Annotated in this window: 57 protein-coding genes and 1 tRNA gene (2 of these 58 running past the window's edge); 31 read left to right on the top strand and 27 right to left on the bottom strand. The window is 30.2% G+C overall.

Translation table 11 applies throughout. The features are described 5' to 3' along the window. Nucleotides 1-487: the 5' portion of an inverse autotransporter beta domain-containing protein gene (locus tag OT390_RS06080; protein ID WP_002859274.1), read on the bottom strand. 320 nt of this gene lie to the left of the window's left edge; only the first 487 of its 807 coding nucleotides appear in the window; the start codon lies at nucleotides 485-487; the stop codon falls past the left edge of the window. A gap of 141 nt (nucleotides 488-628) precedes the next feature. Between OT390_RS06080 and OT390_RS06085 the strand changes: the two genes are divergently transcribed. Next, nucleotides 629-2155, top strand: coding sequence for an inorganic phosphate transporter (locus tag OT390_RS06085; RefSeq protein ID WP_032586701.1), 1527 nt, complete (start codon nucleotides 629-631; stop codon nucleotides 2153-2155). Between the two features lie 7 nt (nucleotides 2156-2162). On the opposite strand, the gene OT390_RS06090 is transcribed toward OT390_RS06085, so the two are convergent. From OT390_RS06090 to gatB, 3 genes are read right to left on the bottom strand one after another with little or no spacing between them, the layout of a single operon-like run. Continuing rightward, on the bottom strand, nucleotides 2163-3341 hold the full coding sequence (locus tag OT390_RS06090) for a metal-dependent hydrolase (RefSeq protein WP_032586703.1): 1179 nt from the start codon (nucleotides 3339-3341) through the stop codon (nucleotides 2163-2165). A 9-nt stretch (nucleotides 3342-3350) separates the two neighbouring features. Next, nucleotides 3351-4247 (bottom strand): NAD(P)H-dependent glycerol-3-phosphate dehydrogenase, encoded by an 897-nt coding sequence (locus tag OT390_RS06095; protein WP_074470929.1) that lies wholly within the window; start codon nucleotides 4245-4247, stop codon nucleotides 3351-3353. Beyond that, nucleotides 4244-5662, bottom strand: coding sequence for an Asp-tRNA(Asn)/Glu-tRNA(Gln) amidotransferase subunit GatB (gene gatB / locus OT390_RS06100; protein ID WP_002852902.1), 1419 nt, complete (start codon nucleotides 5660-5662; stop codon nucleotides 4244-4246). Before gatB ends, OT390_RS06095 begins: the two co-directional genes overlap by 4 nt. Before the next feature lie 114 nt (nucleotides 5663-5776). Between gatB and luxS the strand changes: the two genes are divergently transcribed. From luxS to metF, 5 genes are all read left to right on the top strand, one after another. Next, nucleotides 5777-6271 carry an S-ribosylhomocysteine lyase gene (gene luxS / locus OT390_RS06105; RefSeq protein ID WP_002859279.1) on the top strand — a complete coding sequence of 165 codons (495 nt, stop codon included), beginning with the start codon at nucleotides 5777-5779 and terminating at the stop codon, nucleotides 6269-6271. 312 nt (nucleotides 6272-6583) lie between these two features. After that, a complete protein-coding gene (locus OT390_RS06110; protein ID WP_002869635.1) occupies nucleotides 6584-7576 on the top strand; it encodes an isopenicillin N synthase family oxygenase in 993 nt (330 codons plus the stop codon). Nucleotides 7577-7586: 10 nt separating this feature from the next. Next, nucleotides 7587-8357, top strand: a complete 771-nt coding sequence (locus tag OT390_RS06115) for a MetQ/NlpA family ABC transporter substrate-binding protein (protein ID WP_394535906.1) — start codon at nucleotides 7587-7589, stop codon at nucleotides 8355-8357. 11 nt (nucleotides 8358-8368) lie between these two features. Next, on the top strand, nucleotides 8369-10633 hold the full coding sequence (gene metE / locus OT390_RS06120) for a 5-methyltetrahydropteroyltriglutamate--homocysteine S-methyltransferase (RefSeq protein WP_061099821.1): 2265 nt from the start codon (nucleotides 8369-8371) through the stop codon (nucleotides 10631-10633). Between the two features lie 9 nt (nucleotides 10634-10642). Continuing rightward, entirely contained in the window at nucleotides 10643-11491 is an 849-nt protein-coding gene (gene metF, locus OT390_RS06125; protein WP_002860436.1) for a methylenetetrahydrofolate reductase [NAD(P)H], read from the top strand. A 21-nt stretch (nucleotides 11492-11512) separates the two neighbouring features. Here the strand turns inward: metF and OT390_RS06130 are convergent, their stop codons facing one another. The 5 genes from OT390_RS06130 to OT390_RS06150 form a co-directional block, all read right to left on the bottom strand. Then, nucleotides 11513-11704 (bottom strand): membrane protein, encoded by a 192-nt coding sequence (locus OT390_RS06130; RefSeq protein WP_002852856.1) that lies wholly within the window; start codon nucleotides 11702-11704, stop codon nucleotides 11513-11515. After that, nucleotides 11701-12381 carry a F0F1 ATP synthase subunit A gene (locus tag OT390_RS06135; RefSeq protein ID WP_002852750.1) on the bottom strand — a complete coding sequence of 227 codons (681 nt, stop codon included), beginning with the start codon at nucleotides 12379-12381 and terminating at the stop codon, nucleotides 11701-11703. Before OT390_RS06135 ends, OT390_RS06130 begins: the two co-directional genes overlap by 4 nt. A gap of 68 nt (nucleotides 12382-12449) precedes the next feature. Next, entirely contained in the window at nucleotides 12450-13790 is a 1341-nt protein-coding gene (radA, locus tag OT390_RS06140; RefSeq protein WP_061099822.1) for a DNA repair protein RadA, read from the bottom strand. Then, complete coding sequence (gene ftsY / locus OT390_RS06145) at nucleotides 13790-14656, bottom strand: signal recognition particle-docking protein FtsY (RefSeq protein WP_002852840.1); 867 nt, start codon at nucleotides 14654-14656, stop codon at nucleotides 13790-13792. The genes radA and ftsY overlap by 1 nt, the downstream gene beginning before the upstream one ends. Further along, the gene (locus tag OT390_RS06150; protein WP_002869638.1) at nucleotides 14656-15213 is read right to left on the bottom strand and encodes a TlpA disulfide reductase family protein; all 558 of its coding nucleotides are present in this window, start codon (nucleotides 15211-15213) and stop codon (nucleotides 14656-14658) included. The genes ftsY and OT390_RS06150 overlap by 1 nt, the downstream gene beginning before the upstream one ends. Nucleotides 15214-15295: 82 nt before the next feature. On the opposite strand from OT390_RS06150, the gene OT390_RS06155 reads away from it, so the two are divergent. The 4 genes from OT390_RS06155 to OT390_RS06170 are packed head-to-tail and all read left to right on the top strand — an operon-like array spanning nucleotide 15296 to nucleotide 19221. Further along, nucleotides 15296-15922: a 5-formyltetrahydrofolate cyclo-ligase gene (locus OT390_RS06155; RefSeq protein WP_002860439.1), complete on the top strand. Its 627-nt coding sequence runs from the start codon at nucleotides 15296-15298 to the stop codon at nucleotides 15920-15922. Then, complete coding sequence (gene rny, locus OT390_RS06160) at nucleotides 15843-17396, top strand: ribonuclease Y (protein ID WP_002869639.1); 1554 nt, start codon at nucleotides 15843-15845, stop codon at nucleotides 17394-17396. Before OT390_RS06155 ends, rny begins: the two co-directional genes overlap by 80 nt. An 8-nt stretch (nucleotides 17397-17404) precedes the next feature. Next, a complete protein-coding gene (locus OT390_RS06165) occupies nucleotides 17405-17962 on the top strand; it encodes a DedA family protein (protein WP_002852823.1) in 558 nt (185 codons plus the stop codon). Beyond that, nucleotides 17962-19221: a ComEC/Rec2 family competence protein gene (locus OT390_RS06170; protein WP_002873165.1), complete on the top strand. Its 1260-nt coding sequence runs from the start codon at nucleotides 17962-17964 to the stop codon at nucleotides 19219-19221. Before OT390_RS06165 ends, OT390_RS06170 begins: the two co-directional genes overlap by 1 nt. On the opposite strand, the gene OT390_RS06175 is transcribed toward OT390_RS06170, so the two are convergent. From OT390_RS06175 to OT390_RS06185, 3 genes are read right to left on the bottom strand one after another with little or no spacing between them, the layout of a single operon-like run. Further along, complete coding sequence (locus OT390_RS06175) at nucleotides 19165-19971, bottom strand: YihY/virulence factor BrkB family protein (protein ID WP_002852725.1); 807 nt, start codon at nucleotides 19969-19971, stop codon at nucleotides 19165-19167. The two genes, OT390_RS06170 and OT390_RS06175, sit on opposite strands and share 57 nt — an antisense overlap. Nucleotides 19972-19974: 3 nt before the next feature. Beyond that, a complete protein-coding gene (locus OT390_RS06180; protein ID WP_002855885.1) occupies nucleotides 19975-21357 on the bottom strand; it encodes an FAD-linked oxidase C-terminal domain-containing protein in 1383 nt (460 codons plus the stop codon). Between the two features lie 11 nt (nucleotides 21358-21368). Continuing rightward, on the bottom strand, nucleotides 21369-22085 hold the full coding sequence (locus OT390_RS06185; protein WP_002914241.1) for a plasminogen-binding N-terminal domain-containing protein: 717 nt from the start codon (nucleotides 22083-22085) through the stop codon (nucleotides 21369-21371). Between the two features lie 121 nt (nucleotides 22086-22206). On the opposite strand from OT390_RS06185, the gene OT390_RS06190 reads away from it, so the two are divergent. After that, on the top strand, nucleotides 22207-23367 hold the full coding sequence (locus OT390_RS06190) for a M23 family metallopeptidase (protein ID WP_002901247.1): 1161 nt from the start codon (nucleotides 22207-22209) through the stop codon (nucleotides 23365-23367). Here OT390_RS06190 and OT390_RS06195 read toward each other — a convergent pair. From OT390_RS06195 to OT390_RS06210, 4 genes are read right to left on the bottom strand one after another with little or no spacing between them, the layout of a single operon-like run. Continuing rightward, nucleotides 23364-23567, bottom strand: a complete 204-nt coding sequence (locus tag OT390_RS06195) for a hypothetical protein (protein WP_002859287.1) — start codon at nucleotides 23565-23567, stop codon at nucleotides 23364-23366. The two genes, OT390_RS06190 and OT390_RS06195, sit on opposite strands and share 4 nt — an antisense overlap. Before the next feature lies 1 nt (nucleotide 23568). After that, a complete protein-coding gene (locus OT390_RS06200) occupies nucleotides 23569-24249 on the bottom strand; it encodes a polyphenol oxidase family protein (RefSeq protein WP_002859288.1) in 681 nt (226 codons plus the stop codon). Then, nucleotides 24213-24824 carry a riboflavin synthase gene (locus OT390_RS06205; RefSeq protein ID WP_002859289.1) on the bottom strand — a complete coding sequence of 204 codons (612 nt, stop codon included), beginning with the start codon at nucleotides 24822-24824 and terminating at the stop codon, nucleotides 24213-24215. The genes OT390_RS06200 and OT390_RS06205 overlap by 37 nt, the downstream gene beginning before the upstream one ends. An 8-nt stretch (nucleotides 24825-24832) precedes the next feature. Continuing rightward, nucleotides 24833-27373, bottom strand: coding sequence for a hypothetical protein (locus OT390_RS06210; RefSeq protein WP_394535907.1), 2541 nt, complete (start codon nucleotides 27371-27373; stop codon nucleotides 24833-24835). Nucleotides 27374-27534: 161 nt separating this feature from the next. On the opposite strand from OT390_RS06210, the gene groES reads away from it, so the two are divergent. Both groES and groL read left to right on the top strand, forming a co-directional pair. Then, nucleotides 27535-27795, top strand: coding sequence for a co-chaperone GroES (gene groES / locus OT390_RS06215; protein WP_002825273.1), 261 nt, complete (start codon nucleotides 27535-27537; stop codon nucleotides 27793-27795). Nucleotides 27796-27815: 20 nt separating this feature from the next. After that, nucleotides 27816-29453 (top strand): chaperonin GroEL, encoded by a 1638-nt coding sequence (groL, locus tag OT390_RS06220; protein ID WP_002860445.1) that lies wholly within the window; start codon nucleotides 27816-27818, stop codon nucleotides 29451-29453. A gap of 42 nt (nucleotides 29454-29495) precedes the next feature. Here groL and dccS read toward each other — a convergent pair whose 3' ends face one another. Together dccS and dccR are read right to left on the bottom strand one after the other, a co-directional pair. Further along, nucleotides 29496-30686, bottom strand: coding sequence for a two-component system sensor histidine kinase DccS (gene dccS / locus OT390_RS06225; protein ID WP_032586718.1), 1191 nt, complete (start codon nucleotides 30684-30686; stop codon nucleotides 29496-29498). After that, entirely contained in the window at nucleotides 30679-31344 is a 666-nt protein-coding gene (dccR, locus tag OT390_RS06230; RefSeq protein WP_002884392.1) for a two-component system response regulator DccR, read from the bottom strand. Before dccR ends, dccS begins: the two co-directional genes overlap by 8 nt. Nucleotides 31345-31491: 147 nt before the next feature. Here dccR and OT390_RS06235 point away from each other — a divergent pair, with 147 nt between their 5' ends. Then, a complete protein-coding gene (locus tag OT390_RS06235) occupies nucleotides 31492-32091 on the top strand; it encodes a bacteriohemerythrin (RefSeq protein WP_002859294.1) in 600 nt (199 codons plus the stop codon). A gap of 10 nt (nucleotides 32092-32101) precedes the next feature. Further along, nucleotides 32102-32350: a ribbon-helix-helix domain-containing protein gene (locus OT390_RS06240; RefSeq protein WP_002853192.1), complete on the top strand. Its 249-nt coding sequence runs from the start codon at nucleotides 32102-32104 to the stop codon at nucleotides 32348-32350. A gap of 91 nt (nucleotides 32351-32441) precedes the next feature. On the opposite strand, the gene OT390_RS06245 is transcribed toward OT390_RS06240, so the two are convergent. From OT390_RS06245 to htrA, 4 genes are all read right to left on the bottom strand, one after another. Beyond that, nucleotides 32442-32516, bottom strand: a tRNA-Asn gene (locus tag OT390_RS06245). 92 nt (nucleotides 32517-32608) lie between these two features. Further along, on the bottom strand, nucleotides 32609-33856 hold the full coding sequence (locus tag OT390_RS06250) for an ArsS family sensor histidine kinase (protein WP_002853241.1): 1248 nt from the start codon (nucleotides 33854-33856) through the stop codon (nucleotides 32609-32611). Next, a complete protein-coding gene (locus tag OT390_RS06255; protein WP_002853196.1) occupies nucleotides 33853-34527 on the bottom strand; it encodes a response regulator transcription factor in 675 nt (224 codons plus the stop codon). Before OT390_RS06255 ends, OT390_RS06250 begins: the two co-directional genes overlap by 4 nt. Before the next feature lie 75 nt (nucleotides 34528-34602). Further along, nucleotides 34603-36021 carry a serine protease HtrA gene (gene htrA / locus OT390_RS06260; protein ID WP_002860448.1) on the bottom strand — a complete coding sequence of 473 codons (1419 nt, stop codon included), beginning with the start codon at nucleotides 36019-36021 and terminating at the stop codon, nucleotides 34603-34605. A 200-nt stretch (nucleotides 36022-36221) separates the two neighbouring features. Between htrA and OT390_RS06265 the strand changes: the two genes are divergently transcribed. From OT390_RS06265 to OT390_RS06300, 8 genes are read left to right on the top strand one after another with little or no spacing between them, the layout of a single operon-like run. Continuing rightward, nucleotides 36222-37115, top strand: coding sequence for a DnaJ family protein (locus tag OT390_RS06265; protein WP_002859296.1), 894 nt, complete (start codon nucleotides 36222-36224; stop codon nucleotides 37113-37115). A 15-nt stretch (nucleotides 37116-37130) separates the two neighbouring features. Next, the gene (gene hspR, locus OT390_RS06270; RefSeq protein ID WP_002853230.1) at nucleotides 37131-37505 is read left to right on the top strand and encodes a heat shock transcriptional regulator HspR; all 375 of its coding nucleotides are present in this window, start codon (nucleotides 37131-37133) and stop codon (nucleotides 37503-37505) included. Between the two features lie 6 nt (nucleotides 37506-37511). Beyond that, entirely contained in the window at nucleotides 37512-39137 is a 1626-nt protein-coding gene (locus tag OT390_RS06275; protein ID WP_002859297.1) for a cation:proton antiporter, read from the top strand. A 9-nt stretch (nucleotides 39138-39146) separates the two neighbouring features. Further along, nucleotides 39147-39479, top strand: coding sequence for a hypothetical protein (locus OT390_RS06280; RefSeq protein WP_002859298.1), 333 nt, complete (start codon nucleotides 39147-39149; stop codon nucleotides 39477-39479). After that, nucleotides 39476-40096, top strand: a complete 621-nt coding sequence (locus OT390_RS06285; protein WP_002871670.1) for an HAD family hydrolase — start codon at nucleotides 39476-39478, stop codon at nucleotides 40094-40096. The genes OT390_RS06280 and OT390_RS06285 overlap by 4 nt, the downstream gene beginning before the upstream one ends. A gap of 55 nt (nucleotides 40097-40151) precedes the next feature. Next, the gene (glyS, locus tag OT390_RS06290) at nucleotides 40152-42146 is read left to right on the top strand and encodes a glycine--tRNA ligase subunit beta (RefSeq protein WP_002858294.1); all 1995 of its coding nucleotides are present in this window, start codon (nucleotides 40152-40154) and stop codon (nucleotides 42144-42146) included. Next, on the top strand, nucleotides 42143-42964 hold the full coding sequence (locus OT390_RS06295) for a M23 family metallopeptidase (protein WP_002860451.1): 822 nt from the start codon (nucleotides 42143-42145) through the stop codon (nucleotides 42962-42964). Before glyS ends, OT390_RS06295 begins: the two co-directional genes overlap by 4 nt. Continuing rightward, on the top strand, nucleotides 42961-43911 hold the full coding sequence (locus tag OT390_RS06300; protein WP_032586719.1) for an SAM-dependent methyltransferase: 951 nt from the start codon (nucleotides 42961-42963) through the stop codon (nucleotides 43909-43911). Before OT390_RS06295 ends, OT390_RS06300 begins: the two co-directional genes overlap by 4 nt. On the opposite strand, the gene OT390_RS06305 is transcribed toward OT390_RS06300, so the two are convergent. Beyond that, complete coding sequence (locus tag OT390_RS06305) at nucleotides 43908-44882, bottom strand: exopolyphosphatase (RefSeq protein WP_002876796.1); 975 nt, start codon at nucleotides 44880-44882, stop codon at nucleotides 43908-43910. The two genes, OT390_RS06300 and OT390_RS06305, sit on opposite strands and share 4 nt — an antisense overlap. A gap of 55 nt (nucleotides 44883-44937) precedes the next feature. On the opposite strand from OT390_RS06305, the gene OT390_RS06310 reads away from it, so the two are divergent. Both OT390_RS06310 and pdxA read left to right on the top strand, forming a co-directional pair. Next, a complete protein-coding gene (locus OT390_RS06310) occupies nucleotides 44938-45711 on the top strand; it encodes a pyridoxine 5'-phosphate synthase (RefSeq protein WP_002884384.1) in 774 nt (257 codons plus the stop codon). Further along, a complete protein-coding gene (gene pdxA, locus OT390_RS06315) occupies nucleotides 45708-46802 on the top strand; it encodes a 4-hydroxythreonine-4-phosphate dehydrogenase (protein ID WP_032586721.1) in 1095 nt (364 codons plus the stop codon). Before OT390_RS06310 ends, pdxA begins: the two co-directional genes overlap by 4 nt. Here the strand turns inward: pdxA and OT390_RS06320 are convergent. After that, complete coding sequence (locus OT390_RS06320; protein ID WP_032586724.1) at nucleotides 46792-47409, bottom strand: hypothetical protein; 618 nt, start codon at nucleotides 47407-47409, stop codon at nucleotides 46792-46794. The two genes, pdxA and OT390_RS06320, sit on opposite strands and share 11 nt — an antisense overlap. A gap of 96 nt (nucleotides 47410-47505) precedes the next feature. Here OT390_RS06320 and OT390_RS06325 point away from each other — a divergent pair, with 96 nt between their 5' ends. The 4 genes from OT390_RS06325 to OT390_RS06340 all read left to right on the top strand — a co-directional run bounded on the left by OT390_RS06325 (nucleotide 47506) and on the right by OT390_RS06340 (nucleotide 51186). Further along, nucleotides 47506-48705, top strand: a complete 1200-nt coding sequence (locus OT390_RS06325) for an MFS transporter (protein ID WP_032586726.1) — start codon at nucleotides 47506-47508, stop codon at nucleotides 48703-48705. A gap of 55 nt (nucleotides 48706-48760) precedes the next feature. Beyond that, nucleotides 48761-49081 carry an invasion antigen CiaC gene (gene ciaC / locus OT390_RS06330; protein ID WP_002860457.1) on the top strand — a complete coding sequence of 107 codons (321 nt, stop codon included), beginning with the start codon at nucleotides 48761-48763 and terminating at the stop codon, nucleotides 49079-49081. Between the two features lie 183 nt (nucleotides 49082-49264). Next, complete coding sequence (gene hemE, locus OT390_RS06335; RefSeq protein WP_002884375.1) at nucleotides 49265-50287, top strand: uroporphyrinogen decarboxylase; 1023 nt, start codon at nucleotides 49265-49267, stop codon at nucleotides 50285-50287. Continuing rightward, the gene (locus tag OT390_RS06340) at nucleotides 50284-51186 is read left to right on the top strand and encodes a radical SAM protein (protein ID WP_002884374.1); all 903 of its coding nucleotides are present in this window, start codon (nucleotides 50284-50286) and stop codon (nucleotides 51184-51186) included. The genes hemE and OT390_RS06340 overlap by 4 nt, the downstream gene beginning before the upstream one ends. Here the strand turns inward: OT390_RS06340 and OT390_RS06345 are convergent. The 3 genes from OT390_RS06345 to OT390_RS06355 are packed head-to-tail and all read right to left on the bottom strand — an operon-like array spanning nucleotide 51183 to nucleotide 54670. After that, the gene (locus OT390_RS06345) at nucleotides 51183-52379 is read right to left on the bottom strand and encodes a hypothetical protein (RefSeq protein WP_002854153.1); all 1197 of its coding nucleotides are present in this window, start codon (nucleotides 52377-52379) and stop codon (nucleotides 51183-51185) included. The two genes, OT390_RS06340 and OT390_RS06345, sit on opposite strands and share 4 nt — an antisense overlap. Before the next feature lies 1 nt (nucleotide 52380). Beyond that, a complete protein-coding gene (uvrC, locus tag OT390_RS06350; protein ID WP_002884371.1) occupies nucleotides 52381-54183 on the bottom strand; it encodes an excinuclease ABC subunit UvrC in 1803 nt (600 codons plus the stop codon). Further along, complete coding sequence (locus OT390_RS06355; RefSeq protein WP_002859309.1) at nucleotides 54176-54670, bottom strand: hypothetical protein; 495 nt, start codon at nucleotides 54668-54670, stop codon at nucleotides 54176-54178. Before OT390_RS06355 ends, uvrC begins: the two co-directional genes overlap by 8 nt. 138 nt (nucleotides 54671-54808) lie before the next feature. Here OT390_RS06355 and guaA point away from each other — a divergent pair, with 138 nt between their 5' ends. Next, a complete protein-coding gene (gene guaA / locus OT390_RS06360) occupies nucleotides 54809-56344 on the top strand; it encodes a glutamine-hydrolyzing GMP synthase (RefSeq protein ID WP_032586728.1) in 1536 nt (511 codons plus the stop codon). 85 nt (nucleotides 56345-56429) lie between these two features. Next, nucleotides 56430-57671, top strand: the 5' portion of a protein-coding gene (locus OT390_RS06365; protein ID WP_002898452.1) for a hypothetical protein. Its footprint extends 219 nt past the window's final position; 1242 of the gene's 1461 nt are visible here — the first part of the coding sequence; its start codon is at nucleotides 56430-56432; the stop codon falls past the right edge of the window.

The following is a 57671-nucleotide window of genomic DNA, read 5'->3' on the forward strand; positions in this document are numbered from 1 at the left end:
TATAAGCCTTTATAAATTTACTATAACCAAACTCTGTACCAAAGCTTTTAGTATCTTTTTGTTCTTTTTGTTTATCAATAAAACCATTAACTCCAAATAAAAAATCATCTTTTTCATAACGATTGATTAAACCCCCTGAGTAATTATAATTATCTTGAGCCACAAAAAGTTCTTTTTGAAAAAGCAAAGAATTATTCTCCCCCTCATAAAGAGAACTTAAATTTTTAACCTGCGCATTTTCATTTTGAAAATCTAAATTCCCATCTGTTTTATCTATACCATTATTATTTTCTAAAGTTTTTGAAAGTAAGCTATCAAAAGTGCTTTTAAAATCCACATTCTCTTCTTGAATTTTTGGAGCTTCTTTGGTATTTTTATAATCAAAGTGCTCCCAAGAATTTTGATTATTATTTTTTGCTAAAGCCTCTGTAAGTTCATCGGCATTGAGTAAAGAAAACAATGCTATTATATAAAAAATACCCCTCATTATTCTTATATTCCTTATTATTTCTTGTTTGAGTATTTATTATAAAAAAATAATATAAATAAAAATTCCACAAAGACTAAAAAATAAAATTAGCAAATTTAAAGTAAATAAGTGTATAATTAAAATAAAAAAGGGTTATTAATGCAAAAAGACAACCTCATAGCTTTTGTTATTTTTATTATCAGTACTATCGCATTTGTTATTTGGGGATTTGGTTATATTTCGCAACATCAACTGATTCTTTTTATTCTTGCTTCTATATTTGGTATTTTTATGGCATTTAATATAGGTGGAAATGATGTAGCTAATTCTTTTGGAACAAGCGTTGGCGCAAAAACAGTAACCATTAAACAAGCTTTAATTATAGCAGCTGTTTTTGAGCTAAGCGGGGCAATCTTCGCAGGCGCAGAAGTTACTAAAACCATACGCAGCGGTATTGTTATTTTTCCAAATTCTTTAGATCCTATGCTTTTTGTTATCATTATGCTTGCTGCACTTTTAAGCTCTGGGGTTTGGATTTTTATTGCAACCAAGAAAGGCTTACCTGTATCAACCACACACAGTATAGTTGGTGGGATTGTAGGTGCTAGCATTATGATGGGGCTTTTAAAATTTGATGGGATCCAAACACTCTCTATGGTTAAATGGAGTGAAATTTTAAGAATAGCTATTTCTTGGGTAGCTTCGCCTCTTTTAGGGGGTATTGTAGCTTATATTATTTATTCATATATTGATAAAAAAATTTTAAAACCATCAGAAAAACTAAATGATGATTTGAAAAATATCAAAAAAGAAAGAAAAAAATTCAAAGAAGAATATTTTTTAAATTTAAAAACAAAATCCCAAGAAGAACAAATCAAAGAACTTTCCGCTATAGCTTTAGATGAGGAAGAACAGGCAAATAATTTCTATAGAAATAAAATGAAGGAATTTAAGGATCAAGAAAAAGATATAGATATTTACTCTATTTTAAAAACTCATATGCCAATCATTGCTTGTATTGCTGCTGCTATCATTTCGGCAATGTTTTTATTTAAAGGTTTAAATAATGTTAGCACTTTGGATATTTTACAAAACTTTTGGATTATCGGAATTATAGGAACTATAAGTTATGTTGTAACATTTGCTATAGTCAAAATCGTTAAAAAAACAGAACTTAATAAAACTACTGATAGAATTTTCTCATGGTTTCAAATATTTACAGCCTCTAGTTTTGCATTTTCACACGGAGCCAATGATATAGCCAATGCTATAGGTCCTTTTGCAGCGATTTTAGATGTCTTAAAAAACGGCACAATTAACGCGACTTCTCCTGTACCTTTTGCTGCTTTAGCTATGTTTGGAGTTGCTCTAGTTGTAGGACTTTGGTTTTTAGGTAAAGAAGTGATTACTACAGTGGGTTCAAAACTTGCAACCATACGGCCTACTACTGGATTTTCTGCAGAACTTGGTGCAAGTATAGTTATACTCTTAGCTACACAATTTGGAATTCCTGTTAGCTCCACCCATATACTCATAGGTGCTATCTTGGGTATAGGAGTGTATAATAAAAACGCAAATTGGATTATGATGAAGCCTATAGGATTAGCTTGGATTATCACTTTACCAGCCGCTGGTATTATGGCAGCACTTGTATTTTTAGGATTTAAACTATCTTTAGGAATTTAAGTAAAGCTTATTTTTCTAAAATATTTTTTCCTTTAATTATATGCATTTTAATCTTTCCAAAAAGTTTATCCTCAGAATAAAGAGAACTTTTTGGAGCAACAATTTCTTCATTCTCATCAAAAAGAACTAGATTAGCTTCTTTTCCGACTTCTATAACTCCACTATTTAAACCTAAAAATTCACTAGAATTTTTACTTGTAAATTGACAAAGCTCTTGCCAATTTAAAAATCCTTCTTTGATTAAAAAAGTATAACAAAGACTTATAAATTCGCATATGCTATGAATTCCAAAAGCCGCTTCATCAAAAGCTAAATCTTTTAAAGAAATTGATTTTGCACTATGCAGGGAAGTCAAAAAGCTAATTTTTCCTTCTTTTAAAGCCACTCTTAAAGCCAAAACATCTTCTTTGCTTCTTAAAGGTGGCATAAGTTTCGCAGCCGTATTAAAATCTTCACAAGCACTATCATCTTTGATAAGATGATGAATGCTTACAAGTTTTAAATCCTTTTCATCTAATAATACTAAAGAATCTTTCAAACTTAAAAGATCAAAAATGACCTTATTTTCATAAAATTTAGCCAATTCTTTCATTTTAGCTATCTGGCTAGTTTCAGCGATTTTACTCATGCCTATAAGCCCTAGCTCAAAACTCATTTCACAATCATTCATCACTCCATTATCATCAAAATCCTTATCATAACAACGCACAAAAATTGGAGAGTCTTTCATAAAAGCATATTGTGAACTTACTTTTAAAGTATTTGCATCTAAAGAGCTGTCAAGCTCTAAAGCACAAGCACCTTTATTTAAAAGAGTGGCTAAATTTTTAAGCTTACCGTTTGCATCCTTAACCCGCACGCTTGAAAAAATTTGCATCTTTCTTTGAGCTACATTTTGTAAAAATAAAGCAAAATTTTCTTCATCAAAATCCATGCAATCACGCAAAACTATACTAGAAATTCCTCCTTTTAGACACTCATTTTCTAAAAGTTCTAAATTAGCTAAAGAAAATTTATCGTTTTTTAAACTCACACACAAATCTACAAAAGATGGAAGTAAAGTCATACCTTTAGCATCTAAAATTTCTTCACCTTGTAAATTAGAACCAATATTGGTAATTTTTCCTTCTTTAATCTCTATATCTTGTAAAGAATCTCCATAAATTTTTGCATTTTTAATTATCATGATTTTTCCTTAATCATTTTGCTTTAATAAATTCTGCGTTGCTTCTTGCACACTTTTACCCTTAAAAATTGCCACTACTTCATTTACAATAGGTGTATAAATTCCTTTCATTTTTGCTAATTTTTCTATAGCATAAGCAGTTTTTACACCTTCTGCTACTTCATTAAGTTCAGCTAAAATACTATCTAATTTTTGATTTTGCGCCAGTTTTAAACCTACTCTATAATTTCTTGATAAAACACTCGTTGCAGTTAAAAACAAATCCCCTACCCCACTTAACCCTAAAAAAGTTTCTTCTTTAGCACCAAAAAATTTACCAAAACGATGCATTTCTATAAGCCCTCTTGAAATCAGTGCCGCTCTTGCATTATTGCCAAGTTTTAACCCATCACTAATCCCACTTGCAATTGCTAAAACATTCTTATAAGCACCACAAATTTCAGCACCACGAACATCATTATCAATATAAGTTTTAATAAAATCAGGGAAAAAACTTGCAAATTTTTTACAAAGCTCTTGATTTATCCCGCTAATCATCAAAGCAGTAGGAAGTTTTTGCATTACTTCAGCAGCAAAAGAAGGACCGCTTAAAACACAAAAATTTTCTTTTGGTACAAAATCTAAAAAAATTTCATCTAAAAATTGACAACTTTGATCTTCTATGCCTTTTGAAGCAATTAAAATTTTTTGTCCCCTGTTGATGAAATTTTCTTTAAGCCAAGCACGCACCCCTTGAGAACTTAAAGCAAAAACAAGATATTCACATTCTAAAGCTTCTTTTATGCTAACAAAATCTTCTAAATCACGCTGATGCAAAGAACTGATAAAACAATTGTGATTTTCTTTTAAGGCTAGATGTAAAGCACTGCCCCATTTTCCCGCACCAATAACCGCTATACGCATCAACCAAGCTTTGTTTTTAAAATTTCATTTACTTTTGCAGGATTAAAAGCTCCTTTGCCTTCTTTCATTGTTTGACCCACAAAAAATCCAAAAAGCTTGTCTTTACCACTTTTATACTCTGCAACCTTATCGGCATTTGCATTTAAAATTTGTTCAATCACCGCTTCTATGGCTGAATCATCACTTACTTGCTTAAGTCCTAGCTTTTCTATAGCTTCATCAATTTCCACACTAGTATTTTCAAATACAAAAGCTAAGACATCTTTAGCCGCTTTTGCACTGATGGTGCCATCTTCTATACGTTTAATTAAAACTCCAAGCTTTTGAGCATCTACGGGAGAATTTTCTATAGTCAATTCTCCTTTTAAAAGTCCCATAAGTTCAGTATTTAACCAATTTACACAAAGCTTAGGATTTAAATTTTGAGAAATAAGACTTTCAAAAAAACGACTCATTTCTAAAGAACTGATTAAAACCTCAGCATCACTTTCTTTTATACCAAGCTCGTCTATAAAGTGTGCTTTCTTCTCATCAGGAAGTTCAGGGATTTTAATATCCAAAAACTCATCTTTTAATAAAACAGGCAATAAATCAGGATCTGGAAAATAGCGATATTCTGCCGCTTCTTCTTTACCACGCATACTTCTTGTAACTAAATTTGTTGTATCAAAAAGTCTGGTTTCTTGAACTACTTCTTGTTCGTAAGTTCCATCTTCCCAAGCCTCACTTTGTCTTTTTACCTCATATTCTATAGCTTTTTGGATAAAACGAAAAGAATTAAGATTTTTAATCTCTACCCTAGTATAAAGTTTTGTATCACCCTTAGGTCTTATACTAACATTTGCATCGCATCTAAAACTTCCTTCTTGCATATTTGCATCTGAAATGTCTAAAAAGCGTATGATAGAATGAAGCTTTTTAAGATAAGCTACTGCCTCATCGCTACTTCTAAGCTCAGGTTCGCTGACAATCTCAAGCAAAGGAGTTCCTGCACGATTTAAGTCCACTTTAGAAAAATTATTTTCGTGGATATTTTTACCTGCATCTTCTTCTAAGTGTGCTCTTGTAATACCTATGCGTTTATTTTCACCCTTTACATTGATAAAAAGCTCACCCTTTTCTACTATAGGGATATCAAATTGTGAAATTTGATAGGCTTTAGGTAAATCTGGATAAAAATAATTCTTACGATTAAAAACACTTTTTTTATTAATTGTTGCATTGACAGCTTTTCCAAAAGCTATAGCTTTTTTTACAGCCTCTTCATTTAAAACAGGCAAAGCTCCTGGTAAGGCCAAACAAGTGGGACAAACATTGGTATTTGGAGCTTCTCCAAAAGAAGTTGCACATGAGCAAAAGATTTTTGTTTTTGTATTTAACTGAGTATGAACTTCAAGACCTATAACTACTTCAAACATAAAATTTCCTTGAATTTTTAAATGTTTTATTTTATCTTTTTTTCTTTTAGAAAGGCTTTAAATATTAACTTTAAATGCTATAATTCTTAGACAATTTATATTTAAGGAGTTAAAATGCCATTATTAGACAGCTTTAAAGTTGACCATACTAAAATGCCAGCTCCTGCTGTGCGTTTAGCTAAAGTTATGAAAACACCTAAGGGTGATGATATTAGCGTGTTTGATTTGCGTTTTTGCATACCAAATAAAGACATTATGAGCGAAAAAGGTACTCATACCTTAGAACATTTATTTGCAGGATTTATGAGAGATCATTTAAATTCAAATTCAGTTGAAATTATTGATATTTCACCTATGGGTTGTCGCACGGGTTTTTATATGAGTTTAATTGGAACACCAGATGAAAAAAGTGTTGCTAAAGCTTGGAAAGCAGCTATGAAAGATGTTTTAAGCGTAAGCGATCAAAGCAAAATTCCTGAACTTAATATCTATCAATGCGGAACTTGCGCAATGCATTCTTTAGATGAAGCCAAACAAATTGCCCAAAAGGTTTTAAATCTAGGTATTAGCATAATGAATAACAAAGAATTAAAACTCGAGAATGCTTAAAAAGAATCTTTATTTTTTAAACAATTAAGCTTTAATTAATATATTTTTATATATGATTTTGAAATTTTATTATTTTAATAAGGAGAAAAAATGAAACTGATGTGCGAGATGTGTAGTATCTAGTGCGTCCTTTGGCTTAACATTATGTTTCCAAAGGTCCAAAAAGTGGATAAGGAGATATAATGTGTAAGAAAGTCAAAAAAGTTTATTTTTTCAAAATACTCATTTAAAATCTTAACTTACAAAAATTTCTCTAATAAAATTTTAATTCAAAATATCTTCTTATCCTTAATTTTAATTTAAGGAGCAAAAATGAACTTACCTATACTTGATTTACAAGCTTATGAAAAAGATAAAAGCACTTTTCTTAAAAATTTAAGAGAAATTGCTTCTAAAATAGGTTTTTTTTATCTTATCAATACCAGTATAGATAAAAATTTAAACGAGAAATTATTCAAACTTGGCAAAGAATTTTTTAATCTTTCTAGAAGTTCGAAAGAGCTTATTTCTATGGTACATTCTCCTCAATTTAGAGGTTATACTAGCGAAGGTTTTGAATACACAGCAGGATCTAAGGATTATATAGAACAACTGGATATAGGCACAGAAAGAGATGCTTTAAACTGGAATTTAAACTCACCCTTATGGCAAAGACTAGAAGGTCCTAATCTTTGGCCTAGTGAAATTCCAGAACTTAAAAAAACTTTCTTAACTTGGCACAAACAAACCAAAAAAGCTTGTTTAAAGCTTTTAAAAGCCTTCGCTCAAGCTCTTGATCTGCCTAGCAATGCTTTTGATAAACTTTATGGAAAAAATTCTTATGAACATTGTAAAATCATACATTATCCTAAAAGTTCAAAAAACACTACTCAAGGCGTGGGTTCACATAAAGATGGCGGGCTTATCACTTTTGTTTTTCAAGAAAAACAAAGCGGACTTGAAGCTTTTATAGATGGTAAATGGCTTAGTATACCCCCACTTGAAAATAGCGTTGTAGTTAATATAGGAGAATTTTTAGAACTAGCTACCAATGGCTATTTAAAAGCTACTATTCACCGCGTGAATTTAAGCCCAAAAGAACGCTTTAGCATAGCTTATTTTCTTGGAGTGCAACTTGATAAGGATATACCTATTTTTAAGTTAAATCCAGAGCTTGCCAAAGAAAGCAAAGGTGTGGATACTGATCCTAAAAATCCACTTTTAAGAAATGTTGCAAGTAATTATTTTAAAAGAATGATACGCTCTCATCCTGATGTAGCAAGTATTTATCATAGTGACTTGATAGAAAAATTTAGTTTTGCATAAAGGAGAAAAAATGACTTTATTTACTAAAGCTTTTTGCGTCGCTACTCTTTTTACCGGTTTTGCATGGGCAGATGAAGAACTTAAAGTTGGCTCTTCTATAACACCTCATGCAGATATTTTAAGATTTATAAAATCAGCACTTCAAAAACAAGGTTATGATTTAAAAATTTATGAATTTAATGATAGGGTAATCCCTAATGTAATGGTTGAAAATGGTGAGTTAGATGCTAATTATTTTCAGCATGAACCTTATTTAAAAGAATTCAATCAAAGGCAAGGCACCCATCTTGTAAAAGTTGCCAGTATCCATATAGAACCTATGGCAGTGTATTCAAAAAAATATAAAGAATTTAACCCAGAGGAAGGACAAAGCATTTCTATACCCAATAATCCTACAAATGAAAGCCGTGCTTTACGCATTGTAGCAAGCAAAGGACTTATAGAAGTTAAGGATAATGAGCTCATCACTCCTTTAGATATCACTAAAAATCCTAAGAAGCTTAAATTTGTAGAGTTAAAAGACGCTCAACTTACAAGGAGTTTAAATGATGTAGATTATTCTCTTATTAATAGCAATTTTGCTATTTTAGCAGGTTTAAACCCTGTAAAAGATGGGCTTTATACAGAAAGTAAATATAGTGAATATGGCAATATCATCGCCGTTAAAGAAGGTAATGAAAACCTTCCTAAAATCAAAGCCCTAGTAAAGGCCTTGCAAAGCGATGAAGTTAAAAAATTTATAGAAGAAAAATATCAGGGTGCTTTAATCCCTACATTTTAAGGAGAACAAATATGAAAAATTCAATCATTTCTTACCCAAGAATAGGTGCAAATAGAGAATTAAAATTTGCTATTGAAAAATACTTTAAAAACCAAAGTTCTAAAGAGGAGCTTTTAAAGAGTGCTAAGGATTTAAGGATTAGACACTGGCAAGAAATTCAAAAAGCTGGCATTGATTTTATCCCTAGTAATGATTTTTCACTTTATGATAATGTCTTAGATGCAGCTGCGCTTTTTAACATTGTTCATACAAAGTATAAAAATTTAAATTTAGATACTTTAGATGAATACTTTGCTCAAAGTCGAGGTTATCAAGGAGAAAATGGAGATGTTACAGCCTTAGCAATGAAAAAATGGTTCAATACAAATTACCATTATTTGGTGCCTGAGTGCGATAATGCTGATATTATAGCTTTAACAGGGGATAAAATTTTTAAAGAATATCTCGAAGCTAAAGAGCTTGGCATAGAAAGCAAGCCTGTTTTAATAGGCATTTTCACACTTTTTAAGCTCATTGCCTTTAAAGATGAAAAAACTCAAAAACTCGCCAAAGAAAAGCTTTTAAACGCTTACATAGAGCTTTTTGATAAACTAAATGAACTTAAAGTGACATGGCTTGAACTTGATGAGCCTTATTTGGTTTATGATTTAAGCAAGGAAGATATCGCTTTGTTTGAAGAATTTTACCAAGAACTTTTAAATCACAAAAAAGATCTTAAAATTTTACTTCAAAGCTATTTTGGAGACTTAAGAGATATTTATCCTAAACTTTTAGAAAGCAAATTTGATGCTTTGGGTCTTGATTTTATCGAAGGTAAACAAAGCTTAGCCTTAGTTCAAAAATACGGCTTTGCTAAAGATAAAATCCTTTTTGCAGGTCTTATTAATGGCAAAAATATCTATACTAATGATTATGCTAAAAGCCTAAAGCTTATTAAAGAGCTTCAAAAATATACACAAAATATCATCTTAAACACTTCTTGCTCACTTTTACATGTGCCTTATAGCACTGAATTTGAAAGCAAATTAGATTCAAACTATCTTAAACTTTTTTCCTTTGCCAAAGAAAAACTTCAAGAACTTAAAGATTTAAAAGAAATTCTAAATTCTAGCGAAGAAAATCCGCTCTTTAGAGCCAATCAAGAGCTTTTTAAAAATATCCCAGAGCGTTTAGATGAAAAAGTCAAAGCAAGGCTTAAGGCTTTAAAAAAAGAAGATTTTACCAGAACGCCTAGTTTTAAAGAACGCGCCTTAATCCAAAAAGAATTTTTAAAACTCCCTCTTTTACCAACCACAACCATAGGTTCGTTTCCTCAAAGTGCTGATGTAAGATCTAATCGTCTTGCCTTTAAGCAAGAAAAAATTTCAGCTCAAAACTACACTGAATTTAACCAACAAAAAATCAAAGAATGCATACAAATTCAAGAAGAAATAGGACTTGATGTTTTAGTGCATGGAGAATTTGAAAGAAATGATATGGTGGAGTATTTTGGAGAGAATCTAAAGGGCTTTTTATTTACTCAAAATGGTTGGGTGCAAAGCTATGGCACAAGGTGCGTTAAACCTCCTGTGATTTGGGGTGATGTATCGCGCATAAAGCCTATCACCTTAGCTTGGTCTAAATTTGCACAAAGTTTAAGTCAAAAAATCGTAAAAGGTATGCTAACTGGACCTGTAACCATACTTAATTGGTCCTTTCCAAGAGAAGACATTAGTCTAAAAGAAAGCACTGAGCAAATTGCCTTAGCTATAAGAGATGAAGTATTAGATCTTGAAAATGCAGGTATAAAAATCATACAAATTGATGAAGCGGCTTTGCGTGAAAAACTGCCTTTAAGGAAAAGTGATTGGCATAGTGAGTATTTAGATTGGGCTATTCCTGCTTTTAATCTTGTGCATAGTGGGGTAAAAGCTAAAACTCAAATTCACACTCATATGTGTTATAGTGAATTTAGCGATATCTTAAAAGAAATTGACGCTATGGATGCTGATGTGATTTCTTTTGAAGCTTCAAGATCAAACTTAAGTCTTTTAGATACCCTAAAAGCTATTCGTTTTAAAACTGAGGTGGGACCAGGAGTTTATGATATACATAGCCCTAGAGTTCCAAGCGTAGAAGAATTAAGTTTAACTATAGAAAAAATTTTAAACAAATTACCCAAGGAGCAAATTTGGATCAATCCAGACTGCGGACTTAAAACAAGAGCCTATGAAGAAGTTATAGCCTCTCTTAAAAATTTAGTTACGGCTACGCAAAAAATACGAGAACAATTATAAGGAGTTTTCATGTGTAGTTTTTCTTTTGAAGTTTTTCCACCAAGAAAGGATGAAAATATCAAAAATCTTCATGCTATCTTAGATGATTTAGGGCAATTAAGCCCTAATTTTATCAGCGTAACCTTTGGAGCTGGAGGCTCTATTAACTCACAAAACACTTTAGAAATTGCAAGCTTAATCCAGGAAGAATATCAAATTCCTAGCATAGTACATTTACCTTGCATCCATTCTAGTAAAGAAAAAATCATTCAGATACTTCAAAAATGCAAAGAAAAAAATCTTAATCAAATTCTTGCCCTAAGAGGCGATATATGTGAGAATTTAGAAAAAAGCAAAGATTTTTCTTATGCTAGTGATTTAATTTCTTTTATAAAAAAACAAGAATACTTTGAAATTTATGCCGCATGCTATCCCGAAAAACATAATGAATCTAAAAATTTCATCGAGGATATACACCATCTTAAAACTAAGGTAAATGCAGGAACAGATAAGCTCATTACTCAACTTTTTTACGATAATGAAGATTTTTATACTTTTAAACAAAATTGTGCTTTAGCAGGTATTGACATACCTATTTACGCAGGTATTATGCCTATTACTAACAAAAGACAGGTTTTAAAAATTTCTCAACTTTGCGGAGCTAAAATCCCTCCTAAATTTGTTAAAATTTTAGAAAAATATGAAAATAATACTTTGGCTTTAGAAGATGCAGGTATCGCGTATGCTTGCGATCAAATTGTCGATTTAATCACAAGTGGTGTAGATGGAATTCATCTTTATACTATGAATAAATCCAAAGCGGCTATTAAAATTTATGAAGCTGTAAAGCATTTGCTTAAAGAAGAGCTTCATGCTTAGAAAATAAACTATTTTTTGCTTTTATCTTAACTTATTTTCATTTTTTAGCTTATGGTTTTCTATAAGTAAAACAAAAATTAAAGATAAAAGCAAACCTGGTATAATACCCAAGCAAAGATAGAAAAAAGAATTATATTTAAAAAAGAAGAAAAGTGCACCAAAAAGCATTAAAGCTAAAGATGCACCTTTGAAAAATTCTAAAATATAGATCAATGACCTTCCTCAACAACAGTTGCACCCGCTAAATATACATAAGTTAAAATCATAAAAATAAAAGCTTGTAAAAATGCCATAAAAGTTAAAAGCACATAAGCAGGAAGTGGAGCTATATAAGGAACTAAAGCTAAAATTACCATCAAAAATAAATCGTCACCTTTAATATTTCCAAACAAACGGAAGGACAAAGAAACCACACGAGAAAGATGAGAGACTATCTCTATAGGAAACATCAAAGGAGCTAAAAGTTTAATAGGTCCCATGAAATGAGCAAAATACTTTACAAAACCTTGCGCCCTAATACCCTCAAAATGATAATATACAAAAACTATAATAGCCAAGGACAAAGTCAAATTTAAACTTGCAGTTGGAGAGTGAAAACCAGGTATTATGCCTATAATATTACTAAAAAACACTATAATCCCCAAAGTTGCAACCAAAGGAAGATATTTTCTTGCACCTTTTTCACTTCCCATGGTATCTCTACCCATAGATAAAACTCCCTCTAAAAAAGCCTCGCCTAAATTTTGCATACCGCGTGGAACAAGTTGCATAGAACGAGTAGCCATCATAGCCACTATAACAGCAATTAAAGCTACCAAACCTATGTGAAAAAAATAAGAAAAAGTATGACTTGCATCAAGCAAAGAGCTAAATAAAAATAAATCTTTCATGGTTTCCTCAAAAATTTTATTCTAAACTCGGAATTTTAGCAAAATCTTACTTATATTTTAATGAAAATTTACATCCATTCTAAAACTTGTGAAAGTTCTTTAGCAACAAAACACTTAAGCCCTATATCTTCCAAAGGCTTAGAAGGAACAATGGCATTTTTAAATTTTTGCATTTTAGCTTCTTTTAAACGCGTATCAAGGCTAAAAACCTCTCTAATTTCTCCATTTAAACTAAGCTCCCCTATAAAAATACTATCTTTGCTCAAAGGGCGATTTTTAAAACTTGAAATAATAGCTGCAACCACAGCCAAATCCGCAGCAGTTTCACTTACTTTTACTCCACCGCCAATATTTACAAATACATCATAATGCCCTAAAGGAATTTCAAGTTTTCTTTCAAGCAAAGCCAAAAGCATATCTAAGCGATTTTTTTCATATCCTGTAGCGCTGCGTTTTGGATAAGAACTTTCACACACTAAAGCTTGAACTTCTAAAACCAAGGCACGAGATCCTTCCATCACAACACCTAAAGCACTTCCTGAAATAGCCTTTCCACGAGTAAAAAAACGATTTGCTAAATCTTTTGCGCTAATCAAACCCTTAGCAGTCATCTCAAAAATACCTACTTCATTCGTTCCACCAAAACGATTTTTAAAGCCTCTTAAAAGTCTGATTTCTTTAGTGGCATCTCCTTCAAAATAAAGCACCACATCTACCATATGCTCAAGAACCCTAGGCCCTGCTATAGCACCTTCTTTAGTAATATGCCCTATGATAAAAGTACTGATATTATAAGCCTTGCTAACACGCATAAGTTCAAAAGTAATCTCACGCACCTGAGTGATGCTTCCTGCTGCTGAAGTGACTTTATTTGAATATAGAGTTTGTATAGAATCAATGATAAGAATACTATAATCCTTTTTATGTAATTCTTCTAAAATATTTTCAAGGCAAAGTTCAGTAAGTAAAAATAAATTCGGAGTATTAGCCTCAAGGCGATCAGCTCTTAATTTAATCTGAGCTTTACTTTCTTCGCCACTGACATAAAGCACTTTTCTACCCTGTTTGGCTAAATTTGAAGCAATTTTTAACAAAAGCGTAGATTTTCCCACACCTGGACTTCCGCCTATAAGCACTAAAGAACCTTCAACAAGCCCTCCGCCTAAAACCAAATCAAGCTCATTATCATCTGTGCTGTATCTTGTAAAATGTTCTAATTCCACATCTTCAATACAAACAGCTTCACTTGTTTTCATACTAACTTGCGCAAGCTCTTTTAAAACTTTAATTTGCTCAGCTTTTAATTCTACAAAACTATCCCAAGCTCCACAATCAGGACATTTTCCAAGCCATTTGCTTTGTTGATTTCCACAAGCTTGACATTCAAAAAGTGCTTTATTTTTTGCCATTATTCAAAAATAGGATCTAATAAAGTATCTAAATAAGCACTTGCATTAAATTCTTGCAAATCCGTCATTTGCTCACCCACGCCTACATAAAAAATAGGAAGCTCAAGCTCTCTTGCTATACTAAAAAGTGCACCCCCTTTAGCTGTCCCATCAAGCTTTGTGATAATCACACCATCAAGTTTTACAAGCTCATTAAAAGCTTTAGCTTGTAAAATTCCAGCATTTCCCTGTGTTCCATCTAAAACTAAAATTTTTCTATGGGGTGCACCTTCTAAAGCTTTGTTTGAAATTCTCACAATTTTTTCAAGCTCATGGGCTAAATTTTTTTGATTTTGCAAACGCCCTGCTGTATCGATAATAACTCTATCAAAATCCTTTGCTTTTGCTTTAGAAATGGTATCAAAAGCAACCGCTGAAGGATCATGCCCTTGTGCAGTTAAAACTATATCTACATCCACTTTTTGCGCCCAAAGTTTTAATTGTTCAATCGCACCTGCTCTAAAAGTATCACACGCTCCTAAAATCACTTTTTGATTTTGGTTTTTATATAAATAAGCAAGTTTAGCAATACTTGTTGTTTTTCCTGCTCCATTTACTCCTAAAATAAGCTCTACAAAAGGTTTTTCTTGATTGGTTTCTTTTTTTTCATAAAGAAAATAAGAACCCATAACACGCTTTAAATCTTCTTTTTTTACTTCATTTTGAGGTGGTAAATAATAAATTATCTCTTCAACTATTTCATAACTTACATCTGCTTCAAGCAAAATTTCTTCAAGCAAATCTTTGGTTATCTTTTTATTCTCTCCTTTAATCCCAACAATATTTTCAAGAGTTTTTGCAAGTCCTTTTTTAAAAAAATTAAACATTAAAGTATAGCCTTTTGTATATCGATTTCTAGCATTTCTTCAGGAATAAGCCCTAAATACTGATTAATCAATTTAGAATGCTTATTGTAAAGAAACATGGTAGGAATTCCATTTACCCCACCTAAAGCTTTAGCTAAAAGATAGTTATTTTCACCATTAGCGACTTTATAAGATATTTTATGCTGTTCTATAAATTTTTGAATCTCATCGTTAGATTTATCTTCTAATAAAACCCCAACTATATTAAAATCATTATTATACTTTTCTTGTAATTTATTAAGATGAGGGATTTCAGCAATGCAAGGGGTACACCAAGTGGTAAAAAATACAAACAAAATTGCCTTACCTTCATCGTTGAAATTTAAAACGACATTTTCTTTTTTAACTGAAATTGATCCTCCATCAATCAAATTAAGTTTAAAATTCATATCATCACTTTGATTTATACTTGCCTCGGTGCTTAAATTTACATCATTTTGCTGTTTTTCTTTATCATTGCTACAAGCAACAAACAAACAAGATATTGCCACTAGTAAAAGTATTTTTTTAATCTTCATTATTTATCAATCCTTTATTCTTCTTTATAAAAATGCTAAAATTATAACATACATAAGATAATATTTTTTTAAAGACATATTAATGGAAAAAACAGATTTTAGAGCATTGCAAAAAATACGCCTTTTCAAACATTCAAAACTAAATTTCAAACAAGATTATAAAATATTTAAAGAATGTCTTAAAATAATAAAACTATTTAAAGCTAAAAATATTTTAATTTTTATTCCTTTGCATTATGAACCAAACTTAATAAAATTTCGCCATATTCTTAATAAAAATTACAAACTTTTTGTTCCATTTATGCAAGATAAAAGTTTAAAAATTGTAAAATTAAGATTGCCTTTTATTAAAAAAAGGTTTGGGGTTTTAGAGCCTATAGATTCTTTTTTTAAAGCAAAAATTGATTTAGCTATTGTGCCTGTAATTGGCGTCGATAAAAATTTAAAAAGAATAGGACATGGGCAAGGTTTTTATGATAGATTTTTTGAAAATTTAAATTACAAACCTCATATAATATTTGTCCAAAGTATAGATGCTTTAAGTCAAAATAATCTAACACAAAAGCATGATATTTCAGGAAAATTATACATAAACCCTTATAAAAAATATTACAAGAAAGAAAGAAAAAATGATAGAATCACTTATCGCACTTATAGCCGCTATAGTCGGACTCGGTATAGGATATTTAGTTGCAAAAAAAATCAATGATGCCAAATATGAAATTTTCGTAGAACAAGCCAAAGCTAAAGCCAAAGCTATAGAATACGAAGCGGAGCTTATTTTAAAAGATGCAAAAAATTCAATTCTTAATGCAGAATTAGAAGTTAAAAAAAAATACGAAGAAAAAACTCACAAAATTCAAAAAGATTTTAATCAAAAATTTGATGATCTTTCTAAAAAAGAACAAAAACTTCAGCAAGAAGAAGAAAAACTAAAAGAAGATAAAGAATACCTTTGCAAGTCACAAAAACACATTCAAAACTTACAATCTGATGTTGATAAATTAAAAAATAAATATCAAGAAAAACTTGACGATGTTTTAAAAATTTTAGAACATTCGACAGGACTTACACAAAATGAAGCCAAAGAAATCATTCTTAAAAAAGCAGAAGAAAATTCTCGCGAGCAAATTGCACATATAGTAAGAAAATATGAAGAAGAAGCAAAAAATGAAGCTAAAAGAAAAGCTAATTTCATCATTGCTCAAGCTACTTCTCGTTTTGCAGGTGAATTTGCAGCTGAAAGACTTATCAATGTTATTAACATTAAAAACGATGAACTTAAAGGACGTATCATTGGTAAAGAAGGGCGCAATGTTAAAACCTTGGAAATGGTTTTAGGTGTTGATATTATCATCGATGATACACCAGGTGCTATTATAGTAAGTTGTTTTAATCTTTATCGCCGTGCTATTGCTACAAAAGTTATAGAACTTTTAGTTGAAGATGGCAGAATTCAACCCGCGCGCATAGAAGAAATTCACGAAAAAGTGTGTAAAGAATTTGATAGTGCCATTCTAGAAGAAGGCGAAACTATAGTTATGGATCTAGGTTTAAATAAAATACACCCTGAAATTGTAAAACTCATAGGAAAACTCAAATACCGAGCAAGCTATGGACAAAACGCTTTAGCACATTCTTTGGAAGTGGCTCACCTTGCAGGAATCATTGCTGCTGAGTGTGGTGGAGATGAGAATTTAGCACGTCGTGCGGGAATTTTACATGATATAGGAAAAGCATTAACCCATGATTTTGAAGGATCTCATGTGGATTTAGGTGCAGAACTTTGCAAACGCTACAAAGAGCATCCTGTAGTAATCAATGCTATTTACGCACATCATGGACACGAAGAAGCTACAAGCATAGAATCAGCAGCTGTTTGTGCAGCAGATACTTTAAGTGCTGCACGACCTGGAGCTAGAAGAGAAGTGTTAGAAGCTTTCTTAAAAAGAGTCAGTGAGCTAGAAGATATCGCTAAAAGTAAAGAAGGAATTAAAAATGCCTATGCAATCAATGCCGGAAGAGAAATTCGCGTCATAGCCAATGCTCAGCTTGTTAATGATGATGAAAGTGTACTTTTAGCTAAGGAAATAGCAGCTGAAATTCAAGAAAAAATGCAATATCCTGGTGAAATTAAAGTCAATGTTATACGTGAACTTAGAGCTGTAGAATACGCTAAATAAGGTTTATTATGCAAGATATGATTGATACTTTAATAAAATATGGTTATATTGTTTTATTCTTTTACTCTTTAGGGGGCGGGATGGTTGGAATTTTAGCCGCAGGAGTTTTAAGTTCTCAAGGAAAAATGGATCTTAGTTTTTGCATTGCTCTTGCTTTTATTGCTAATACCATAGGTTCAACTTTGCTTTTTATACTTGGAAAATATTACAAAAAAGACATTATGCCTTATTTTAAAAAACACCGACGCAAGATAGCCCTTGCTATGATAAAAACAAAACAACATGGAATTATTTTACTTGTAACTCAAAAATTTATTTATGGTTTAAAAACTTTCATTCCCATAGCTGCAGGTATGGCAAAATATAATTTTATTAAATTTTTTATTATCAATACTCTAGCTAGTTTGGCATGGGCTATTGTTCTAGGTTTTGCTGCTTATACTTTTGGGTATGTTATTGAAGCAATTTTTGATAAACTGAGTTTATATCCTTATGCTGCTCCTTTATTTTTATTATTTTTAGCCGGAATAATTTGGCTTTATTTAAGTAAATTTTCTAAAAAATAATGTCTCTATGGAATTCTTTTTCTTACTCTTTTAAAGAATTTCATTATTTATTTTTCTCTGTTGTTGTTATTTTTATTTTTAATATCCTTTTAGAATATAATAATTTTTTAAACTTTAAAAACCAAAAACATTACCTTATAGACAACGCTCTATTAACGCACCAATATATAAAATATAATAAAAAAAATAAAAAATACTGGGTTTTAAAGTTACAAACTGAAAACTTCACTTTTTATACTACAAGTTTTAAGGATTTAAATTTAAGCAAGAATCAATTTTTAAGCCTTAGAATTATCACCCATAATATTAACTTTAAAGACTATCTGAGTAAAAGTTTTTACGCACCTTCTTATGATTTTGAAAAATTAAAAGAAAAAGAATACAATCCCATTATATCTTACTTCTTAAATCAACATACAAATGAAAAGATTAAAGAATTTTATGGTGCTTTATTTTTTGCACTGCCCATATCTTTAGAGCTTAGAAACGATGTAAATTACTACGGTATAGCACACCTTATAGCAATTAGCGGTTATCACATAGGCTTACTTTTTAGTTTAATTTTCTTTATTTTAGCTCCAATTTATAGTTTTTTCCAAAAAAGATATTTTCCTTATAGAAATTTACGTTTAGATTTAAGTATTTTAATTTTTGCACTACTTTTAGCTTATGCTTGTTTAATAGGATTTGTCCCTTCTTTTGTGCGCTCCTTGATTATGGCTTTTTGGGTTTTTTATCTATTGTGTAAAAATATAAAAATCATTAATTTCGTTACGCTTTTTTGTAGTATTTTATTGTGCATTTCTCTTTACCCTAGACTTTTATTTAGTATTGGATTTTTATTTTCTATTTTAGGTGTTTTTTATATTTTTTTATATATGCATCATTTTGCAAATAAATTTAATAATCTTATAAATATTATTTTGCTTAATATTTGGACTTTTTTTGCTATGGTTTTACCTGTGCTTTATTTTTTTCCACTTATAAGCTACCAACAAATTTTAGGTATTATTTTGAGTGGAATTTTTGTAATATTTTATCCTTTAGTATTATTTTTGCATCTTATAAACTATGGAGATTTGCTCAATTTTATCTTAGATGAATTTTTTAAATTTAAAATTTATGGAACTAATATCCATATCCCATTTTGGATTTTTATAAGTTATCTTATTGCTTCTTTAATCTCTGTGCGATTTAAATATCTAGCTTTTCTTTGTATTTTTGCGAATTTTATTCCCTTCATTATGATTGTGATTTAGAAAATAATAGAGTTTAAGCCCAAAAAGATAAATAATCCAAGAAATATAAATCCAAATAAAAAAGAATAAAATAGTAGAAAAAGATCCATAAACGCTAGCGTATGTTTTATTATATACCACGTAATATACAAATAAATTTTTTCCTATATACCAAATAGTACCCGCTCCAAAAGATACTAAAGCTAAACTTTTAAGAGTTCCCTTATGAACAGAACTTGAATAAGATATAAAAAATAAACCCCAAATAATTACAAAGGGTAAAATTTCAAAAAAATTAAACCCTATTTTATAATCATCTAAAGTTTGTTGGATAAAACCTGAAATATAAAAACTAAGCCCAAGCCCCAAAGGAACAAGAGTTAAAAGAGTCCAATAAGAACTAATACTTTGCCAAAGTCCTTTAGGTTCATTTTTAGTAATGCGATTGATTACAAAATCATAGCCTGAAAAAAAAGCTAAAGAAGTAAATGCCATAGCAATAAGACCTACAATACCCAAATTTACACTATTTTTTAAAAAAGTATCGATGTAGGTAGCAACAACATCTTGTTGCGTTGGTATTAAAAAAGCAAAAATTACTTGCTTTGCTTTTTCATAATAAGCTTTAAAACTGGAAATTTGCGTAAAAACAGAAAAACATACAAATAAAATAGGTATTAAAGATAATACAGTATAAAAACTAAGCGCTGCTGCATAATTTAAAATTTCCTTATCACGCAAATTTAGTAAAATAGTAAAAAAATTTTTCACCTTCTAAAGTCCCATTTTAAAAGGATTTAGTATATTATTTGGATCAAAAGCTTTTTTAATATTTCTCATTAAATTCATTTCGGCTTCAGAAAAAGCTAAATTCATAAAAGGTGCCTTAGAGAGTCCGATACCATGCTCTCCGCTTAAAGTTCCTCCAAGTTTCACTGTTAATTTAAAAATCTCTTCCACAGCTTCATAGCCTTTTTTCACCTGCTCTTTATCATTTTTATCAGGAACCATAACATTAGTATGCACATTTCCATCCCCTGTATGTCCAAAACAAGGAATTTTAAAACCATATTTTTTAGAAATCTCATCTATACCTTCAAGCAAAGTAGGTAGTTTAGAACGCGGAACTGTAATATCTTCATTAAGTTTTAAAGTTCCATACATGGCAATGCTTTGAGAACAATTTCTTCTAGCAAACCAAATATCTGCGGTTTCTTGTTCATCTTTTGCTATTTTAAATTCGCTAGCGCCAGCTTCTAAAAAATAATATTCTAAATTTCTTAAATCCTCATCAATAGCCTCTTTAACATTACCATCCACATCAGCAATCAAAATAGCTCCAGCTTCTATAGGCAAACCTTTATTAAATTTGCTCTCAACCGCTCTAATGCTAAGATTGTCTAAAAATTCCATAGATACAGGACTTACACCGCTAGCAAGACTTTTGTAAACCGCATTCATAGCACTTTTTACACTTGGAAAAATAGCAAAAGCAGTTTTTTTAAATTTAGGCAAAGGTATTAATTTTAAAGTAAGCTCACTTAAAACTGCCAAAGAACCTTCACTAGCGATTAAAATTCCTGCCAAATTATAACCTGCTACATCTTTAATAGTGCGTTTCCCTGCACGAATGATTTCTCCGCTAGGCAAAACAGCCCTTAAAGCCATCACATAATCTTTTGTAATGCCATATTTTGCAGCTCTCATTCCCCCAGCATTTTCGCTTACATTACCCCCTAAGCTTGAATACTCCATGCTAGCAGGGTCAGGTGGGTAAAAAAGTCCATATTTAGCCACTTCTTTTTGTAAATGTATATTAATAACCCCAGGTTGCACAACAGCCACTAAATTTTCAAGATCAATTTCTAAAATTTTATTCATATGCTTTTCAAAAGCAAGCACCACCCCGCCATTAACAGCTAAAGCTCCTCCTGTAAAACCAGATCCTGAGCCTCGAGGTATGACTATGATATTATTTTCATTGCAAAATTTTAAAATTTGAGCAATATCTTCTTCATTTCTTGGAAAAAGAACCCCATCAGGTAAATAATGTTTTTTTGTCGCATCATAGCTATAAGCTCTTTTGTGAATTTCATCAAAATAAGCGTTTTCTTCTCCTAAAAATCGTTTAAAATATTGTTCAAATTCTTTTTTCATGTTTATTGCACCTAAGGAAGATTAATCAAAGCATCATAATACCTATAATAATTTCCTATTTCTTGAGAGTTAAAATCAAAAAAATTACTTTTATATCCACCTATACGAGAATAAAAAGGAACCTGAACGCTAGTTGGCTTGCTTATAGGCACTTCATAAAGCTTATTAAAATCTTGACAATCCACAACTTCTGCATGATTTTCCAAAGCCACAACCAAAATGCCGACCGCATTATCATCACAAAATTGCCTAAAATCTGAACGCTTAGGAGAAAGAGTAGCCGTTCTAATTAATTGTGCTCCAAAAATATCAATATGGGTAAAATATATCTGCGGAAATTCTCTAACAAGTTCATTATAAGTTTGTTCATCAGGAGCAATTACCAATCCTCTATCATAAAGAAAATTTAAAACAACCTCATCACCTACTTTAGGTAAAACATTTGGTAAAGGCAAAGCATCTTGCTTAAGAGCTGAAAAAACACTAAATTCTAATTTTGCCAAACCATTTTTTTTATCTATAACACTTGCTCTAGCGATGATACTTTGCGAATTGCTAAAATGTTGCACTACTACGCCACTTGAATAAAGTTTTATATCATCACTATCTTTAATATAACCATAAATATCATCAACTTTTACAAGTTCACTTTTTATAGGTTTTAAATCAAATCCAACCGCAAAGAGGCTAAGGTTTAAAGCTAAAAAACACACTATAGTTTTAAACAAATTTGCTCCTTAAATAAAAATTTATAGAATTATAATCCTTTTTTGTTAAGCAATTGTAAGAAAAATAAAGTAAAATATAGCTTTCAAATTTCAAAATTCTTTTAAAAATTAAGGTTATCTCATGAAAAAATTATTGCTTTTATTTATTTTTGTTGTTCAAAGTTTTGCAGCTTTAAGTGTTGAAGAGCTAACTTGGGATAATGGAGATACCTTGCTTAAATTCTTACAAAGAAATTCCATACCTATGTCGCTTTATTATGGACTTGATAGAGAAGATCAAGAACTTGCTTCTGATATAGCCTATAAAATAAAATATCAAGTTTTAAAAGATGAAAACAACAACATAGAACAAGTTTTAATTCCAATTAGTGATGATTTACAAATTCATATCTATAAAGATAAAGATAGACAATACACTCTTGCTTTTACTCCTGTATCTTATCAAAAAGAAGATAGAATTTTACATTTAACCATTAAAAGCTCTGCTTATCAAGATGTCTATGAAGAAAGTGGTAGCAGTACTTTAGCTCGTGCTATGGTTCGTGCTTTTCGAGGAAGTATAAATTTTCGCAATATCCAAAAAGGTGATGAAGTAACCCTATATTATGAACAAAAAAGACGCATGGGTAAACTTTGGGGTGATATAAATATAAAAATGGCAATGGTAGAAATCAATAAAAGCGCTAGAGAAGTCTTTTCTTATAATGATATATTCTATGATCGTGATGGCAAAGAATTAGAATCTTTTTTACTTACAAAACCTGTGAATTACACTAGAATTTCTTCTCCTTTTACAACAGCAAGATATCATCCTATATTAAAACGCTATCGTGCCCATCTTGGTATAGACTATGCTGCACCTACTGGAACTCCTGTGAAAAGTGCTGGCAAAGGAGTAGTAACCTTTATAGGCACAAAAGGTGGTTATGGAAATGTAATTCAAATCAAGCATGACTCAGGTTATATGACTTTATATGCTCATCTTAGTCGTTTTGCAAAAATTAAAAACGGACAAAAGGTAAATCAAGGACAAGTAATTGCATATGTTGGTTCAACAGGTATGAGCACAGGGCCTCATTTGCATTTTGGAGTATATTTAAATAATAAAGCTATAAATCCTGCATCTGTTGTAAAAATCGCCAAATCAGAACTTAGTGGAAAAGCAAAAGAGAATTTTAAACATATCATAGCTGGATACGAGCAGGTTGTTAAAGAAGCCCTAGCCTCGAATCAACCTAATCCCCCAAAAGAAGAAGATTTTGAAAACTATATAGAATTTTAATTACTCAACAACGCTTTATCTTTTGCATTGATTAAAGAATTTAGAAGAGTTGCAAGCTCTTCTTTTTCTTTTTCACTAATTTCACAAAAATCTGCATCAATTAATTGTTTCACCAAAGCTTCATTTAACAAATCCCCATCGCCAAATTCTCTAGCTTTTTGAATGATTTTTAACACTCTTAAATCTTTTCTTTCATACATTTTAATCCTTTAAATAAACCACGCTCACAAAACGCTTAGGCGTTTTATCGCGACGATAAGAAAAAAAACTCTCATCATCAAAACTACAAATTCCACAATCTTTAATATTTTCAATGCCTAAATTTTGAGCTTGAAATTTTACCAAGGCTTTTAAATCAAGTTTATTATCTTGAACAAATTCTTTAAATTCTTTTTTAGCAAATTCTAAAATTTCTCCATCTATTTCATAATTTTTAGCACAAATTCCAGGTAAAATAAAAAGATGAAATTTATTCTTATCTAAATGTGAATTTTGCATAGTAATTTGATCAACGCATTCTTTTAGGATATTTTCAAAGCTTCCTTTTCTACCTGAATGCAAAGCTGCTATAATGCCACTTTCATGATATAAGATCAAAGGCAGACAATCCGCACTTAAGACACAAAGAGCAGTATTTTTTTCTTTACTTATAAGTCCATCACAACTGAGATTTTTTAAATTTTCATCATAAATGATAACTTTATGAGAGTGAATTTGATCCATAAAAACACATTTTTCAATATCTTTAAAACCTAAATGAGAAAATAAATTCTCATTATGAATTTTAGCCCTAAAAACATTATAATCCTTATCAAAAGCACAAAAAATACCGACTTTATCATTTTCTAATAAAGATAAGAAATTCTTTCCACTTCTTCCCATGATAATCCTTTGTTTTTACCTTGCAATTGTGCATAAATATAACGAGCAAGCAAATCGCTTTCTATATTTATTTTTCTACCTACTTGATAGTCCTTAAAAAGCGTTTCTTTAAAAGTAATAGGAATAATAGTAAGCCTAATACCATTTTTTAAAATTTCATTGATAGTAAGGCTTACCCCATCAACAGCTATACTTCCTTTTTCTGCCATAAATTTCATAGCTTCTTTAGGTAAAGTTATATGAAAATCCACTCCATTTTCATCCTTTTGAATCTTTTCAAGTATACCAATAAAATCAATATGCCCTTGCATAAGATGTCCATCGATTCTATCGCCATATCTTAAAGCAGGTTCTATATGAACTTTATCTTTTAAATTCTCTATAGCTATATGAGTGCGACTTTCGCGAGAAAGTTCCACTTCAAAACCTCCCTCATAAAGTTTTGTCACACTCAAACAAGCTCCATTTACAGCTATACTATCGCCAAGATTTGGACGATGCTTAGCTGTTAAACTTAAAGTATTGTTTTGATAAGATTGAACTTTGGCAATTTCTCTTATGAGTCCATTAAACATTTTTTACCTTAGAAAATCTTATTTAATAATTTATTTACCGCTTTATCCACTTTATTGCCTGTATTTTTAGCACCATCACTCACGCCGCCACCTACTACATTTTTAATAGAATTTAAAACACTTCCTGCATTTAAATTTACTTTAGGATTTTCTGTAGTTCCTGTAATACTTCCTTTAAAATTAGCTCTATCGAGTTTAATATCAAAAGGCAAATTTAAAGCTCCACTTTTAGAATTTAAAGCTCCTGATTGTACTAAAATATAAGAACGATCTGCTTGCATATTAAGATCAAGCTTGATATTTTCTTTTTTAATCAAAGCTTTAGCATTAGCAGCACGATAAACATCATCTGTAATATCTTTTAATGTTAAAATTTTTAAAGCATTGGTAATAAGATTTGGTTTTAATTTACCCTCTTTCATATCCAAATTAACCTCGCCTTCTTCGCTTAAAAGATTGTAATTTGCCTTCATGTCCGCCTTACCTTGATAAATATCCATAAAATCCAAACCCTGAGCTAGACTACTTAAATCCACTCCGTTTAAATCAGCAAGCAAAAGGTTATCTTTAAATGTGCTTTGAAGTTTTCCTTCAAATAAATTTGGACTATTTACAACAAAATTTAAACTCTTATCAAAACCTACCTTTCCATTAAATTCTGCCTTACCTTTAAGTTTTCTATCTAACAAAAAGCCTAGTTTTGAAAAATCATTTATCTTTAAATTAAAATCCGAATTTAAAAGCATCTTACTTATATCAAAACTTCCTTGTAGTTTTGTAAGATCAGCTAAAGATGAATTTAAAACAGAATCAAATTGAGCGATATTGTTTTTAAAATTAATTTTGGTATTTAAATCATAACTTGTATTGTTTGGAAAATTTTTATTTAAAATTTTACTTAAAGTTGCAGCATTTAAAATGCCTTTAGCCTCTAAATTTGCTTTACCATTAAGGTTGTTAAAATCGATATTATCTAAATTAACTTTTGCATTAACAACCCCACTGGCATAATTTGGCATACCTGCTATAACAAAAAGTTTAGATAAATCAAGTTTATCAATGTTCAAATCAAGTTTTTTACCATTTGAATCAGCTTTGATTACGCCATCTGCCAAATTTGCATTTGCATTTAAATTTTGTATTTGAGTACCTATAATATGAGCTTTTGCATTAAGATCTGCCTTACCTTGTAATTTTTGTCCCGCTATAGCACTAAACTGAGACAAATCATCAATAAAAGCATTTAAATCTGTATTTAACTCACTATTTTTTAAATTATAAGTTCCTTGAAGTTTTTTGATATTAAGTAAATTTGAAGCAAGTAAAGCATTGTAAGAAATATTACTATTTTTTGCATTTGCTTTAGCATCAAGACTAAAAATTGTATTTGGAAGTTCTATTTTAGCAATTTTTTTAAGCTCATTGGTGTTAATCTTTGCATTGTTTATTTTTGCCTCAAGATCGAAATTAGAAAAATCCAAATCCGCATTTAAAAGTTTAGCATTTAAATTTCCAGAAACTAAGGCTCCATATCCTGCAAGAGCTAATAATTTTTCCAAACTTGCTTCATTAATATCTGCAAAAATTTTATTATGTTTCAAACTTGCCTTTACCTCTCCACCAAGTCCGATAACTTGAGCATTTAAACTTGATAAGGCATTATTTACAACACTTGTTTCGCCTATCACGCCCAAACTACCATTTAATCTAGTTTTTGTAAGTTTTTCAAGCTTTGCAAGAGAAGGAATATTTAAATTAAAATCAGTACTTAAAATATTCTTACTCATATCATAAAGAGTTTTTTGGGTTTGTAAGTTAAGATAATCATTGTAAATTTTACTTACAGCATAAATCTTATCTTCTTTAACATTGGCTAAAATTTCTGCTTTAGGATTAGAATTTAAAGGCAAGTCTAAAGAAAAATCTTTTTTTATCGCCTCGTAGTTTATATAGCTTGTATCAAGTTTTATGATAATATTTCCATCAGGTTTTAAATTCTGTGCTGAAATTTTTGCCTGAGCATTTAAAAAACCTTTAGCATAACTAGGATAAGATAAAAGATGAAGTATTTCTTCTATCTTAAGATTTTTTGCATCTAAATTTAAAGCGATAGGGCTGTAATTATACATTCTCGCATTTAAAAATACATTTGAACCTAGTAAGTAACCCCTTCCATCTAAAGTAAAATCACTTGCCTTGCCTTGAATTTTACCGCCAAAAGAAAGGTTTTGATTTAAATTTAAACCTAAATTTTTAGCATAATTTTGCTTTAAAGAAATAAGATAGTCAAGATCAAATCCAAGCTTAAAAGGACTCAAAGCTCCCTTGAGATTGAAATCTGCCATATTTGCAATATTTGCTTGCAGTTCAAGACTTGAAAAACGCAAATTAAAACGCGTGATATTTACATCTAATCCCGCATTTTCTTTGATCTTTTTTTGTGCTATATTTGCCACTATATTATTACCAAAACTTGTAAAAAGTATGGTACAAAGAGCGATTAAAAGCACAACAACAAAAGCTACAATGCCATAAAAAATCTTTTTCATTTTTATCCTTTAGTTTATTTTATAAAATAACTTTAGTCTATAAAACTAAACTTTTATAAATATTTTAATTTAAAGTATTGACAAAATTCATTTTTTATAGTATGATATTATCACTCTAAATTAAAGAGTGCTAAAATCAATATTTTTAAGGATGGACAAAAATGAATTTTCAACCTTTAGGAAAGCGTGTTCTAGTTAAACGCGTAGAAGAAACTAAAACAACAGCCTCAGGCATAATTATACCAGATAATGCTAAAGAAAAGCCTTTAATGGGTGAAGTAGTAGCAGTAAGTAAAGAAATCACTGATATTGCAAATGGTGATAAAATCGTGTTTGCTAAATACGGTGGAACAGAAATTAAACTTGATAATAATGAATATTTAGTTTTAAATTTAGATGATATCTTAGGAATTTTAAAATAATTTATAAAAAAGGATAAAAAATGGCAAAAGAAATTATTTTTTCAGATGAAGCAAGAAATAAACTTTACGAGGGCGTTAAAAAACTTAATGACGCAGTAAAAGTAACTATGGGGCCAAGAGGACGCAATGTTTTAATCCAAAAAAGCTTTGGTGCTCCAAGCATTACTAAAGATGGCGTAAGTGTTGCTAAAGAAGTAGAGCTTAAAGATAGTCTTGAAAATATGGGTGCTTCACTCGTAAGAGAAGTAGCGAGTAAAACAGCTGATCAAGCAGGCGATGGAACAACTACTGCAACGGTTTTAGCTCATGCAATTTTCAAAGAAGGTTTAAGAAATATCACAGCAGGTGCAAATCCTATCGAGGTAAAACGCGGTATGGATAAAGCTTGCGAAGCTATAGTAGCAGAACTTAAAAAACTTTCTCGCGAAGTAAAAGATAAAAAAGAAATTGCACAAGTTGCTACAATCTCAGCCAACTCTGATGAAAAAATCGGAAATTTAATCGCTGATGCTATGGAAAAAGTGGGCAAAGATGGTGTTATCACTGTTGAAGAGGCAAAATCAATCAATGATGAATTAAATGTAGTTGAAGGTATGCAATTTGACAGAGGTTATTTAAGCCCTTATTTTATCACTAATGCAGAAAAAATGACAGTAGAGCTTTCAAGCCCTTATATCCTGCTTTTTGATAAAAAAATTGCAAATTTAAAAGATTTATTACCGGTTTTAGAACAAATTCAAAAAACAGGCAAACCACTTTTAATTATCGCTGAAGATATTGAAGGCGAAGCGCTTGCAACTTTGGTTGTAAATAAACTTCGCGGTGTTCTTAATATTTCAGCAGTAAAAGCTCCAGGTTTTGGCGATAGAAGAAAAGCTATGCTTGAAGATATAGCGATTTTAACAGGTGGAGAAGTGATTTCTGAAGAACTTGGAAGAACTCTTGAAAGTGCGACTATACAAGATCTTGGACAAGCTTCTAGTGTAATCATCGATAAAGACAATACAACCATAGTAAATGGTGCAGGCGAAAAAGCAAATATCGATGCAAGAGTCAATCAAATCAAAGCACAAATTGCTGAAACAACTTCAGATTATGACAGAGAAAAATTACAAGAAAGACTTGCAAAATTAAGTGGTGGTGTTGCAGTTATTAAAGTAGGTGCAGCAACTGAAACTGAAATGAAAGAGAAAAAAGATCGTGTTGATGATGCTTTAAGCGCTACTAAAGCAGCAGTTGAAGAAGGTATAGTAATCGGTGGTGGTGCAGCGCTTATCAAAGCAAAAGCTAAAATCAAACTTGATCTACAGGGTGATGAAGCAATTGGCGCAGCTATCGTTGAAAGAGCTTTAAGAGCACCTTTAAGACAAATTGCTGAAAATGCAGGATTTGATGCAGGTGTGGTTGTAAATAGCGTAGAAAATGCTAAAGATGAAAACACAGGATTTGATGCTGCAAAAGGTGAATATGTTAATATGCTTGAAAGTGGAATTATCGATCCTGTTAAAGTAGAAAGAGTAGCTTTACTCAATGCAGTTTCTGTAGCTAGTATGCTTTTAACCACAGAAGCAACAATTAGTGAAATTAAAGAAGATAAACCTACTATGCCAGATATGAGCGGTATGGGAGGAATGGGTGGCATGGGCGGAATGATGTAATATCTGCTCTAACCTCTTATCAGCAAGGATTTTCCTTGCTGATTACCAATTTAATTTAAAAACACTCCCTTGATTTTCTACAGATTCGCAAATAATCTTAATATCATTATCATCACAAACTTTTTTTACCAAAGAAAGCCCTATACCAAATCCTCCTTGATCGGTATTAAATCTTGTATATCTATCAAAAATATGATTTAAATTTGACTTTGAAATTCCACAACCTGTATCCGCAATACTTAAAAAATTGGCTTTTAAAATTATAGAAATTACTCCACCTTTTTTATTGTATTTAATAGCATTGCTTATAAGATTATCAATCAATTTAGAAATTTGACTTTTAGGAGCAAAAATATTTGCTTGATTTAAATCAAGCTTTAGTGTAATTTTTTTTTGCTCAAAAAATACTTTAAAATATTCCAATCTTTCTTCAAGTAGTATTCTTAAATCAAATTTTTGTTTTTCTGTTTCTAAGGTATTAGGGAAATTATAAAAAACAAGATCAGAGTACACTTGAGACAAACTTTTTGCAGCAAGCTTAATCCTTGTAAATTTAGTATTATCTCCTAAATTTTGATGCTCAAGTTGTTCTATACTCATCAAAATAACACTTAATGGGGTATTGAGTTCATGAGTTGAATCTTTAATAAAACGATTTAGTGTGCTGATTTTATCCTCCAAAGGCTTTAGAGCAATTTTTACTAAAATATAAGATATTAAACCCAATATGCAAAAAGCCATAATAGCAAAACTAAAAACTTTCGTTCTAATCCAAAAAAGATCTTTGCCAACATCTTCACCCTGTATTAAAATTTGCAAACCATCGTTAGTATTTACTTCTTCATTGCTAGCATGTCTTAAAAAATAATGATCTGCACTCATAGGAGCAAGGAAAAAAACCTTATTATCACAAATACCTCTACCTTTAAGCTCTATCTTTGCCTTTCTTAAATCAAAATCTATATTACTAAAAACAATCTTTTTAGCATCAAATATAGCAAATTTTAGTGCTGTGCTTTGAGCAATATTTTTTGCACTTATATCTATAGGGGTAAAACGAGAATTTAAGATGCTTATAACAATGTTTCTATGATTTTCTCTCAAAGTGGTACCCTTTAAAACAACTAATTCTTCATATAATTTTTGATACCATAATGCAAAAAAAATAGTTAAAAAAATACCTGTAGTTGTTAGGTAGATTAATAAAATTTGCCTAATGACTTTTTTAGCCATAGCAATATCCCCTGCCTCTTTGATTTATAATTTTTTCTTTTCCTAAAATTTTACGTAAATTTTTCACATAAGCCCTTAAACTTAGCTCACTAGGCTCCTCATCATAATCCCAGAGTTCTTCAAAAATTCTCTCTGTACTTAAAAAGTTGTTTTTATTTTTAAGTAATAAAGACAAAAGTTTAATCTCTTTACTCGGCAAAGCCAAAGCTTTATTATTATGATAAAGAATTTGTGTAGTAAATTCGAACCTAAGTCCATCCCCTAAATCTTCAAAATCTTCATTTTTATGTGAAAAAGCTCTTTTAAGCAAAGCTTTAACCCTGATAGATAACTCGGCAAGTTCAAAAGGTTTTTTTATATAATCATCACAACCTGCGTCAAAGCCTTGTTTTAAATCGTTTGTTGTGTTTAAAGAAGTCATGAAAATTGCTGGAGTTTGCTTTCCGCTTTTTCTTAATTCTTTAAGTAATGAAAATCCATCTCCTAAAGGAACTTTTACATCTAAAATCCAAAGATCAAAATATCTTTCATAAGCCATATCTAAAGCTTCTTGCGCATTATCGCATAAAAATACTTCATATCCCTCATCGTTTAAAAACTCTTCAATGATCTCACTCAAGCTCAAATCATCTTCTAAAAGTAAAATTTTAGCAGCCATAATTTAAATCTTTCTAACTTCAAATCTCTTAAATATATATCATTGTATCAAAATTCTTATCAATTATTTAATAAAATTTCATTTTTATTTAATTTATTTTTATCTATAATCCTTTCATACAAATAAATTTTTCCTTAAGGAGTTAAAATGCTTCCAAAATGGGATAACAGCTATAGTGTGCACAATGCTAAAATTGATGAGCAGCATAAAAAGCTTTTTAAACTTGCTGCAAAAGTTGAAGTTGTATCAGATAGATCTGTAAGTAAAAATGAAGTCAAAGAACTTTTGGCTGAATTTTTTAATTATATGAAAGATCACTTTAATGATGAAGAAAAATACATGCAGCTAATAGGCTATCCAAATTTAGAAGAACATCGAAAAATACATAAAGAAATCATCCAAACCATGATTAATTTAATCAAAGATATCAAATCAACCAATGATCTTAAAGAAAAACTTTATATAGTGGCTAAAAAGTGGCTTTTAGAACACATACTATATGAAGACATGAAAGTTGAAAAATGGAGAAGTTCTTCTTTGTCTACAGATGATGGTGGCGATGTTAGCTTTGAAGCAGCAGAAGATGAAGATAATGAGCATCCACAATTTTATCTTTATACCTGTAATTGTCCTGGTAAAATTCACGATGTTCCTTATAGCATTCATCAAAAAATAGAATTACAAGGTCATAAATTTACTTGTAAAACTTGTAAACAAGCTATAAAATTTTACAAAAAATATTCTTAAGGAGGATAAAATGAAACGCAATGTAAAAACTTATTCTTTTAGAATGCCTTTAGAGCTTAAGGAGCGTTTGGATAATTTAAGTAAAAATCTTTCTAAACCAAAATCAACCATAGTAAAAGAAGCTATAGAGGCTTATCTTAATGAAGTTGAAGATTTTTCTTTTGCTGTTAATGCCCTAGAAGAACTTAAAGATGGGGATTATCAAAAGGCAAGTAAAAAAATAGATAAAATTGTCAAAAATCTTAAACAAACAAAATAAAAAACTTTATCACAATTTTTTTTGTGATAAAGACTTATTAATTTTTTATATTAAAATACATTTATGAATATTAAAAATGGAGTTAAAAAAGTGGCTCCGGATGTAGGATTCGAACCTACGACCAATCGGTTAACAGCCGACTACTCTACCGCTGAGCTAATCCGGAATATTTAAAAGTAAAATGTGATTATAGTGAAATTAAAAAACTTTGTCAAGGGTTTTTTCACAAAAATGCATTTTTTATGTAAAAAAATTAATTTACTCCTTAACAATAACACTTTTTAAATTTCTAAAATAAAACAAATTTACCCCATCTTCATATAAATAATCAAGCTTCATTCCATGTGTTTCTAAAATAGTATTTACAATATAAAGCCCTAATCCAAAACTTGATTTTTGTTTTGATCCTTGAGTAAAAGCTTGAGTATAGTATTCTAAAGTATTGTTAAGCTCAGGACCACGATTTTTAAAACAAATATAATCATCTATAATATCAATTTGCACAAACCCATCTTCAGAATGTTTAATACCATTATCTATCATATTTTTAATCGCCGTAGTAAAAAGTTTAAAATCCACATTTACAAAAAAACTTTCTTCCATAAAAATACGTATATTGCTATCATCTCGCATTGCAATTTCTTTGGCTTCATCTAAAACATCTAAAATATTGTATTTTTTTCTATTTATAAAAGCAGCCCCTGAAGTAATTTGCTCAATAGCAGCAAATTCATTAATTAAAATTTCAAGTCTAGTAAAAACCCCATTTAAGCGCTCTTTATATTTATTATCTTCTATCATTTCTAAAGTTAAGAGTCCTTTAGTAATAGGAGTTTTGAGTTCATGCATAATATTTCTTAAAAAAAACTGACGAGATTGGTTTAACTTTCGAATTTGAACAATAGCTTGATAAAAAGCTTCACTTACTTGTGAAATTTCATCCACCCCAGTGCTTACATCTTCTATATCACCAAGCTTTCCTTGGGCAAATTTATCAATTTGTTTTTTAAGTCTTTTAAGTGGTTTTAATTTTTTAAATATATAAATATAAAGCAATACAAGAATACAAATCACAGCTACAGCTATAGCTTTGATAATAAAATACCTATAGGTTTGATAATCTTGATCCTTATAAAGATAAACCTTTCCATCATAAATAATATTTAAATACACCTGTCTATTATAAGAAATAATCTCGATTAAGCCATTGTTAACCTCAACCCTAGCTAAAACATCACCTCTAAAAAGAATTTTACGGATCTGCTTTGCTTCTGTTATCTCATCCATTTTATTATAATTTTTTGTCTGCTCTTCAAATTCTTTTTCACTGATAACTCCTGCAAAATTTAAGAGCCTTGCATTAGCTATCAAAGAATATTTTGTGTTTAATTCTCTAGTATAATTTTGCTGATCGTATTCTATAAGCCACAAAAAGCCAAGTATAACACTAACCCCAGCAAAAATAAAAATAAAAGTTATAGTATAAAAAATCGAAGATTTATTCATTGAGTAAGCTTATAACCTATTCCACGTATAGAGTGAATATATTTTGGAGTTTTTGGATCATCTCCCATCTTTTGACGAATTCTACTGATAATAACATCTATACTTTTATTACTAGAATCCTCACTAATAGAAGAACAATTATAAACAAGCTCTTCACGACTTACCACTCCACCCTCTTTTTTAATCAAATAGCTTAAAATATCAAATTCAGCATTAGTTAAAGTAAGCTCTTGTCCTTTCATGGTAATAATATGCTTATATTGATCATAAACAAGATCTTTTACACTTTTTGCTATGGCGCTTTTTGTATTTGAAATACGTCTTAAATGACTTTTAATACGTGCTTGTAATTCTTTTGGATTATAAGGTTTTGGTAGGTAATCATCTGCTCCAAGCTCTAAAGCATTAACCTTATCTGTAATATCATGTCTTGCGCTTGAAACAATAATAGGCGTATCATACTTTTTACGAATCTCTTCACACACTTCAAGCCCATCAAGCCCTGGCAAAGAAAGGTCTAAAATGATAAGCTGATATTCTTTTAATGCAAGCTTAGAAAGACCTATATAAGGTTCATGAGCTATATCAACTTTCATATCAAATTTTTCCAAATATTCAGCTGTAATTTCTGCTAATTCTAAATCATCTTCTATCATAAGAATATTTGTCATAGTTTTCCTTTATTTTAAACTTAATTTTAATTTTAAACTAAAATTTATAACGAAAGGAAAATCCTTCCGTTATTTTTATTTAAGCACAAGCAAAGTCGCAAAACCATTGCGATATACCCAAACTTTGGTAAATTCTTTTTTATTAACTTGTTTTAAAGCTTGTTCTAAATCTTTTAAATTTTTAATTTCACTTTGTCCAACACCTATGATAATATCACCCTCTTGGAAACCAGAATTTTTTCCTTTGCTCTTTTCTTTAACACTATCAACCAAAACACCATTAACATCTTTTGGAATTTGCAAACGATCCTTAAGTCTTGGATCTAAATTTCTCAAACTCAAACCATCAATCAAATCGCTTTGTACGCCTTTAGGATTTTCTTTTTCACCTTTAAGAATAAAACTTGCTTGCTTATTTTCTCCATCTCTTTCGTAACTTAATGAAATTTTTTGACCAATCTCTAAAGTTCCTATATAATTTTTAAGATCAATAGGACTTTTTATAACCTTATCATTAACTTTAGTAACTAAATCTCCACGCTTAAGCCCTGCTTCATCAGCACTTGAACCTTTTTGAACATCAGTGATTAAAGCTCCTTCTTGATTTTTGTAAGCTTTTTTAGTATCACCTTGCAAAGCTAAAATAGTCACACCTAAAAATCCTCTATCAATCTTGCCTTTTTCAATAAGTTTTTTAGCTATATCTTTAACCATATTTGAAGGTATGGCAAAACCTATGCCGTTATTTCCACCACCACGAGAAAGAATAGCTGAATTAATACCTACTAAATATCCGCGACTATCCACCAAAGCTCCACCTGAATTTCCTGGATTGATAGAAGCATCTGTTTGTATAAAATTTTCATATTGATTTAAACCTATATTGTCTTTATTTAAAGCAGATATTATCCCACTTGTAACACTAAAACCAACTCCAAAAGGATTTCCAAGTGCAAAAACAACATCTCCTTCCATTAAATCATCAGAATTTGTAAAAGTAATAGCTGAAAGATTATTAGCCTCTATTTTTATAACAGCCAAATCTGTTTTTGGATCTTTACCTATAAGTTTTGCTTTATATTCTATGTCGCTTCCTGGTAAATTCACTGTAATCGTATCAGCATCATCTACAACGTGATTATTTGTTACTATATAACCATCTTTTGAAATAATCACCCCTGATCCCAAAGAACTCACCACTTCTTTATCATTTTTTCCTTTTCTTTGAGGAAAATCAAAATCAAAAAATTGTTTAAAATAAGGATCATTAAAAAAATCATCCAAAGGGCTTGGACGATTTGCTCTTGTAATAGTTTTTGAGGTGGAAATATTAACCACTGATTTTTTTGCATCTTTAATAGAATCATGATAAGAAAGCACTGCATTTCCAGCAGCAGGATTCACACGATTAGCCGTTGCAGTCGATTCGTTAAAATTAATACTTGCAGCAAATAAAGCACTTGCTAAACTTAATGATAAAAAAATCTTTTTCATTTCATTTCCTTTTGTTCTTAAAGATAAATTATCTCGTAAAATATTTTACTGTCTTCATAGTATAAAACCGAAAATTTACAAAATTGTAAATAAAACCTTGAGTGATAAAAATTTATAAAACTTGATTGACTTAGGCTAAAGTTTATGTTATAATTTAATCCTCTATAATAATCAAGTAAAAATTTTTAAGGAAATATAACATGAATAGTTTATACGAAACTCTTGGAGTTAGCAAAAACGCTAGTGCAGATGAAATAAAAAAAGCTTACCGTCGCCTAGCTAGAAAATATCATCCTGATATCAACAAAGAAAAAGGTGCTGAAGAAAAATTTAAAGAAATTAATGCTGCTTATGAAATTTTAAGTGACGAAAAAAAACGAGCTCAGTATGACCAATACGGCGATTCTATGTTTGGTGGACAAAGTTTTCATGATTTTTCAAGAAATACTGGTGGGGTAAATTTGGACGATATTTTAAAAGATCTCTTTGGAGGAGGCTTTGGTGGACGCTCAAGAGGGGGTTTTAACGGCTTTTCTTCAAAAGGCTTTAGCAGTGGTTTTGGAGGATTTGGAGGTTTTGAAGAAGAAAATTTAGACAGCAATCTAGAGCTTCACATTCCTTTCGAAAAAGCTGTTAAAGGCGGGGAACATAGTTTTAATTTTCAAGGCGAAACCATTAAATTTAAAATTCCACACGGTATAAAAGAAGGTGAGAAACTAAGAATTCGCTCTAAAGGAAAACAAAGCAGAAATGGAGCTAGAGGCGATTTAATCATTATTGTAAAAATAGAAGAAAGTCCTATTTACACAAGAGAAGATGATGATTTATATCAAAAGGTTGATATTTCTTTAAAAACTGCACTTTTTGGTGGAAAAATAAATATAAAAACACTCAAAGAAGGCAAGGAAGAAGCAACAATTAACATAACGCCTAATTCAAAAAATAACCAAAAAATTCGTTTAAAAGGTTATGGTGTGCAAAATAGAAAAAGTGATATTTATGGGGATATGTATTTGATTTTAAATGTTGTTTTGCCAAATTTAGATACCCTTGATGAAAAATTTATAGAACTCTTAAAAGAAAAATTACCTTAAAGAAAGGAATAAAATATGGAACAGCATTATGATGAACCTGTATATTTAATCAGTGTTGTGGCTAAAGTTTTAAGCATACATCCACAAACCTTAAGGCAATACGAAAGAGAAGGATTGATAGAGCCAAGTAGAACCGATGGCAAAATAAGACTTTATTCTCAAAGAGATATTGACCGTATTAAACTTATATTGCGTTTAACAAGAGACATGGGAATCAATCTTGCTGGAGTAGATGTTATCTTAAAATTGAAAAACCAACTTCACGAATTTGAAAATTTAATTGATGAACTACGCTTAGAATTAAGCAAACAACAAGATAAAGAAGCGGCTAGTAAAGCCGTTGTTAAGCATAAAAATAGCTTTGATTTGATTTTTTATGAGAAAAAATAAAAAATAATGGATAATTTTTTAGAAATTTTTTTAATCACCGTTGCCATAGCTATAGTTTTAAATGTCATATTTAAAAAATTTGAAATTCCAACTATCATTGGATATATAGCTGCTGGAGAAATCATTTCTGAAATTTATCATTTAAGTGGCAAAGGCGAAATCACCCATATAGCCGAATTTGGTATAGTATTTTTAATGTTTACCATAGGGCTTGAATTTTCTTTTAAGCATTTAATGGCAATGAAACAAGAAGTTTTTTTAAACGGCTCTTTGCAGATGCTTACTTGTGGCTTTGTTTTTATGTTACTTGCTATAGGAATTTTAGGACTTGGAGATAAAAGCGCTACTATAGTAGGCTTTGCACTAGCGCTTTCTTCAACCGCAGTGGTGCTTAAAATTTTAAATGATAATGGCGATATCAATGAGCAATATGGTAGAAAAGCATTGGGAATTTTGCTTTTTCAAGATATAGCCGTTATTCCTTTGCTTTTGCTTGTAGATATTTTTTCATCCAACAATCAAAACATAGAAAAACTCCTTTTTACCACTTTAATTTCAGCACTTATTTTAATCACTTTATTATTTTTCATAGGTAAATATCTAGTGGATAGAATTTTTAGACTCATTATCCACACTTCTTCTCAGGAAATTTTTATTAGTACTGTTTTATTTATGGTTATTGGAGCAAGTTTTTTAGCAAATTATTTTGGATTTTCTTATTCTTTGGGTGCTTTTATAGCAGGTGCTTTGATAGCAGAAACAAAATATAAACACAAAATAGAAGCGGACTTGATCCCATTTAGAGATTTGCTTTTAGGGCTTTTTTTCATAACTGTAGGCATGCAAATTCAACTTGATGTAGTGGCACAAAATTGGTTTTTAATCATAGTTTTAACCCTTCTTGTAATGGCTTTAAAATTTGGCATAGTTTTTGGCTTTTTATTTCTTTACACCAAAAAAAGAGTAGCGCTTAAAACAGCTTTTGCCATAGCTCAAATTGGCGAATTCGCCCTAGCAATTTTTTCTCTTTTACAAGCAAAAAATATGCTTGATATCAAAACTTCACAAATTTTAATTGTTGTTTCTATTTTAACCATGATTATCACACCTTTTATTTTAAACAATATAAGAAAAATTACCAATGTTGTAGAAGATATAGCACTTAATACCAACGCTGTGCAAAATATTGACAGCAATATCAAGCTTAAAAATCATCTTGTTGTTTTTGGCTACGGACGCTTAGGACAAGAAGTCGTACAAAAAATCAAAAACACAGGCGTACCTTATCTTGTTTTAGAAAGTGATTTAAATTTAGTAGAACTTGGAGTTAGTCGAGGTGAAAATGTCGTTTTTGCCAATGCTGCTCAAGAAGAAACCTTAAAAATTGCCAATATAGAAGAATGTGCCGTAGCTATTATCACAGTTACAAATGAAGCTAAACTTGAAATTTTATGTCAAGTGCTAGCTAATTATCCAAAACCTATAGACACCATCATTCATGTAAATGGAACTTTAAAAAAGATGCTTTTTTCTAGCATAGATGAAAATATACGCATCATTCGCTCTGAAAAAGTAATCGCTAGAAATTTAGTTCAAGAAGCGCTAGAATGCCGCATTCACAAAAATACCTAAGGAAGAATTTTGACAAAAAATGAAGAAAAAGCCTTACGCGTAAAATACCTAAGAAATCTTGAAAAATTTTTCAATGGCGCTATATCTGCACTTAAAAAAGAAGATTTTGATAAAACTAAATTTGAAGAAAGAATGTTAAAAAATGCTAAATTTTTTGAAAAAAATCCCGCGGTAAATCTTAACTCAACCTATGCAAAAAATCTTGAATTTTTTGTCAATGCTTGTTTAGATTTTTCCAAAGAAAAAAACGAGCTTTTAAATCTTGCCAATGCTTTAGATAAGCAAAAAAAACAAGGTGGGAAAAAAGAAAAACATAAAAATTATTTAAAGGATTATGAATAATTAATGTATTTTTTGATATGGATGGAACTTTAATCGATAGTGCAAATGCCATTTCTTGTGCAGTCAATGAAATAAGACAGGATTTAAATCTAGCCCCACTTTCAAGAGAAATCATTATGCAAACCATCAATACTCCCAATATTGACTGGGCAAAAGAACTTTATAATATAGAAAATTTCCATCATTCTAATTTTAAAGAAGGCTATGAAAAATATTTTGTCAAGCACTATGAACAAAGCGTGGTGCTTTTTGAAGGAGTAAAAGAACTTTTAGAATTTTTAAAAAGCAAAAATTGTTTTTTAGCTATTGCTACTAACGCCCCACAAAGCTCACTTTCAAACATACTTAAAAAACACGATATCATTCCTTATTTTGATAAAATTTTAGGCGTAAGTTTAGGCATAGAACCCAAACCTCATCCTATGATGCTAGAGCTTTTAAAAAGCGAGGCTCCATATAAAACAAGCGTTTTTATAGGAGATAGTCAAAAAGATAAAGAATGTGCTAAAAATGCTAATTTGCCTTATTTTCATGCCAAATGGTATCAAAAAAATTTAAAAGAAAATGAATTTAGCAACTCTAGTGAACTTAAAGGCTTTTTGCAAAAGTATTTATAAGTTTTTTAATGAAATTTTAGTTAAAATTAGAAATAAATTTTAAAAAGAGTAAATTATGAGTGAATTATTAATAGAAATTGGTACAGAAGAATTACCTGCTATTCCTTTGCTAAAAGAATTAGCTAATATAGAAAAAAAATGGAACAATGTTTTAGAAGAATACCGCTTGGTAAGTGATTTTAAATTTTATTATACTCCGCGTCGTTTAGTTTTTTTTCATGAAAATTTTGCAGACAAACAAGAAGATAGCTTTGCTGAATTTATAGGAGCACCTAAAAATGTTGCTTATAAAGATGGAGTTTTAACTCCTGCGGGACAAAGCTTCCTGCAAAAAGCAAGGATCAGTGAAAATGAACTCTCTTTTAAAGAAATCAAAGGCAAGGAAGTTTTGTACCATCAAAAAGCTATTAAAGGTTTGCAAAGTCAAGAAATTTTAGGAGAAATGGTAGAAAAATTTCTAAAAAGTCTTAGTTTTGGCAAAAGTATGCGCTGGGGTGCAAATTCTTTTGAATTCATCCGTGCGATCCGTTCTATAGCTTGCATTTTAAATGATGAACTTGTTAATTTTCAAAGCTATGGAGTAAAAAGTACTAAAAAAACTTTCATTCACAGAAGCGTAAGTTATGATTTGCAAGATTTTAACAATGCAAAAGAATATTTTGAACTACTAGAAAAAAACTATATCATCCTTGATCCAATCAAAAGAAAGGAAAAAATACTTGAGCAATTTAAACTCATAGAAAGTCAAAAAAATATACAAATTGGAGAAGATGAAGAGCTTTTAGCTGAAGTAGTTGCTATCACAGAATATCCTAATGCACTTTTAGGAAGTTTTGAAGAAGAATTTTTAGAAATTCCTAGCGAAGTAATCATCACTTCAATGAGAGAAAATCAACGTTATTTTGCAGTTTTTAACGATAAAGGCTTAAGTAATCATTTTATAGTAGTAAGTAATGCAGTATGCAAGGATTATTCAAAAATCATACATGGAAATGAAAGAGTTTTGCGTGCAAGACTTAGCGATGCAATGTTTTTTTATCAAAATGATTTACAAAATGGCTTAAAACCTGAAAAACTTGCCAAAATGACCTATCTTGAAGGTTTAGGCACAATGCAAGATAAAAGTTTAAGAGAGATTAAAATTGCTGAAATTTTATGTCAAATGCTCCATAATGATAAAATCGAAAATATCAGCACAGCACTAAAATACGCCAAAGCAGACTTAGCCACACAAATGGTTTATGAATTTACTGATTTGCAAGGCATTATGGGAAGTTATTATGCGCAAAAAATGGGCTTAGATTATCAAATTTGCTTAGCCATCAAAGAACAATATCTTCCTAATTCCGAACAAGCTCCACTTCCAAGTACAGAATTTTCAAGCATAGTAGCCCTTGCAAACAAGCTTGATACCCTTATAGGACTTTTTAGCATAGGAAAAATTCCAAGCGGAACAAAGGATCCTTATGCCTTAAGAAGAGCTGCCAATGGGATCATTAAAATTGCTTTAAATTTAAATAAAGAATTTGATATCCAAATTTTATTAGAAAAACTTTCAAATCATTATAAAAGCTTTGATATGCAAATTTTAAAAGATTTTATTTTTGAAAGACTTTATACTTTTTATACAGTCAATGCTTCTTTTGTAAAAGCGGTTTTAAGCTCACAAAATACAGATCTTATCCATATCAATCAAAGCGTAAATGCTCTTATAAAACTTAGCAAAAAAGATAATTTTAATGAAAATTTTGCAACCTTTAAAAGACTAGCCAATATCGCCACTAAAAATCCTCATAAAGTTGATGAAAGTCTTTTTGTTCAAGAAGCAGAAAGTAAACTTTACAAAGCTTTTCAAGAAAAAACTAAAGCCAACTCTTTACAAGAAAAACTTGAAAATCTTTTTGCACTTAAGCCTTTTATTGATGAGTTTTTTAATCAAGTGATGATTAATGCTGAAGATGAAAAACTTAAAAATAATCGCCAAGCTTTGGTTTATGAAATTTATGCGGAGTTTTTAAAAATCGCCGATCTTAAAGAGTTAAGCCTATGAAAGCCTTATGGCTTTTTTTAAGCCTTACTCTTTGGCTTTTTGGAGCTCAAAATTTAGAACTCATCAAAGGTCAAGCTTTATTTTTGGAGCTAGATAAGAAAGATTTTTTATCTTTAAAAAATAATGGTAAAAATATTCCCACTTTTACACATCCTAAAAATCAAGAAAAAGTTCTAGCTATTTTTTCCTTACCTTACAAAAATCCCCCGCAAAATACAAAACTTATCGCATTTTATAAAGATAAAAAAGAAGAAATTTTCATAAAAACTTTAGAAGGTAATTATAAAAGTGAAAAATTGCAAGTTGAAAACAAAAAGATTTTTCCACCAAAAACCATACAAGAACGCATCACTAAAGAATTAAAAGAAGCCAATGCGATTTATAGTTCTTATACTCCAAAAGCTTTATTTAACGGTGCTTTTAATATACCTTTAAATTCTTTTATCACAAGTGATTTTGGCAAAGCAAGAACTTTTAATGAAAAAGTAGCAAGTTATCATAGCGGAACGGACTTTAGAGCTGCCACAGGAACACCTATTTATGCAGCCAACTCAGGCATAGTAAAAATTGCAAAAGATCGTTATTTCGCAGGAAATTCAGTAGTCATTGATCATGGTTTTGGAATTTATTCACAATATTATCATCTTTCTAAAATCGATGTTAAAATAGGACAAAAGATAAAAAAAGGTGAACTTATAGGACTTAGTGGGGCTACAGGTAGGGTAAGTGGGCCACATTTGCATTTTGGAATTTTAGCTGGAGGCAAACAAGTTGATCCTTTGGATTTTGTATCCAAATTTAATGCTATTTTTCAATGAAATTTAGTGACTTTCTCCATGCTTGGCTCCATGAAAGCTATTATAAAAATGCTGTAAGTATAGGAAAAAACGGAGATTTTTTTACTGCTGTAAGCGTAGGAAATCTTTTTGGCACACTTTTAGCCAAGCATTTTTTAAATTTAATAGATAAAAAAATTTTACAACTCCCTTTAGAACTTGTAGAAATAGGCGCTAATGAAGGATATTTAAGTCGTGATTTTTTAGCCGCTTTGCTTGAATTAAGACCTGAAATTTTTTCTCAAATTTCTTTTTTCGTCATAGAACCGCATGAAAAATTAAGAACTTTACAAAAAAAGACTTTAGAAGGAGTGGAATTTACTCACAAAAATAGTCTTAAAGAATGCCATTTTAAGAACGCTTTTTTCTTTTGCAATGAACTTTTTGATAGTTTTGCTTGCGAACTTATAGATCATGATAAAATGGCATTTGTAGAAAATTTTAAACTTATTTTTAAAAATATGGATGAAAATTTAATCACAAAATGCAAAGCTTTAAATCTTAAAAAAGGTGAACTCAGTTTAGAGCTTGAAAATTTTTTTAAAGATTTAAACCAAACTTGTGAGAGATTTATATTTGCGGGATTTGACTATGGAACTTTAAATCCACAAAGTTTTAGCTTAAGAATCTATCAAAAGCACGAAGTTTTTAGCCCTTTTGAAGTATCTTTAAAAGATTTTTTCGGCAAAAGCGATCTAACTTATAATGTCAATTTTACTCATCTTCAAAAACTCATCAAAGAATATGATTTTAAACCTTTAGCTTTTAAAAAACAAAGTCTTGCTTTAATGGATTTTGGTTTTGAAGATTTATTAGAATACACAAAAAATAAAAACATTAAAACTTACGAAAGTTTTTTATCTCAAGCTAAAATTTTATTTTTTAATTTTGATGAAAAATTTCATTTTTTCGAATTTCAAAAAAACTAAAATTTTATATTTTTCATACTCGCTAAACAAACCCCCTCCCTTAAACCCTCATCAATGACTAGAAGTTTATGTTTATCAAACAAAGCATAAAACAGCAAACAACCTGCACTCAAATAATTTTTTCTCATCGCGCCTACTTCTTTTATAGCCTTTTTTTCTTCCATATGAAAAAGTTTAATAGCATAATTTAAAAAATCCTTATGGTAAAGTTTTTTGCCATTTACTCTACTTGCTTCATACTTTTCATAGCTTATATTTTGTTTTAATGCGCTAAGTGTAGTAGGAACTCCGGAATTTAAAACCACCGTTTTAACTCCTAAAGAACGAAGTTCCTTTTTAATCATAGCCACCTCATCAAAAGCCCTAAAAGCTAAATGCTTTAAATAGGGATTTGCAATTAAAAAATGGATTTTAAGTTTTTTATCTTTAATATTTATGATAAATTTAGGATATTTTTTTATTAATTTTTTATAAGAAATACAAGATTTATAATAAGAATGGTAATTTTTTTCATAAAAACTAATAATACCAAAATCAAAACTTTTAAAACTTTTTCCAAAAGAAAGCTCACAAGAAGCCCCTCCTAAATCACAATACGCAAACTCTCCCCAAATTTTAAGCCTTCTTAAACCTGATTGCATACCTAAAACACTGATCTTAGCTTCACTTTTGGCATCTATAAGCTTAAAATCAATCCCAAATTCTTTTTTTAAATGGGCAAAAATTTCATTTGTATTGCTTGCCTTTCTAAAAGCTGCAGTCGCTACAGCTCTCGCTTTGCTTAAATCTTGCTCTTTAGCTAAAATACTCAAAGTATTTTTTAATCTTTGTATGGCTTCTTTAGAAATTTCTCCACTTTGATTTAGATTTTTCGCTGCCCCAATAACAAATTCATATTCTTTTAATTTATTTAATTTTTCATCCATTTGTACTGCTCTTAAAGTATTTGAACCAAGATCTATACCTAACATGACTTTCCTTATTTGATTTTATAGTATAATAGCAAAAAAGTTCTAAAGGAAAAATATGCTTTTAGGTGTAAATATCGATCATATTGCAGTGTTAAGACAAGCTAGAATGGTAAATGATCCTGATCTTTTAGAAGCTGCTTTTATAGTAGCTAGACACGGAGATCAAATCACTTTGCATGTAAGAGAAGATCGCCGTCATGCTCAGGATTTTGACTTGGAAAATATTATAAAATTTTGCAAAAGCCCTATCAATTTAGAATGTGCTTTAAATGATGAAATTTTAAATTTAGCTCTTAAACTCAAACCTCACCGCGTTACTTTAGTGCCTGAAAAAAGAGAAGAGCTTACCACAGAAGGGGGACTTTGTTTAAATCATGCTAAATTAAAACAAAGCATAGAAAAACTTCAAAATGCAAACATTGAAGTTTCACTTTTTATCAATCCTAGTTTAGAAGATATAGAAAAATCAAAAATTTTAAAAGCCCAATTCATAGAGCTTCATACAGGACATTATGCGAATTTACACAACGCACTTTTTAGCAATATCTCTCATACTGCTTTTGCCTTAAAAGAACTTGATCAAGATAAAAAAACCTTGCAAGCTCAATTTGAAAAAGAATTACAAAATTTAGAACTCTGTGCCAAAAAAGGCCTAGAACTTGGCTTAAAAGTAGCCGCGGGACATGGTTTAAATTACAAAAATGTAAAACCCGTAGTAAAAATTAAAGAAATTTGCGAGCTAAATATAGGACAAAGCATTGTAGCAAGATCTGTATTTACAGGACTTCAAAACGCTATTTTGGAAATGAAAGAACTTATTAAAAGATGAAAAAACTAGCCATTAGTATAGGCGATATAAACGGCATAGGACTTGAAATTTTAGTGCGTTCTCATGAAGAACTAAGCAAAATCTGCACACCTTTTTATTTTATCCACGAAAGCTTGCTTGATAAAGCTTCAAAACTTTTAAATTTAAAACTTTTTAATGCAAAAATCGTAGCTTTTAAAGATGGAAAAGACTATGAGTTTAATTTTATAAAAAAAGAAAATTCTCTTGAAATTTACTCTTTCTACCTTCCTTTAGGCTTTAAAGTGGATGAAAATTTTGAAATCAAAGCCGGAGAAATAGATACAAAAAGTGGACTTTATGGTTTTTTAAGTTTTAAGGCGGCAAGTTATTTTGTCTATGAAAAACACGCCCATGCCTTGCTTACTCTACCTATACACAAAAAAGCTTGGGAAGATGCAGGACTTAAATACAAAGGACACACCGATGCTTTAAGGGATTTTTTTAAAAAAAATGCCATTATGATGTTAGGTTGCAAAGAACTTTTTGTAGGGCTTTTTAGCGAACATATACCTTTAGCTAAGGTGAGTAAAAAAATCACTTTTAAAAATTTAAGCATCTTTTTAAAAGATTTTTACAAAGAAACGCATTTTAAAAAAATGGGGCTTTTAGGTTTTAATCCTCATGCTGGAGATTATGGAGTTATAGGCGGAGAAGAAGAAAAGATCATGGAAAAAGCTATAGCCTTTGTTAATGCCTTTTTACACTCTAAAAAAGATGAAAAATTTTTCAAAAAAGCCTTAAAAGATGAAAATTTACAAAAAGAATTGCTTTTAAATTTTAAAGGCAAGGGCGTTTATCTACCCTATCCTTTAGTGGCTGATACAGCTTTTACTAAGACTGGTTTAAAAAACTGCAATCGTTTAGTGGCTATGTATCACGATCTTGCCCTTGCTCCTTTAAAGGCCTTGTATTTTGATAAAAGCATCAATGTAAGTTTAAATTTACCTATCATACGCGTTAGCGTTGATCATGGCACGGCCTTTGATAAGGCCTATAAAAATGCTAAAATCAACACTAAAAGTTATTTTGAAGCGGCTAAATTTGCAATCAATTTACATTCTAAAGCTTAAATTTAGCCCTAGAATCAATCAAATCTTCTTTAGCTAAGCTGTCTATAAAATCTTGCAAATCTTTATTGGTATTTAAACTTTGAGTGAGTAAATTTTCATATTTATCAACTTTATTTTTAAAAATTTGCTCTAAAACTTCTTTAGTCTTTGTATCTTTTTTTGCTCTTTGCATAAGTTCTAATAAAACCTTAATATAAGCTTCTTGCATGCAATCACTTGCATTGAGTAAAGATAAAATAGGATTTTCCCCTGCTTTTGTATTTTGCATATTTTTTATACAAATTTTTCTTTCTTTAAGCATCTTTTTTGAAATGGCTTTAAAATCTTTTTTCATCTTTTTATCTGCTTTTTTTGAAATATTTTGATATAAACTACTATAGATGTTATCTACTAAAGCAAGTTTTTTATTATCAAATTTATTACGCACACCAATTTTATTGCATATCATAAGCTCATCATCACTTTTGCCATCATATTTGATTTTAGAGCAATCAAAACTAGGTTTTACTTCATCTTTATAAATAAGCTCATCAAAACTCAAAGCCCCTAAACTCGCCAAACTTAAACCAAGCAATAAAATAATTTTTTCATTATTTACCTTTAAAATTTTTATTTTATTTTAACAAAAATATTTTGAATTTTTTAAGGAAATTAAGCCTTTATTTTATTATAATGCGTTTTTATTTTTTATAAGGAACTTAAAATGCAAAATTACAAAAAAGCTCTTTTTGCACTAGCTCTTAGTGCTTTTTGTATGGGCGTAACTGAATTTGTTATGGCAGGAGTTTTGGTTGATGTTGAAGTGTATTTTAGCGTAGATGCAAAAACCGCGGGCTATCTTACAACCTTATATGCTATAGGTGTTGTTATAGGTGCTCCTCTTATCACCATACCTTTAAGTCGTTTTCATAGACATACACAACTTTTAATCAATCTTGGAATTTTTGCTTTAGCAAATTTCATCATCTTTTTTAGCCAAAATTTCTATCTTACTGCTTTTGCACGCTTTATAGCAGGAACACAACATGGGGTATTTTTTGTCATTGCCACCTTAGCTGTAAGTGCTATAACTCCAGATGATAAAAAATCAAGTGCTCTAGCTATAATGGTCACAGGGCTTACTGTAGCCTTAGTTACTGGAGTGCCGCTTGGAACTTTTATAGGGCATTATTTTGGCTTTAAATTTATCTTTTTACTCATTTTTATCATTACAAGTCTAGCATTTTTTGGAGTATGGCATATGATGCCCAAAAATTTACATCCTAGCCCAACCAGTCTTAAAAATCTAATCCCTGCTTTTTCTCATCAAAATTTGTTAAAAACTTATACTATAACCATTTGTAGTTGTGGGGCTCAATTTGTTCTTTATACTTATTTGCAAAAAATACTTGTAGAAATAAGCGGTTTTAAAGTCCAAGATACAGCTTATATCTTGCTTTTATATGGAATTTGTGCAATTTGTGGGAATTTATGGGGCGGAAAAATAGTAGATAAAAAAGGTGCTATTTTTTCTTTGCGTCTTATTTTAAGCATACAAGTTCTAGTATTTTTAAGTGTATTTCTCACCATGCATTCTAAATTTTTAATCATTTTTAGCGTAGCTTTGATAGGATTTTTTGCCTTTTCAACCATACCTGCACTAAAAATGCTTAGCATTACTAAAGCTAAACGCCATACTTATAAAGTCATAGACAGTACAGTAAGTGTGAATGAAGCAGCTTTTAATGTAGGCATAGCTTTAGCAAGTTTTTTAGGTGGGATTGTTTTAGCAGGATTGGGTATAGAATTTAATGCTTTATTTTCAGCACTTTTTGTAAGCCCTGCTTTGATTTTTGCCTTGCTTTTTGCCAAAGATAAATTAAATTATAAAAAATTTCAAAGAAAAAGTTTTACAAAGGTATAAATTGGAATAGAAATTGCTTGCTTATTTAATGTAAAGTTAAATAAAGGAGGAGAAAATGGTAGTAGATAATACTCAAAAAACATCAAATGCTATCTTTAGCACCACAACTAAAGTTAAAGAAAAAAATACTTCGGCAGATGAATTTCAAGCCACATTAAATGAAGTAAAAAACAAAGAAGAAAAGGAAGATAAAAAAACAAACTCAAGCAAATTTACTAACGAAGACATTGATCTTGGTGCTGTTAGAGAAGATTTTAGATCTTATGCTTGGCAAAAAATGAGAGAAGATCAATACAAAAAAAATGAGGAGACTTTGCTAAATAAGCTTTTTGCTACAATTGACGCAGGAAATGCCACAAACAATACAAAAGCTTAATATACAAATCAATCAAAACTCAAACTACATAAACGAGAATTCCGATAATTCTCGTAAAATTTCTAATAACTCTGGATAAAATGAAAAAATTTATTATTTCCTCTATATGAAGAAAATATAGAAAAATTGACCAATTTAATTTATCAAATTCTGTTATAATTTTGCTAAAAACAAAGGAAAATAATGATTTTTATCGATGCTTGCTTTAAAAAACCTACACCCTACACCCCTATTTGGATGATGCGTCAAGCAGGAAGGTATTTGCCAGAATATATGGAAGTAAGAAAACAAGCGGGTGATTTTCTCTCTTTATGCAAAGACTATAAAAAAGCTTCTGAAGTTTCTTTACAGCCTATTGATATTTTAGATGTAGATGCAGCAATCATTTTTTCAGATATTTTAGTTGTTCCTCTTGAAATGGGTATGAATTTACGTTTTGAAAAAGGAGAAGGGCCTGTTTTTGATAATCCTATTTCAACCCTAGAAGACTTAGAAAAACTTGACGATCAAAATGCGCATAAAAAATTAAATTATGTCTATGATGCCTTAAAGCTTACTAGAGAAAAATTATCTCAAAACAAGGCTTTAATAGGATTTTGCGGAAGCCCTTGGACTATAGCTACCTATATGATAGAAGGAAGTGGAAGTAAAAATTATGCAAAGTGTAAAAAAATGCTTTATCAAAACCCAGAACTTTTACATAAAATTCTAAATAAACTAACTCAAGTTTTAAAACTTTATTTAGAAGAGCAAATTAAAGCAGGTGCCAATGCTATACAAATTTTTGATAGCTGGGCAAGTGCTTTAGAATATGATAAGTTTTTTAAATTCTCTTTTAATTATATGCTTGAAATTTCAAATTTTATTAAAAGCAAATACCCAAATATACCTGTAATTTTATTCCCTAAAGGCATTAGCGGTTATTTGGATAGAATCGATGGTAATTTTGATGTTTTTGGAGTTGATTGGAGCACTCCGCTTGATTTAGCACGTGATAAACTATCGCACAAATACACTCTTCAAGGCAACATGGAACCTTGTAGACTTTATGATAAAAATGCCATCAAAGAAGGAGCTGGAAAAATACTAAAAACCATGCAAAATAAAGCTCATATTTTCAACTTAGGACATGGGATCTTGCCTGATATTCCTGTTGAAAATGCAAAATATTTTATCAAGCTTGTACAAGAAAGTTCAGCTAAATGAAAATACTCTTTGGTCCTGTTAGCTCAAGGCGTTTTGGAAGATCTTTGGGTATAGATTTAAGCCCTAATAAAAAACAATGCAATTTTGATTGTGTTTATTGCGAGCTTGATCCAAAAAAAGCCCAAGAAAAACAGGATGAAATTATCAGCATAGATAAAATTATCTCCGAAGTTAAAGTTATGCTTGAAAAAAATGTTGAATTTGATTTTCTTACCCTTACTGCCAACGGAGAGCCTAGTCTTTATCCTTATTTAAATGAGCTTATTTTATCTTTACGCAGCATTGCTAAAGATAAAAAATTGCTTATTTTAAGCAATGGTACAGCTGTATTAGATGAAGACAAATTTAATGCTTTGCTAAAACTAGATGTGGTCAAATTTAGCCTAGATAGTGCAGTTGCTAAAACTTTTTATCGTATTGATAGAGCTTTAAAAAACATTGACTTAGAAAAAATGATAGAAAAAATGGCAGATTTTAGAGCTAGGTTTAATGGAGATTTGATTATGGAAATTCTAGTTGTTAAAGATCTTAATGACAACGAAGAAGAATTTAAAGCGCTCAATCAAGCTTTAAAAAAAATCATGCCTTTAAGGGTTGATCTAAGCACCATAGATAGACCTCCTGCTTATGCTGTTAAAAAAGTAAGCGAAGAAAAACTTTTAGAACTTTCTAAACTTATAGATTCTACTCCTGTACTCTTAGCCAAAAGACATTATGAAGGTGAAAAACTAAGCTTCAATGAAGAAGAATTATTAAAAATGCTTCATTTGCGCTCACAAAGCGAAATAGACATTGAAGTGAAATTTGATAAACAATCCAAAACTCTCTTAAATCAACTTATCAAAGAAAAAAAGGTAAAAATTCTCGATTTAGCTGGAGTTAAATTTTATAAAGTTTAAGCCTTTGGCAAATACTTTCTAAGTAAAGTTATAAGATCATTTCTACTTACATCACTTAAAACTTCGCTCACACAATCAAAATCCCTAACTTTTTCCTTTGAAAAAAAGATGATATGGCTTTGCGGATGCTGTTTTTTATAAGCACTTAGCAAATTTCTCATTTGCTCAAGATCAAATTTAATTAATTCATAATCAAGTAAAATCAAACGATAAGTCTCCTTGCTTAATTCTTGTTTTAATTGACTAAAAGAATTTATACATATATTTTTATCACATTGTTTTTCTATTATATTAAAAAACAAGGTTGCATCAAAATCATTTTGTTTAAAAAGCAATACATTATTTTGATAAGGGGTTTTAAATTTTAAAGTGCAAACCTTATCAAGCTTGTTTTGCAAAATATTTTCAAGATCTTTTTTTTCAAAAGGTAAAGTTAAAAAATACTCATAATGTGTATTTTTATGCCGACCCATCACTATAAAATCATAATTTTTCTTTACATTTTTATTGAAAATTTTATCCTTGATAAAAATCAAATGAAAGTCATTAACATCAAAACTTAAATTTTTAAAACAAGTGCTTTCTATGCCAAAATACGAAAGTAAATTTGCAAGTAAAAAATTCTCAAGCTCATCATTATTAACTATGGCCACACTTGCTTCAAATTGCAAAACCTTTCCATGAGATGTTCCTATAATGCTTTTATGATGCTCTAAAGCCTCATTTAATTCTAATCTAATTTGATCTTTTTGAGAATTTAAGGCATTTAAAATCAAAGAATTAATTTCTTTATTATACCCTTCATTTAAGCAACGCATTGCATTAGATATATTTACAAGCTGATATAAATTTTCCTCCAATAAATGCAAATATCTATCTTTTTCATGGGATATTTTAGTTAAATTTTGGCTCGTAGTTTCAAATTTTTCCTTTAACAAATCAAGTGCACTATCAACATCAATCTTTTTTTGAAAATTTAAAAAATCATTTTGCATGCAAAAAATTTTTTGATATATTTTGTTTATATTTCTATTTTGCCTAAAAGCAAAAATAAAAAGTGTTAAAGATAAAACAAAAATGCTAGAAAACATACCTATTTTCAGTTGTTCAGTAACACTATCAAGCTTTGAGATATCAATACTTAAATACGCTAAAATTAGATTAAAAATAAAAATTATCCCTGCTAATATCAAATCAATTTTCCTTTATCTTTTGCGCCGCTTTCCTGCCTACAAGCATTGTAAGATCTTTAAAATCAGCCTTATATATAGATTCAAAATTTCCATAATACGCTAAAAGTTTTTGTATAACCCCTGAACTAAGTCCTAAATTTGCAAGCTTAGAACTTTTCAAGTCCTGTTTTTTCTTAGTATTTTGATGAAAGCTAATAGCAAAACGGTGTGCTTCATCTCTTAATTTCTGTAAGAATTGTAGTTTTTTATCGTTAATACTTAGACTAAATTCTCCTTTTAAGGAATGAATTTTATCCTTAGCACCTCCTTTAGCTCTATGTGCTTTTGCATCGATTTTTTCTTTTGAAATAGCTAAAATATCGACATTTGCCCCACTACTTACAATGATTTCTTTAGCCAAATCAAGCAAAGCCTTTCCCCCATCTATAAGCCATAAATCAGGAGGAGGTATTTTATCAAAGTCCAAAGCCCTACGCGTTAAAACTTCACGCATTTGATCATAGTCATTTTTATGTTTTAAATGAAATTTTCTATATTTTGACTTATCCCAAGAATTTATTCTATAAGTTACCATAGCTCCAACATTTGCCACGCCTTGCAAATGAGAATTGTCAAAAATTTCTATATCATTTGGTAAATTTTCAAGCTCAAAATAAAACTTTAATTCTTTTTGTATAGTAAAATCATGATTTTTTTGCTCTTTTTCTATATTTAAAAGGGCATTTTGAAAAGCCAAATCACAAATTCTTCTTTTTTCTCCTATTTTAGGGATTTTAATACTGATTTTTTTATCAAACCTTTGGCTTAAAATTTCTTCCAAAAGCACTCTATCTTCAAATTCTTCATAAACATAAATAACATTTGCAAGCAAAGGAATATCCATGCTAAAATTTTCTAAAATCAGTTGCTTATAAATTTCATTTTTATCCCATTGTATATCATTTTTTATAGGAGTAATCTTAGAATTTGCACTGATAATTTTTCCATTTTGCACCACAAAACGCAAGGTTGAAAGCACGGAATTTTTAAAAGCTAAAGCAAATACTTCAAAATCTTCTAATTTTGCAATATCTATTTCAACCTTAACTTCCAAATCTTTAATCATTGCAATCTGATCTCTTACTTTAGCTGCTTCTTCGTAATTTTCATTTTGTGCTAAAACAAGCATTTGTTTTTCTAAGTTTTTAAGCAAAACACTAGGATTTAAAAGTGCGTGTATAGCCTCATCTAAAATTTCAAGGTATTTTTCTTTGCTGATGAGTTTATCACAAGGCGCAAGACAACGAGAAATTTGATAAAAAATACAAGGGGATTTACAACTTGCTTTTTGCTTTAAAGGATAGTATAAATAAAGCGCATCTAAAAGCTCTCTAGCGCCTTTAAAAAAAGGGCCAAAATATTTAATTTTGCTTTTTTTTACTAATTTTCTAGTGATCTCAAAGCGTGGAAATTCTTCTTCAAAATCCACATAAATATAAGGATAAGTTTTATCATCTCTTAGCAAAATATTATATTTTGGATGCAGTTGTTTGATAAAAGAATTTTCTAAAATCAAAGCATCAGCCTCTGAATTAGTAGCAATAAATTCCAAATGCACTGTTTCTTCAATCATTTTTTGAATTCTTAAAGAATTTCTTGGATTTGCATGTAAATTTGGAGTAAAGGCAAAATAAGATTTGACACGATTTTTAAGATTTTTAGCCTTGCCTACATATAAAAGCTTTCCTTCTTGATTGAAGTATTGATAAACGCCAGTACTATTAGGAAGAGTTTTTAACTCATTTTCTAAATTCTCTTTAGTCAAGATTAGAACCTTTTTTTATAAGCTCTCTTAAATCTTCAAATTTCTTAAATAATTTTTTATCTTTAAAGCAATTTTTAAATTCACCCTTAGAAAGCTCCAAATAAGAATTTTTAGAGAGTTTTTCATCATTTTTGTTTTTATTTGCCGCATAAGTGTATTTTTGAGAAAAGATTTTTATATCTTTTATATCAACAAATCCACTTAAAGGATATTTCTGTCCATATGCTTTTATGAGAAATTTAATATAAATTTTGCTATCATCATGATTTAATTCTTGATAAGCTGCTGGATGTAAGGTTATTATATTTAAAATATGATTTTTTACATAAATTTTAGCAATCAAACGTTGCTTAGCAAGCGGAAAAGAACTTAAAAAATCTTTGCAAAAAAATAAGGTTTTTAAAGGCTTATAATGAGGTTTATCCATCAATTCATTAATAACAGCACTAGCATTTTTAGTCATCTTAATATTATTTCTTTTTCCCATAAGATGATTTTAGCATTTCTTTTCTTAATTTTCTTCTGTGCTTGCGGATATAAAGGCAACCCTCAATACACAAGCTATGAACAAAATGGTTCAGTAAAAACCATTAAAAAATACGAACAATTACATAGGTGGTAAATAATGAAAAAAGCAGATATTTTAGTTTTAGACTTTGGCTCTCAATACACTCAGCTTATAGCAAGACGCTTAAGGGAACAAGGAGTTTATGCAGAAATTTTACCTTTTAATGTAAGCTTAGCTGATATTAAGGCGAAAGAACCAAAAGGTATTATTTTAAGCGGAGGTCCAGCAAGTGTATATGCAACTGATGCGTATTTTTGCGATAAAGGTATATTTGACTTAAATCTACCTGTTCTTGGAATTTGTTATGGTATGCAGCTTATGGCACATCATTACAAAGCTACAGTAGCACCTGCAGGACATAAAGAATACGGCAAAGCAAACATAGAAGTTAAAAAAGATAGCGCTTTATTTAAAAATCTTCCAAAAAAACAAACCGTTTGGATGAGTCATTCTGATAAGGTAGAAAATTTACCTCAAGGTTTTGAAGTTTTAGCCACAAGTGAAAATAGCCCTTTTTGTGTTTTTGGCAACGAAGATAAGAAATTTTTTGCTCTGCAATTTCACCCAGAAGTGCAACACAGTGAATTTGGCAAAAATATCTTAAAAAATTTTGCTAAATACGCTTGTAATTGTGAAAGCGTTTGGAATATGGGTTCTTTTGCAAAAACTCAAGCAGAAAAAATCCGTGAAGAAGTAGGCAATGATAAAGTGCTTTGCGCAGTAAGTGGCGGAGTAGATAGTAGCGTAGTTGCTGCACTTTTAGCCAGTGCTATAAAAGAGCAAGTTATAGTAGTTTTTGTAGACAATGGACTTTTAAGAAGTGGAGAAAAAGAACAAGTTGAATTTATGTTTAAAAATACCTTAGGTATCGATCTTATCAGCATTGATGCAAGTGAAATTTTCCTAAGTCGCTTGGCTAATGTTAGAGATCCTGAGCAAAAAAGAAAAATCATAGGAAATACCTTTATAGAAGTTTTTGAAGAAGAAGCAAAAAAACATAAAGATGTAAAATATCTCGCTCAAGGCACACTTTATACTGATATCATAGAAAGTTCTGTTGTAGGTGCAAGCAAAACCATTAAAAGCCATCATAATGTAGGGGGCTTACCTGAAAAAATGAATCTTAAACTCATAGAGCCTTTAAAAGAAATTTTTAAAGATGAAGTGCGTGCCTTAGGACTTGAGCTTGGACTTAGCAAAGAAGTAGTTTATCGTCATCCTTTCCCTGGGCCAGGTCTTGCTATACGCATTATGGGAGAAGTAAATCGCGCTAGCTTAGAACTATTACGCAAGGCTGATGTAATTTTACTTGAGGAACTTAAAAGTACAGGTTGGTATGATAAAACTTGGCAAGCATTTTGCGTACTTTTAAATGTTAAAAGCGTTGGAGTTATGGGGGATAACCGCACTTATGATAATGCAGTTTGTATACGCGTTGTAGATGCAAGTGATGGTATGACAGCTACCTTCTCGCATTTACCTTACGAAATTTTAGAAAACATAAGTCGCCGTATCATCAATGAAGTAGAAGGTATAAATCGCGTTGTTTATGATATCTCAAGCAAACCACCTGCAACTATAGAATGGGAATAATCCATTTTTTCTAGCTCTTATTTTTAATATAAAATTTTTATAAAAATAAGGCTAGAATTTATTTAAGAAATTTCAAGGAAGAAATATGCATGGAAAAATAGCTATTTATATGGATTCTACAGGACGTGGAACCGTTACAAACTCAGCAAATACCTTTTTTGACTTTAATCGCCAAATTTGGAATGATAAAAAAAGTATGCCAAGTGTTGGTATGCTTGTGGAATTTAGAACTCTTTCTAGCGAAAAAAAAGCAGAAGACGGCAAACTCGTTCAAACAAGCAAAACCATAACAGGTATAAAACCTTCAAAATTTCAAGAATTCAAAGAAGGGGATTTTATCACTGAGCATGATTTTTGGAAAACTGATAATGATGATGAATTAGAAGACTTGCAAAACTCAAGAAGAAGTGCTTATATAACAGAACTCTATAGAACAACAGACTTTGACACTATAGAAAAAATTCCTCTTTCTTTTACTATACCTCAAGCTATACAAAAATATTTTGCCCATGAAATTTTATCCGTAGAAACGCTTCAAGCCAATCTACAAGATGAAAAGGAAATTCCTTGTATACTTGATTATCTTATACTTAAAAGATTTTTATTTAAAGCTTATGATACTTTAATTTTTATGGATAATAGCATAGACCAAACCCAATTTAGCGCATTAAAAAGCATCATGATGCATTTAGAGAATTCGTATAAGCAAATGATAGCTGATCAAAAACCAAATATCACTAAAATTTTTAACGAAACTTTTTTATCTTTGCAGTGTCATTACCAAGCTTTAGTAGCCACCATAGATACAAGAAAAAATCGTCTAGCCTCACTTGAAGCACAAATGAAAACTTTACAATCTGAAATAAATCTTAAAAGCAATGCGACCGATGCAGACCCTGAAAAACTTAAAGCACGACAAGAAAGATTGGCTAAACTACAAAAAGAAGCAGAATACTACAGAACAACACTAAAAAGACTTGATGCTATAAGGGAAGATTTTTATAAGAAAAATTACAATATTTTCGAAAATGCTTTTAAACTTTCACGAGAAAAACTCTTTAAAAAAATTGTCACAGGTTTAAATCTATGTGCAACCATAATGGATGTCAAAATTTGGCACTTATCTTTAAAATCATCAGGGGTTAAAAATTCTTATTTTACTATGAGTAATATAGAAAATTCTTTCTGTTCTCTTTCTTTTGCAGAACATTACTTAAGTCGCTTAAATAAATCCGCTCTAAATCCTTTTGATCAAAAACTTTTAGTGTATATTCAAAAAATCACAAAAGAACAAAGAAAAAAATTTTTAGTTGTCACATCGGATTTA

It is taken from the genome of Campylobacter sp. CFSAN122748 (genome assembly GCF_045277125.1).
Lineage (GTDB): Bacteria > Campylobacterota > Campylobacteria > Campylobacterales > Campylobacteraceae > Campylobacter_D > Campylobacter_D jejuni.

What these genes read in the sequence shown, in the direction of transcription:
- OT390_RS06085 (WP_032586701.1), top strand. Translation starts at nt 629, where the DNA reads ATGCAAAAAGACAACCTCATAGCTTTTGTTATTTTTATTATCAGTACT.
- OT390_RS06090 (WP_032586703.1), bottom strand. Translation starts at nt 3,341, where the DNA reads ATGATAATTAAAAATGCAAAAATTTATGGAGATTCTTTACAAGATATA.
- gatB (WP_002852902.1), bottom strand. Translation starts at nt 5,662, where the DNA reads ATGTTTGAAGTAGTTATAGGTCTTGAAGTTCATACTCAGTTAAATACA.
- luxS (WP_002859279.1), top strand. Translation starts at nt 5,777, where the DNA reads ATGCCATTATTAGACAGCTTTAAAGTTGACCATACTAAAATGCCAGCT.
- OT390_RS06110 (WP_002869635.1), top strand. Translation starts at nt 6,584, where the DNA reads ATGAACTTACCTATACTTGATTTACAAGCTTATGAAAAAGATAAAAGC.
- OT390_RS06115 (WP_394535906.1), top strand. Translation starts at nt 7,587, where the DNA reads ATGACTTTATTTACTAAAGCTTTTTGCGTCGCTACTCTTTTTACCGGT.
- metE (WP_061099821.1), top strand. Translation starts at nt 8,369, where the DNA reads ATGAAAAATTCAATCATTTCTTACCCAAGAATAGGTGCAAATAGAGAA.
- metF (WP_002860436.1), top strand. Translation starts at nt 10,643, where the DNA reads ATGTGTAGTTTTTCTTTTGAAGTTTTTCCACCAAGAAAGGATGAAAAT.
- OT390_RS06135 (WP_002852750.1), bottom strand. Translation starts at nt 12,381, where the DNA reads ATGAAAGATTTATTTTTATTTAGCTCTTTGCTTGATGCAAGTCATACT.
- radA (WP_061099822.1), bottom strand. Translation starts at nt 13,790, where the DNA reads ATGGCAAAAAATAAAGCACTTTTTGAATGTCAAGCTTGTGGAAATCAA.
- ftsY (WP_002852840.1), bottom strand. Translation starts at nt 14,656, where the DNA reads ATGTTTAATTTTTTTAAAAAAGGACTTGCAAAAACTCTTGAAAATATT.
- OT390_RS06150 (WP_002869638.1), bottom strand. Translation starts at nt 15,213, where the DNA reads ATGAAGATTAAAAAAATACTTTTACTAGTGGCAATATCTTGTTTGTTT.
- OT390_RS06155 (WP_002860439.1), top strand. Translation starts at nt 15,296, where the DNA reads ATGGAAAAAACAGATTTTAGAGCATTGCAAAAAATACGCCTTTTCAAA.
- rny (WP_002869639.1), top strand. Translation starts at nt 15,843, where the DNA reads ATGATAGAATCACTTATCGCACTTATAGCCGCTATAGTCGGACTCGGT.
- OT390_RS06165 (WP_002852823.1), top strand. Translation starts at nt 17,405, where the DNA reads ATGCAAGATATGATTGATACTTTAATAAAATATGGTTATATTGTTTTA.
- OT390_RS06170 (WP_002873165.1), top strand. Translation starts at nt 17,962, where the DNA reads ATGTCTCTATGGAATTCTTTTTCTTACTCTTTTAAAGAATTTCATTAT.
- OT390_RS06180 (WP_002855885.1), bottom strand. Translation starts at nt 21,357, where the DNA reads ATGAAAAAAGAATTTGAACAATATTTTAAACGATTTTTAGGAGAAGAA.
- OT390_RS06190 (WP_002901247.1), top strand. Translation starts at nt 22,207, where the DNA reads ATGAAAAAATTATTGCTTTTATTTATTTTTGTTGTTCAAAGTTTTGCA.
- OT390_RS06195 (WP_002859287.1), bottom strand. Translation starts at nt 23,567, where the DNA reads ATGTATGAAAGAAAAGATTTAAGAGTGTTAAAAATCATTCAAAAAGCT.
- OT390_RS06200 (WP_002859288.1), bottom strand. Translation starts at nt 24,249, where the DNA reads ATGGGAAGAAGTGGAAAGAATTTCTTATCTTTATTAGAAAATGATAAA.
- OT390_RS06205 (WP_002859289.1), bottom strand. Translation starts at nt 24,824, where the DNA reads ATGTTTAATGGACTCATAAGAGAAATTGCCAAAGTTCAATCTTATCAA.
- OT390_RS06210 (WP_394535907.1), bottom strand. Translation starts at nt 27,373, where the DNA reads ATGAAAAAGATTTTTTATGGCATTGTAGCTTTTGTTGTTGTGCTTTTA.
- groES (WP_002825273.1), top strand. Translation starts at nt 27,535, where the DNA reads ATGAATTTTCAACCTTTAGGAAAGCGTGTTCTAGTTAAACGCGTAGAA.
- groL (WP_002860445.1), top strand. Translation starts at nt 27,816, where the DNA reads ATGGCAAAAGAAATTATTTTTTCAGATGAAGCAAGAAATAAACTTTAC.
- dccS (WP_032586718.1), bottom strand. Translation starts at nt 30,686, where the DNA reads ATGGCTAAAAAAGTCATTAGGCAAATTTTATTAATCTACCTAACAACT.
- dccR (WP_002884392.1), bottom strand. Translation starts at nt 31,344, where the DNA reads ATGGCTGCTAAAATTTTACTTTTAGAAGATGATTTGAGCTTGAGTGAG.
- OT390_RS06235 (WP_002859294.1), top strand. Translation starts at nt 31,492, where the DNA reads ATGCTTCCAAAATGGGATAACAGCTATAGTGTGCACAATGCTAAAATT.
- OT390_RS06240 (WP_002853192.1), top strand. Translation starts at nt 32,102, where the DNA reads ATGAAACGCAATGTAAAAACTTATTCTTTTAGAATGCCTTTAGAGCTT.
- OT390_RS06250 (WP_002853241.1), bottom strand. Translation starts at nt 33,856, where the DNA reads ATGAATAAATCTTCGATTTTTTATACTATAACTTTTATTTTTATTTTT.
- OT390_RS06255 (WP_002853196.1), bottom strand. Translation starts at nt 34,527, where the DNA reads ATGACAAATATTCTTATGATAGAAGATGATTTAGAATTAGCAGAAATT.
- htrA (WP_002860448.1), bottom strand. Translation starts at nt 36,021, where the DNA reads ATGAAAAAGATTTTTTTATCATTAAGTTTAGCAAGTGCTTTATTTGCT.
- OT390_RS06265 (WP_002859296.1), top strand. Translation starts at nt 36,222, where the DNA reads ATGAATAGTTTATACGAAACTCTTGGAGTTAGCAAAAACGCTAGTGCA.
- hspR (WP_002853230.1), top strand. Translation starts at nt 37,131, where the DNA reads ATGGAACAGCATTATGATGAACCTGTATATTTAATCAGTGTTGTGGCT.
- OT390_RS06275 (WP_002859297.1), top strand. Translation starts at nt 37,512, where the DNA reads ATGGATAATTTTTTAGAAATTTTTTTAATCACCGTTGCCATAGCTATA.
- glyS (WP_002858294.1), top strand. Translation starts at nt 40,152, where the DNA reads ATGAGTGAATTATTAATAGAAATTGGTACAGAAGAATTACCTGCTATT.
- OT390_RS06295 (WP_002860451.1), top strand. Translation starts at nt 42,143, where the DNA reads ATGAAAGCCTTATGGCTTTTTTTAAGCCTTACTCTTTGGCTTTTTGGA.
- OT390_RS06300 (WP_032586719.1), top strand. Translation starts at nt 42,961, where the DNA reads ATGAAATTTAGTGACTTTCTCCATGCTTGGCTCCATGAAAGCTATTAT.
- OT390_RS06305 (WP_002876796.1), bottom strand. Translation starts at nt 44,882, where the DNA reads ATGTTAGGTATAGATCTTGGTTCAAATACTTTAAGAGCAGTACAAATG.
- OT390_RS06310 (WP_002884384.1), top strand. Translation starts at nt 44,938, where the DNA reads ATGCTTTTAGGTGTAAATATCGATCATATTGCAGTGTTAAGACAAGCT.
- pdxA (WP_032586721.1), top strand. Translation starts at nt 45,708, where the DNA reads ATGAAAAAACTAGCCATTAGTATAGGCGATATAAACGGCATAGGACTT.
- OT390_RS06325 (WP_032586726.1), top strand. Translation starts at nt 47,506, where the DNA reads ATGCAAAATTACAAAAAAGCTCTTTTTGCACTAGCTCTTAGTGCTTTT.
- ciaC (WP_002860457.1), top strand. Translation starts at nt 48,761, where the DNA reads ATGGTAGTAGATAATACTCAAAAAACATCAAATGCTATCTTTAGCACC.
- hemE (WP_002884375.1), top strand. Translation starts at nt 49,265, where the DNA reads ATGATTTTTATCGATGCTTGCTTTAAAAAACCTACACCCTACACCCCT.
- OT390_RS06340 (WP_002884374.1), top strand. Translation starts at nt 50,284, where the DNA reads ATGAAAATACTCTTTGGTCCTGTTAGCTCAAGGCGTTTTGGAAGATCT.
- OT390_RS06355 (WP_002859309.1), bottom strand. Translation starts at nt 54,670, where the DNA reads ATGGGAAAAAGAAATAATATTAAGATGACTAAAAATGCTAGTGCTGTT.
- guaA (WP_032586728.1), top strand. Translation starts at nt 54,809, where the DNA reads ATGAAAAAAGCAGATATTTTAGTTTTAGACTTTGGCTCTCAATACACT.